The sequence below is a fragment of the Cupriavidus sp. L7L genome, from assembly GCF_004353535.1.
GTDB classification, from domain to species: domain Bacteria; phylum Pseudomonadota; class Gammaproteobacteria; order Burkholderiales; family Burkholderiaceae; genus Cupriavidus; species Cupriavidus oxalaticus_A.
The window spans coordinates 1-56,398 of sequence record NZ_SMNY01000023.1 but is presented as its reverse complement, the minus strand read 5'-3'; the positions used below and the strand labels follow the sequence as shown (position 1 = coordinate 56,398).

Genomic DNA, 56,398 nt, shown 5'->3' with positions numbered 1-56,398 from the left:
CGCCCTGCGCCGGCTTTTCCTGGTTCTTGTGCACCAGGATGAAGGTGGCGCCGGCGATCGGCCATGCATCCTTGCCCGGCTGGTTGGTCAGGATCTGGTAGTAGCTCTTGCTCCAGTCCGCGCCGGCAGCGGCGGCCTTGAAGGCATCATCGCCAGGCTTGACCACGGCACCCGACGCGTTCTTCATGTTCACGTGGGTCATCTTGTTCTGCTTGGCGTAGGCGTACTCGACGTAGCCGATGGCGCCGTTCAGGCGCTGCACGAAAGCGGCCACGCCCTCGTTGCCCTTGCCGCCGGTGCCGCCGCCCGGCCAGTTGACCGTGGTGCCCTCGCCCACCGAGCCCTTCCAGTCAGCGCTGACCTTGGACAGGTAGTTGGTGAAGATGAAGGTGGTGCCCGAACCGTCGGCGCGGCGCACCGGCAGGATGTCCTGGCTCGGCAGCTTGGCTTGCGGGTTCAGCGCCTTGATGGCGGGGTCGTCCCACTTCTTGATCTTGCCCAGGTAGATATTGGCCAGCACCTCGCCGGTGATGGTCAGCTCGCCCGGCTTCACGCCTTGCAGGTTGATCACCGGCACCACGCCGCCGATCACCGTCGGGAACTGGACCAGGCCCTGCTTGTTCAGTTCCTCGTCCTTCAGCGGCGCGTCCGAGGCACCGAAATCGACCGTCTTGGCACCGATCTGCTTGATGCCGCCCGACGAGCCGATGGATTGATAGTTGACCTTGTTGCCCGTTGCTTTGTTGTATGCGTCGGCCCACTTGGAATACACGGGCGCCGGGAAGGAAGCGCCTGCACCGGTAATTTCCGCCGCGAACGCAGTACCCGCTACGACCATCGAAACGATGCCTGCCACGGCAGTCTTGACCAGCTTCATATGTCCTCCAGAGAACATTGGTTGGGAATGACAAATTTTTGACAAGACGAACTGTATGCTCCCCATATGACAATTCCGTGACATCTTTAAATCTTCTTGAAAGCCGCTGCCAGCTTAGGTTTCAACGCGCCCTCGATCTCTCATGGGGGTGCAATGTGACGGCGGTTAATTGCAGAATACCCAGAAAAAACGCCGGGATGAACCCGGCGTTTGCGTCACCGCTGCGGCGGATCAGGCGCTCAGCGCATCAGCCAGCGTCTTCGCGGCGCGCTCGGCCATCTCGGCCTGTTCAGCCTCTACCATCACCCGTACCACCGGCTCGGTGCCGGAGGCGCGGATCAGCACCCGGCCACGGCCTTCGAGGGCCGGCTCGACCTTGGCGCGCGCGGCTTGCAGGCCAGCGTGCGACTGCCAGTCGAAGCCCTTCTGCACACGCACGTTGATCAGTGTCTGCGGGAACAGCGAGACGCCATCCAGCAGCTGCGCCAGCGTCTTGCCGCTGCGGCGCAGTGCCGCCAGAACCTGCAGCGCCGAGACGATGCCGTCGCCAGTGCTGTGGCGATCGAGGCACAGCAGGTGGCCGGAGCCCTCGCCACCCAGCGTCCACTTGCGCTTATTCAGCTCTTCCAGCACGTAGCGGTCGCCGACCTTGGCGCGCACGAATTCCACGCCTTGGCGCTGCAGCGCCAGTTCCACCGCCATATTGGTCATCAGCGTGCCCACTGCGCCGGGCACCACCTGTCCATTGGCCTGGCGGTCGCGCACGATCAGGTACAGCAGCTCGTCGCCGTTATAAAGCCGGCCGTCGGCATCCACCACCTGCAGCCGGTCGGCGTCGCCGTCGAAGGCCAGGCCGAGGTCGGCGCCGTTGGCCTTGACCGCCTCGATCAGCCTGGCGGGCGCGGTGGCGCCATAGCCTGCGTTGATATTGCGGCCGTCCGGCTGGTTGCCGATCGAGACCACGTCGGCGCCCAGCTCGTGGAAGACGTGCGGCGCGATGTGATAGGCGGCGCCATGGGCGCAATCTACCACCAGCTTCAGGCCGTGCAGGTCCTGCTCATGGGGGAAGGTGCTCTTGCAGAACTCGATATAGCGGCCCGGGGCGTCATTGATGCGGCGGGCGCGGCCCAGGTCGTCGGAGGGCGCGCACAACATCGGCTCGTCGATGGCGGCCTCGATCTCGGCCTCGACCGCGTCGGGCAGCTTGTCCCCGTCGGCGGAGAAGAACTTGATGCCGTTGTCGTAGTACGGGTTGTGGCTGGCCGAGATCACCACGCCGGCCGACAGGCGCAGCGCGCGCGTCAGGTAGGCAATGCCCGGCGTGGGCAGCGGGCCGGTCAGCAGCACGTGCACGCCGGCCGAGGTAAAGCCGGCTTCCAGCGCAGCTTCGAGCATATAGCCGGAAATGCGGGTGTCCTTGCCGATCAGCACGGTCGGGCGGCCCTGCCCGGTCTTGGCGCCGTGCGCCAGCACCTTGCCGGCCGCATGGCCCAGGCGCATCACGAAGTCGGGGGTGATCGGCGCCTCGCCAACGCGCCCCCGGATGCCATCGGTCCCGAAATATTTGCGTGTCATTCGCTGTTCCCTTTCTGTTCTGTCCTGCGTTGCACTACCTGGCGCTCTGCGGCGCCTGCCCCGGGTGGACGGGGTGTTCAGGCTGCCGTGACGGACTCATTGCGCACGGCCCACCAGGTCTTGACCGCGTCCACGGTCTGCTCCACATCATGCACGCGTACGATAAACGCACCGCGCTCAACCGCACACACCGCGGCGGCAATGCTGGCGGCAATTCGTTGCTGTGGCGGGCGCCCGCCCAGGATCGCGCCCAGCGTGGATTTGCGCGAGATCCCCGCCAGAACTGGCAGACCCTCCAGCGCCATCCGCGGCAACTGGCCGAGCAGGCGCAGATTATGATCCGGCGTCTTGCCAAAGCCAAACCCCGGATCGAGGGATAGGCGCGCGTCGTCGATGCCGGCGGCGCGCAGCACGGCAATCCGCTCGGCCAGGAAATCCGCGACCTCGCTGACCACATCCTCGTAGTGCGGGTCTTCCTGCATGGTTTGCGGGTCGCGCTGCATGTGCATCACGCACAGCCCCGCCTGGCCCGCCTCTGGCGCCGCCAGTGCCTCCACCGCGCCCGGCATGCGGAAGCCCCAGATATCGTTGATGAGATCGGCACCGGCCGCCAGCGCGGCGCGCATGACCTCGGGCTTGTAGGTGTCGATCGACAGCGGCTTGCCGCAGTCGCGCAGCGCCTCGACCACCGGGATCACGCGCGACAGTTCATCCTCGAGCGGCAGCGCGGCCGAGCCCGGGCGGCTGGATTCGCCGCCGATGTCGATGATGTCCACGCCCTCGGCGATCATCTGCTCGGCGTGGCGCACGGCGGCGTCGCGGCCGGCGTGCTGGCCGCCGTCCGAGAAAGAGTCGGGCGTGACATTGAGGATGCCCATCACGAGCGGGCGCCGGCCAAGCGCAAAGCGGAAGCGTCCGCACTGGAAATACCGGGTCTCTGGAGTCTGCTGCAAGGTCTGAATACTCAATCAAGCGGTGCGCGAACCCGGCCGCGCAAAAGGAAAAGCCGGTGCATCAGGCACCGGCTTCAGGGTCATGCATTACACAGCCAGCATGCAGGCGTCGTCAGGCCGACGAGCTGATGCGATCAGGCCGTGGCAGGCGCGTTGGTCGGCGCCACCGGCGAGCCGCCCGGAGGCGTGCTGCCGCCACCGTTGGGGCCCGACACACCGCGCGGCGGACGCGGCGGCTTGCCGGCCATGATGTCGTTGACCTGGTCGGCGTCGATGGTTTCCCACTCCATCAGCGCGTTGGTCATGGCCTCGACCTTGTCGCGGTTATCTTCGAGCAGGCGCTTGGCCAGCGCGTATTGCTCGTCGATGATGCGGCGGATCTCGGCGTCGACCTTCTGCTGCGTGGCTTCCGACACGGTCTTCGAAGACAGCTTGCCGAACATGCCGTCCTGCTCGGTATCCACGTAGACCATGGCGCCGAGCGAATCGCTCATGCCGAAGCGGGTCACCATGTCGCGGGCGATCTTGGTGGCGCGCTCGAAGTCGTTGGATGCGCCGGTGCTCATGGCGTTGAGGAAGACCTCTTCCGCCGCGCGGCCGCCGAAGAGGATGGCGACCTCTTCCAGCATGCTGTCCTTGTACTTCGAATACTTGTCATGCTCGGGCAGCTGCCAGGTCACGCCCAGCGCCCAGCCACGCGGCATGATGGTGACCTTGTGCACCGGGTCGGCCTTGGGCAGCAGCTTGGCCACCACCGCGTGGCCCGACTCGTGGTAAGCCGTGGCCCGGCGCTCTTCCTCGCGCATGACCGTCGACTTGCGCTCCGGACCCATGTAGATCTTGTCCTTGGCGTCCTCGAAGTCCTGCATGTCGACCACGCGCTTGTTGCGGCGGGCGGCAAACAGCGCGGCCTCGTTGACCAGGTTGGCCAGGTCGGCGCCCGAGAAACCCGGGGTACCACGCGCGATCACCGAAGCGTCGACGTCGTTGCCGATCGGCACCTTGCGCATATGGACCTTCAGGATCTGCTCGCGGCCGCGGATGTCCGGCAGGCCCACGTAGACCTGGCGGTCGAAACGGCCCGGACGCAGCAGCGCCTTGTCCAGCACGTCGGCACGGTTGGTCGCGGCAATCACGATCACGCCCGAGTTGGCCTCGAAGCCGTCCATCTCGACCAGCATCTGGTTCAGGGTCTGCTCGCGCTCGTCGTTGCCGCCGCCCATGCCGGCGCCACGATGGCGGCCGACCGCGTCGATTTCATCGATGAACACGATGCAGGGGGCCTGCTTCTTGGCGTTCTCGAACATGTCGCGGACACGCGCCGCGCCCACGCCGACGAACATTTCAACGAAGTCGGAACCCGAGATGCTGAAGAACGGCACCTTGGCCTCGCCGGCGATGGCACGCGCCAGCAGCGTCTTGCCGGTACCCGGAGGGCCGACCAGCAGCACGCCGCGCGGGATACGGCCGCCCAGCTTCTGGAATTTCTGCGGATCCTTCAGGAAGTCGACCAGTTCGACCACTTCTTCCTTGGACTCGTCGCAGCCGGCCACGTCCTGGAACGTGACGGCGTTCTGGTTCTCGTCGATCAGGCGCGCACGCGACTTGCCGAATGAGAATGCGCCGCCTTTCCCGCCGCCTTGCATCTGGCGCATCATGTAGAACCAGAACACGATGATCAGCAGGGTCGGTCCGAGGTAGTACAGGGCCTGGACCAGCACGTTGGGTTCGTCATCCGCCTTGCCGGTCACCTGGACGCCGTACTTCATCAGGTCGCCGACCATCCAGATGTCGCCCGGCGAGATGATGGTGTACTTGGCGCCTTCCTTCGGCGAGACCACCAGGTTGCGGCCCTGCACGTCGACACGCGACACCTTGCCGTTCTTGGCGTCATCCATGAACTGCGAATAGGTGACGCTGTCCTGCGCACGGGGCTTGTCGAACTGCTTGAAGACGGTAAACAACACCAGCGCGATCACGAGCCAGATTGCCGCCTTTTGAAACAGGTTGTTATTCAAGGCCGAACTCCTTTGCAATTGCCTTGCCAACGGATAGCTGCATTGTAATGCAGCGCCCGCCCTCGGGGGGAAACAGCGAAACTATGACGCCGATAGCCGCGGGTGGGGCACTTTTGCCCTCTTATTTTGCCCTGGCCTGATCGGATTCAGTTAATCCACCGCCTTCAGGTAGCGCCCAAGGATAAAGGTTTCGGAAGATTTGTCGCGTGACGCCTTGGGCTTGCGCTTCGCGACCACTTTGAACTGCCGTTTGAACTTCTCCACGATCTGGCTGTAGCCGCTCCCGTGGAAACACTTTACCAGCAATGCGCCTTCCGGCTTCAAATGGGCCTGCGCAAACTCAAGGGCCAGATCGCACAAGTACTCGATCCGGGCCGAATCGGCGGAGGCCACACCTGACAAATTGGGGGCCATGTCGGAGATAACAAGGTCGATCTTGTCGCCGCCGGAGGCTTCCAGCACCAGGCTTTCGAGTTGCCGGAACACCTCTTCCTCGCGGAAATCGCCCTGGATAAAAGTGACGTCAGCGACAGGCTCCATCGGCAGGATATCGATCGCCACCACCGCGCCGTCGATCTTCCCGTCCTTGGCCCGGGTTGACGCAGCCAGCTTGTTGCGTGCGTACTGGCTCCAGCTGCCCGGGGCGGCGCCAAGGTCGACGATGACCTGCCCCGGGCGGATCAGCTTGTCCTGCTCGTCGATTTCCTTGAGCTTGTAGGCGGCGCGGGCACGGTAGCCCTCCCGTTGCGCCATCTTTACGTACGGGTCGTTGATGTGGTCGTGCAGCCACGAATGGTTGAACTTGTTCTTTGCCATGCCAGATCCAGCCTGTTGCCTGCCCCGGCACGCGGCGTGCGCCGCATGCTCAAGGTTTTTCTACTGTTTTGATGATTTTGCCGCCCGACAGTGCCGGATTGACGGATAATACGCGCCAATTCGCGCTCCGCCCGCCTGCCGAACCGGCATCTGCCGGGCCCGCCGCGCACCAAACTCCAGCGCCACCGGCGCCAACCTATGCCTGCACTACAACTGATTCCCGCCCAGCGCTCCGAACTGCGCTCCCGTGCCCATGCCCTGAACCCGGTCGTCATGGTCGGCGCCGAGGGCCTGACCCGCGCCGTACTGGCCGAAATCGACCGCAGCCTGGCTGCGCACGACCTGATCAAGATACGCGTGTTCGGCGATGACCGCGACGCGCGCATTGCCATCTACGAAGAAATCTGTGACGCGCTGCACGCCGCGCCGATCCAGCACATCGGCAAGCTGCTGGTGGTCTGGCGCCCGGGCGAGGCACGCCTGAAGGAAAACCAGCCGGATAGCCTGGGCCGCCTTGCCCCGGCCCGCCGTGGCGGCGCCGCGCCGCGCACGGTGACGGTCAAGAAGCCCAGCGCCGCACCGAACCGGCGCCCGACCCGCAAGGAAGTGACCGTACTCGGCAACGAGCGCGTCACGGCCGGCGGCAACGTCAAGCGCGCGCGCGCGCGGCCGACCAGCCAGAAGAAGAAAGCCCTGGGCTGATCCGCCCGCTGCTTCTATTGCGGCCACCGCCAGGTGGCCGCAGCGCTCCACTCACTCCCCGGCCGAACGCGGCGCCGAAGCGCGCCACACCAGCACCAGCGCGAGCAGGCTTTGCAGCAGGTAGAAAGCACTCGACGCGCCGTGCAGCATGCCGAACTGTGCCCGGTAAGGCGATTCCGAAACCCCCAGCCCCAGCGCCTGCGCCTTTTCCTTCAGGCTCCCCATGAACGGCTGGATGCCGAAGTAGCCGACCAGTACGCAGCACAGCATGCCGAGCACCAGCCAGCGCAGGCTGCGATAGCGGTTGGCGCCGCGGCGGATCATCACGTTGCACAGCACCAGCTGCAGCACGCCGATGGTCACGCCGATGATGGCTTCGGTATGAAACAGGTGACCTGCGATCATGCCAGCCATCTCGCGGCTGGGCAGCACCGAGAACAGCGTCGGCGCCACCATGTAGCCAACCGTCCACAGGCTGCCCGCCCACACCACCGTCAGCAGCAGGAATAGCCGGTGCGGCAGCGGCGGCAGGCTGTTATAGGAAGAAGAGAACACGTGCCGGTCTTTCCGGGGGCCGGATGGCGGGCGAGCGCCATACCCGGCCCGACCGGCCTCAGATATAGCGGACGGTAATGACTTCGTACTCGCGCTCGCCGCCAGGGGCCAGCACGGTGGCGACGTCGCCTTCGAACTTGCCGATCAGCGCACGCGCGATCGGCGAGCTGACCGAGATCTTGCCGGTGTCGAGGTCGGCCTCGTCATCGCCCACGATCTGGTAGCTGACCGGCCTGCCGGACTCCAGGTCTTCCAGGTCAACGGTCGCGCCAAAGACGATGCGGCCGTCGGTATCCAGCTGGGTCGGGTCGATGACCTGCGCGGTCGACAGCTTGGACTCCACTTCCAGGATGCGGCCTTCGATAAAGGCCTGCTTTTCCTTGGCAGCGTCGTATTCGGCGTTTTCGGAAAGGTCGCCTTGAGCGCGTGCTTCGGAGATGGCATTGATCACCGCCGGACGCTCGACAGCCTTGAGGCGCTGCAGCTCTTCCTTGAGCAGTTCGGCGCCACGCTTGGTAATCGGAATGGTGCTCATGTCTTCGTTCAACAAAAAAATGAGCCGCAGCGGAGCAGGAGCCATCCTGGCAATACCTGCCAGGGCACTTCCGCTCAACCGCGGCTTTCAGACAGGACCGAAGGGCCGCACACTGCATGCACTGGTGCCAGGCCGATTCGATCGATGAATTTGACGTAGTTTAGGCCAAGAAGCCCGCCGGCATCAACACCGGCGGGCTTCCGGGCCTTGCCGTCCCCTTGACCGGACGCGAGCGCCCGGCGGGATGGCAATGTGCAGCGTGGCTTACGCCAGCGTGCCGTGCAGGCCTTGCAGGTCATAGACCTCCAGGCTCTGCATGTGCTTCAGGCCCTCCACCGCGGCGCTGGCGCCGGCGATGGTGGTGTAGTAAGGCACGCGGTTGGCCAGCGCCGAGGTACGGATCGAACGCGAGTCCGCGATCGCGCCGCGGGTCTCGTCGACGGTGGTGAACACCAGCGCCAGGTCGCCGTTCTTGATCATGTCGACGATGTGCGGACGCCCGTCCTTGACCTTGTTCACCACCTTGACCGGGATGCCGGCGGCCTCGATGGCCGACGCGGTACCGCGGGTGGCGACGATCGGGTAGCCCAGGTCGTGCAGCATGCGGGCCACGGCAACCGCGCGCGGCTTGTCGCTGTCCTTCACGGTGATCAGCACGGTGCCCTTTTCCGGCAGGCGCGAACCCGCTGCCAGCTGGCTCTTGAACAGTGCCTCGCCGAAGGTCTTGCCCACGCCCATCACTTCACCGGTGGAGCGCATTTCAGGTCCGAGGACCGGATCGACACCCGGGAACTTGTTGAACGGGAACACGGCTTCCTTGACGCTGTAGTACGGCGGCACCACCTCGTCGGTAATGCCCTGCTCGTCCAGCGACTGGCCGGCCATGCAGCGCGCGGCGATCTTGGCCAGCTGCATGCCGGTGGCCTTGGACACGTACGGCACGGTACGCGAAGCGCGCGGGTTCACTTCGAGCACATAGACGGTGTCGACACCGTTGTTCTGCTGGATAGCGAACTGCACGTTCATCAGGCCGACCACGTTCAGCGCCTTGGCCATGGCGGCGGTCTGGCGCTTCAGCTCGGCCACGGTCTCGGCCGACAGCGAGTACGGCGGCAGCGAGCAGGCGGAGTCGCCCGAGTGCACGCCGGCCTGCTCGATGTGCTCCATCACGCCGCCGATGTACACGCGCTTGCCGTCGCTCAGGGCGTCGACATCGCACTCGATAGCGTCATTCAGGAAGCGGTCCAGCAGCACCGGGGAGTCATTCGACACCTTGACGGCCTCGCGCATGTAGCGCTCGAGGTCGCGCGGCTCGTGCACGATTTCCATCGCGCGGCCGCCCAGCACGTACGACGGGCGTACCACCAGCGGGTAGCCGATCTCTTCGGCCAGGCGCAGCGCTTCGTCCTCGGCACGCGCGGTGCGGTTGGGCGGCTGGCGCAGGCCCAGGTCCTGCAGCAGCTTCTGGAAGCGCTCGCGGTCTTCCGCGGCGTCGATCATGTCGGGGCTGGTACCGATGATGGGCACGCCGTTGGCTTCCAGGTCCAGTGCCAGCTTCAGCGGGGTCTGGCCACCGTACTGCACGATCACGCCGACCGGCTTCTCGATCGCGACGATCTCCAGCACGTCTTCCAGCGTCACCGGCTCGAAATACAGGCGGTCCGAGGTGTCATAGTCGGTCGACACGGTTTCCGGGTTGCAGTTGACCATGATGGTCTCGTACCCGTCTTCGCGCAGCGCCAGCGCGGCGTGCACGCAGCAGTAGTCGAATTCGATGCCCTGGCCGATCCGGTTCGGGCCGCCGCCCAGCACCATGATCTTCTTCTTGTCGGTCGGGTTGGCTTCGCACTCGCCATGCTCGGCCTCATAGGTCGAGTACATGTAGGCGGTGTTGGTGGCGAACTCGGCCGCGCAGGTATCCACGCGCTTGTAGACCGGGCGCACCTTGTGGGCGATGCGCGCTTCGCGCACGGCGCGGGCGTCGGTCTTCAGCAGCCTGGCCAGGCGGCGGTCGGAGAAGCCCTTCTGCTTCAGGTGGCGCAGTTCGGCGGCCGACAGGCTTTCCAGCGTGCGTGCCTTGACCAGGCCTTCGGTCTTGACGATGTCTTCGATCTGGGCCAGGAACCACGGATCGATATCGGTCTCGCTGTAGACCTCTTCCAGCGACATGCCGATGCGGAACGCATCGCCGACATACCAGATGCGGTCCGGACCCGCTTCGCCGATTTCCTCGACGATCTCGTCGCGGTCGGTCGACTTCTCATCCAGGCCATCCACGCCCACTTCCAGGCCACGCAGCGCCTTCTGGAACGATTCCTGGAAGGTGCGGCCCATCGCCATCACCTCGCCCACCGACTTCATCTGGGTGGTCAGGTGGCTGTCCGCCTGCGGGAACTTCTCGAAGGCGAAGCGCGGCACCTTGGTGACCACGTAGTCGATCGACGGCTCGAACGACGCCGGCGTCGCGCCGCCGGTGATCTCGTTCTTCAACTCGTCCAGCGTGTAGCCGACGGCCAGCTTGGCCGCGACCTTGGCGATCGGGAAGCCGGTTGCCTTGGAGGCCAGCGCCGACGAACGCGACACGCGCGGGTTCATCTCGATGACGATCATGCGACCGTCCTTCGGGTTGATCGAGAACTGCACGTTGGAGCCGCCGGTGTCCACGCCGATCTCGCGCAGCACGGCCAGCGAGGCGTTGCGCAGGATCTGGTATTCCTTGTCGGTCAGGGTCTGGGCCGGGGCCACGGTGATCGAGTCGCCGGTGTGGATGCCCATCGGGTCCAGGTTCTCGATCGAGCAGATGATGATGCAGTTGTCCTTCTTATCGCGGACGACTTCCATCTCATACTCTTTCCAGCCCAGCAGCGATTCTTCGATCAGCAGCTCGCGCGTCGGCGACAGGTCCAGGCCGCGCTTGCAGATCTCTTCAAATTCCTCGCGGTTGTAGGCGATGCCGCCGCCCGTGCCGCCCAGCGTGAACGACGGACGGATCACGATCGGGTAGCCGGCGGTGCCGGTTTCCTGGGCGATGCGGCCCTGCACGGCCACGGCTTCGTCCATCGAGTGGGCGATGCCGGACTTGGCCGAGCCCAGGCCGATCTTGGTCATCGCGTCCTTGAACTTCTGGCGGTCTTCGGCCTTGTCGATGGCCTCGGGCGACGCGCCGATCAGCTCGACCTTGTACTTGTCCAGCACGCCGTGGCGGTGCAGGTCCAGCGCGCAGTTCAGCGCGGTCTGGCCGCCCATGGTCGGCAGGATCGCGTCGGGGCGCTCCTTCTCGATGATGCGCTCGACCACTTCCCAGGTGATCGGCTCGATGTAGGTCACGTCGGCCGTGGCCGGGTCGGTCATGATGGTCGCCGGATTCGAATTGACCAGGATGACCTTGAAGCCTTCTTCGCGCAGGGCCTTGCAGGCCTGGGCGCCGGAGTAGTCGAACTCGCACGCCTGGCCGATGATGATGGGGCCCGCGCCGATGATCAGGATGCTCTTGATGTCTGTGCGTTTTGGCATTGCACGCTCTCTTTATGGGCCGGCCCGCTTGCATGCGGGCCGCGCCGGTAATCAGGGAATCCGTCGGGATTCGAAAATGTCAGTCTGTCCGCCGCTGCGGTTAGTTCATGGTGGCCGTGGCCAGCTTGGCGCCGAAGCCGATGAACATCGCGCCCACCCCGCTCGACATGCCCGCCGACAGGCGCCGGCGGCGCCGGAACGCATCGGCCAGCGTCGCGCCCACGAAAATGATCGTGGTCAGGTAGGCGAAGCTGCATAGCTGGGCAACCACACCCAGCACGGAGAACGACAGCGCCGGATAGGCGAAGGCCGGATCGACGAACTGAATGAAGAACGAAATGAAGAACAGGATCGCCTTCGGGTTCAGCAGGCTGATCAGCAACGCCTTGCGGAACGGGTCGGACTGGTCGGCCTTGCCCACGGGCGCAGTCGCGGCCGCATCGCCGCGCGCGGCCCAGTTGCGCACCGCGCCGCGCAGCATGCTGAAGCCGATCCACGCCAGGTAGGCCGCACCGATGTACTTCACCACGTAGAACAGCGCCGGGCTGGCCTTCAGGAGCGAGGCCACGCCCGCCGCCGACAGCACCATCAGCACGAAATCGCCCAGGAACACCCCGCACGCGCCCTTGTAGCCGGCGCGCACGCCGCGCTGCGCCGCCACCGACAGCACGTACATCGAGTTCGGCCCCGGCAGCAGCACGATAAAGATCGTGCCGAGCAGGTAGGTCCAGAAATCGGTGATGCCGAAGGCGGTTTGCATGAATGCGTTCATAGGGGAGTCCCGTGGTCCTGCGCTGTCCGGGGGCGCTTACTTGCGCGCGTCGGTCATGTGCTGGATGAAGCGGTCGAACAGGTAAGCCACGTCGTTCGGGCCAGGCGAGGCTTCCGGGTGACCCTGGAAGCAGAACGCCGGCTTGTCGGTCAGCGCGAAGCCCTGCAGCGTGCCGTCGAACAGCGACACGTGGGTCACGCGCGCGTTGGCGGGCAGCGTGTCGGCATCGACCGCGAAACCGTGGTTCTGCGACGTGATCATCACGCGGCCATCCTCCAGGTCCTTGACCGGGTGGTTGGCGCCGTGGTGGCCGGCCTTCATCTTCAGCGTCTTGGCGCCGACGGCCAGGGCCATGATCTGGTGGCCCAGGCAGATGCCGAAGGTCGGGATGCCGCGCTCGATGAACTCGCGCGTGGCGGCGATGGCGTAGTCGCACGGCTCGGGGTCGCCGGGGCCGTTGGACAGGAACACGCCGTCCGGATTCAGCGCCAGCGCGTCGGCGGCGGTGGCCTGGGCCGGCAGCACCGTCACCTTGCAGCCGCGCTCGGCCAGCATGCGCAGGATGTTGAACTTGACGCCATAGTCATAGGCAACCACGTGGAACTGCGGCTTGTCCTGCTTGCCGTAGCCTTCGCCCAGCGCCCACTCGGACTGGGTCCACTCGTACGGTTCCTTGACCGAGACCACCTTGGCCAGGTCCATGCCGGCCAGGCCGGGGAACGAGCGGGCCAGGTCGATGGCCTTCTGCACGTTGTCCTCGCCGGCCAGGATGCAGCCGTTCTGGGCGCCCTTCTCGCGCAGGATGCGGGTCAGCTTGCGGGTATCGATGCCGGCGATCGCCACCACCTTTTCCTGCTTCAGGTAGTGCGCGAGGGTGTGTTCCTTGCGGAAATTGGAGGCCAGGATCGGCAGATCCTTGATGATCAGGCCGGCGGCATGGACTTTCGTGGCTTCGACATCCTCAGGATTGACACCGTAGTTGCCGATATGCGGATACGTCAGCGTGACGATCTGCCGCGAATAGCTCGGGTCGGTGAGGATTTCCTGGTAACCGGTGATGGCGGTGTTGAACACCACTTCACCGATGGTATGGCCGGAAGCGCCAATGGAATAGCCACGAAAGACCGTGCCGTCTGCTAGCGCGAGAATGGCGGACGGAAAAGACGGTAACACGGGTAGGCTCCTGCTGGACTCACCCCGTGACCGACCAATCGACGCCTCGTGCCTCCCAGGCTGGATCCGTGACGTCGGCAGCGGCATTGCGCCGATGCGGTCGGATCCGGTCGCGGCATGCTCTTTGCATCACATCAGGTGCGAACGGCAAAGGCGGCGCGGATGGGGGCGGCGGAAGGTGGAAAGCGGTTGGCGCTAGGGTGAAGGGTTCTGAAAGCGAAACTTTCGAATTATATCCCGCGCCACCCAATTTCTCAAGTTTTCAAGGACTTGCATCACGCGGGCGCCGCCGCGGGCACCCGGCCCGCCGGTGCCCGCGCCCAGGTCCGGCGGTGTGCAGACCCCGTTACGCATCCGGCGGCACGACCGCCGTCACCTCGATTTCCACCTTGGCGCGCGGCTCGACGAGGTCGGCCACCTCCACCGCCGTCATCGCCGGAAAGTGCCGGCCAATGATGGCGCGGTAGTGCTGGCCGATCGCCCCATAGGCACCGACATATTCCGCCTTGTCCTTCACATACCAGGTCATGCGCGCGATATGTTCCGGCTTCGCCCCGCCGGCGGCCAGCACGTCGACCACATTGCGCAGCGCCTGCGCCACCTGCAGGCCGAAATCGTCGGTCTCGAACTCGCACTTGCCGTTCCAGCCGATCTGGCCGCTGACAAAGAGCAGGCGGCTGCCGGCCTGGATCTCGGCCATCATGCCGTTGGCGTAGCCACGCGGGGGCGCCCAGTCGGGCGGCTGCAGGATTTTCATGGTTGATGTCCTTTTGCTTTCTGATTGATGGATCGGGAATTCCGTCGGGAATGCGGTAGCCGGCCAGTCAGGCCGTTGCCACCAGGTAGGCCGCCATGGCCTGGCGCACGGCCTCCGGCAACGGCTGCGGCGCGATCGAGCCGGTGTCGACGCAGACCAGCCGCTGCGTCACTTCCATGCGGGTATCGTCGTGCGGGCCGGCAAAGCGGATCGCCAGCGTGAAGCTGGACTGGCCGAGCTTGAGCACGCGCAGTTCGCGCGTGAGCACCTCGCCCAGCCGGCTCGGCGCCAGGAAGCGGCATTCCAGCTCCGCGGTCGGCACGCCGGCCCGGCCCTCGCCGTGCATGACGTCGAAGGGCCAGCCCAGCGCTTCGCCGAACCAGTCTTCGATGAAGTCGTTGAGCATCTCGAAGTAGCGCGGGTAGAACACGATCCCGGCCGCGTCGCAGTGCTTGAAGCGCACCAGGACGGTGCTGCGGAAGACCGGGCTCATGATTTGCTCCCACCGTGGTTGCCGCCATTGCCCTGCTCCGCCATCTGGCGCAACCGGAAGCGCTGCAGCTTGCCGGTCTCGGTGCGCGGCAGCGCCGGCACGAACTCGATGCGGCGCGGATACTTGTACGGCGCGATCTGGCGCTTGACGTAGTCCTGCAGCGCGGTGCGCGTGGCGTCGTCCGCGGGCACGCCCTCGCGCAGCACCACGTAGGCCATGACCACCTGCCCACGCCCGTCGTCGGGTGCGCCGACCACGCCGCACTCGGCCACCGATTCGTGCTGCATCAGCGTGCTCTCCACCTCGGGGCCGGCGATGTTGTAGCCGGCCGAGATGATCATGTCGTCGGAGCGCGCCTGGTAGAAGTAATAGCCGTCTGCGTCGACCGTGAAGGTATCGCCCGGCAGGTTCCAGCCCGCCTTCACGTAGTTGGCCTGGCGCGGGTCGTCCAGGTAGCGGCAGCCGGTCGGGCCCTGCACCGCCAGCTTGCCCACCTGCCCCGGAGGCAGCGGCCGCATCTCGTCGTCGACGATCTGCGCCACGTAGCCGGGCACCACCTTGCCAATGGCACCCGGCCTGACTTCGGCACCGGCGCTGGAGATAAAGATATGCATCATCTCGGTGCCGCCGATGCCGTCGGTCATCTCGATGCCGGTAGCGGCCTTCCAGCCTTGGCGCGTGGCGTCCGGCAACGCCTCGCCGGCCGATACGCTATGCCTCAGGCTGGAGATATCGAAGCGCGGCGCCAGCGCCGCCATCTGCCGGTAGAACGTGGGCGCGGTGAAGACGATGGTGGCGCGGAAGTCGTGGATCAGCTCCAGCAGCGATTCCGGCGTGAGCTTCTCCGCCAGCACCGTGCTGGCGCCGATGCGCAACGGAAAGCACAGCATGCCGCCCAGCCCGAACGTGAAGGCGATCGGCGGCGTGCCGCAGAAGATATCGTCCGGCACGGAGCGCAGCACATGGCGCGGGAACAGGTCGCACATGGCCAGCACGTCGCGGTGGAAATGCATGGTGCCCTTGGGCTGTCCGGTGGTGCCGCTGGTGAAGGCAATCAGGCAGATATCGTCGCTGGCGGTGTCGCAGGCATCGAAGCTGTCGGGCTTGCCCGCCATCGCGGCTTCCAGCGAACCCTCGCCGGTGCCGTTGAAATACAGCGCGCGCGCCAGGGTCGGGCAATGGTATGCGCCGCCGGGGCGCTGGTTGGCGTCTAGGTCCTCGCGCAGCCGCGCATCGCACAGCGCCGCGGTGACCTGCGCCTTGTCGATGACCTGCTTCAGTTCCCTGGCGCGCAGCAGCGGCATGGTCGGCACGGCAATCAGGCCGGCCTTGATGGTGGCGAGCCAGCTTGCGGCCATCATCAGGTTGTTGGGCCCGCGCAGCAGCACACGGTTGCCGGGCACCAGCGCCATGTCCTCGACCAGCACATGGGCGATGCGGTTGACCAGCGCCGCCAGTTGCGCGTAGGTGACCGTCTCGATCTGGCCCGCCTGGCCTGCTTGACTCGCAGGGCGATGGCGAATGGCGATGCGCTCGCCGCGGCCTTCGCGCACGTGGCGATCGACCAGTTCCACCGCGCAGTTCATCCGCGCCGGGTAGTCAGTGTCGGCATTGAAGCGGAACACCGGCCACTGCTCGGGCGGCGGCAGGCGGTCGCGGGCGAAGGTATCGAGGTGGGCGGTGGGCGCCATGGCTTGTCTCCTGTCTGCTCTGTCGGTACGGCAGTTCCGGGCGGATGGCTCAGGCCTTCCGGCCGGCCAGTGTTTCGCGGGCGATGATCAGCTTCTGCACCTCGGTGGCGCCTTCGTAGATGCGCAGCGAGCGGATCTCGCGGTACAGGCTTTCCACGCGCGTGCCGACCTTGACGCCGAGGCCGCCGAACATCTGCACCGCGCGGTCGATGACCTGCTGCGCGTTCTCGGTCGCGACCATCTTGGCCATCGCCGCTTCGCGCGTGGTGCGCTCTTTCCTGACGTCGCGCAGCCAGGCCGCGCGATAGGTCAGCAGCGCCGCCGCGTCGATGGCCGTTGCCATGTCGCCGATGGCGGCCTGCGTCAGTTGCAGGTCGGCCAGCACGCCGCCGAACATCGGCCGCTCGCAGGCACGCGCCAGCGCATCGTCCAGCGCGGCGCGCCCGAAGCCCAATGCAGCCGCCGCCACCGAGGCGCGGAAGATGTCGAGCGTCATCATCGCCACCTTGAAGCCCTGCCCCGCCTCGCCCAGCCGGTTGCCGACCGGCACGCGGCAGTTGTCGAAGCGCAGCGTGGCAAGCGGGTGCGGCGCGATCACGTCGATGCGCTCGGCGATGGTCAGGCCCGGCGTGTCGGCATCGACCACGAAGGCCGAGATGCCGCGCGCGCCCGGCGCTTCGCCGGTGCGCACGAACACGCAATAAAAGTCCGCGATGCCGCCATTGGAGATCCAGGTCTTGGTGCCGTCGATCACATAGTGCTTGCCGTCTTCCGACAGCCGCGCGCTGCATTGCATCGCCGCGACATCGGAACCGGCCTCGGGCTCGGACAGGGCAAAGGCGGCGATCGCTTCGCCGCGCGCCACGCGCGGCAGGTATTGCGCGCGCAACGCTTCGCTGCCGGCAATCGAGATCGCGCCCGAGCCCAGCCCCTGCATCGCGAAGGCAAAGTCGGCCAGGCCGTCATGGCGCGCCAGCGTCTCGCGCAGCAGGCACAGCGCGCGTGAGTCGAGCGCGGGCAACGCGCCACCGTGCGTGGCCGGCACGCAATAGCGCAGCCAGCCCGCTTCGCCGAGCTGGCGCACCAGGGCGCGGCAGGCGGCATCGGCATCGCCGTGGTCGACATGCAGGTGCTGCGCGCACCAGGCGTCAAGCTCGCGCTCCAGCGTGCGGTGCGCGTCGTCGAACAGCGGCAGGTCGAGATAGGTCTTGTCTGACATCGCGGCTCCCTGGCTCAGTCGCCTTCGAACACCGGCTTCGATTTGGCCACGAAGGCATCGTAGGCGCGGCGGAAATCGCGCGTCTGCATGCAGATGGCCTGGGCCTCGGCTTCGGCTTCGATGGCCTCGTCCAGCCCCATGTTCCATTCCTGGTGCAGCAGCTTCTTGGTCACGCCGTGGGCGAAGGTCGGCCCGGCGGCGAGCTGCGCGGCCAGTGCCTGCGCCTGTGCCAGCACGGCCTCGGACGGATGCAGCGCATTGAAGAAGCCCCACTGCAGCCCCTCCTCCGCGTTCATGGCGCGGCCGGTATAGAGCAGCTCGCTGGCACGCCCCTGTCCGATCACGCGCGGCAGCAGCGAGCACGCGCCCATGTCGGCGCCAGCCAGCCCAACGCGCACGAACAGGAACGCGGTCCTGGCTTGCGCCGTGCCCAGCCGCATGTCCGAAGCCAGCGCCATCATCGCGCCCGCGCCGGCACAGATGCCGTCGACCGCGCTGATCACAGGCTGCGGGCACGCGCGCATCGCCTTGACCAGGTCGCCGGTCATGCGCGTGAAGTCGAGCAGTTCGGGCATGGTCATCTGCGTCAGCGGCCCGATGATCTCGTGCACGTCGCCGCCCGAGCAGAAATTGCCGCCGGCGCCGGTGACCACCACCGCCTTGATGTCGCTGGCGTAGCACAGCGCGCGGAACAGGTCGCGCAGCTCGGCATAGGAGTCGAACGTCAGCGGGTTCTTGCGCTCCGGCCGGTTCAGCGTGATGGTGCCGACCTTGCCGTCGTCGGACACCGACCACAGGAAGTGCCGCGGTTCGTAGCCCGCGAAGCTGCGCTTGTGGTGGCGCATGTCGAGTGCGATTTCAGTCATGGTTCTCTCTCAGGTCCTTGTCTTGTCAGCCCGCCATCACTTCGCCGCCGGCCACCGGGATCGCCTGCCCGGTGATCGCGCCGGCGGACGGCTGGCACAGCCATGCCACGGCGTCGGCCACCTCCTCGGGTTGCACCAGTCGCCGCTGCGGGTTGCGCGCGGCCAGTTCGGCGCGCGCCTGGTCCTCGCTGCGGCCGGTCTTGCCGACGATGTTGGCGACGGCGTCGCGCACGATGTCGGTCTCGGTGTAGCCCGGGCAAACCGCGTTGACGGTCACGCCCTTGGCCGCGGTCTCCAGCGCCAGCGCGCGCGTCAGTCCGATCACGCCATGCTTGGCCGCGCAATAGGCGCTGACGTAGCCGTAGCCGATCAGCCCGGCGGTGCTGGCCACGTTGACGATGCGGCCCCAGCCGGCTTCGAGCATCGCCGGCAGTGCGGCCTGCGTGCACAGGAAGGTGCCGGTCAGGTTGACGTCGAGCATGCGCTGCCACAGCGCGGCATCGGTCTTCATGAAGGGGGCGCTGTGCGCCTGCCCGGCGTTGTTGACCAGCATCGATACCGGACCAGCCTGCTCCGTGGCCGCGGCAAAGGCGCGCGCTACGCTGCCGGCATCGGCGATATCGGCCGTGACGAACGAAACGTTGGCGCCTGCCGGTGCCTGCTCGCGCAGGACTTGCACCGTCGCTTGCAGCGTGCCGGCATCGCGCCCCAGCAGCGTGACGCTGGCGCCGTCGGCCAGCAGCCGCCGCGCGATCGCTGCGCCGATGCCGCGCCCGCCGCCGGTGACCAGCGCGTGCCTGCCGGCCAGTGTCGCCATACTGCCCGTCATGCCTGCTTCTCCTGCGCCGCGGCGCGTTCGAGATTGGTTTCCAGTTGCCGCTTGCCCGCCAGGTACTGCTTGGGCCAGTTGATGTCGCGGTAGCCGATGCGCGCGGCTTCCTGCAGCGTCCACGCCGGGTTGGCCAGGTGCGGCCGCGCGATCGCGCACAGGTCGGCGCGGCCCGCGGCGATGATCGAGTCGACATGATCGGCCTCGAAGATCGCGCCCACGGCGATGGTGGCGATGCCCGCCTCGTTGCGGATGCGATCGGCGAACGGGGTCTGGTACATGCGGCCATAGACCGGCGCCTGGTCCGGGCTGACCTGCCCCGACGAGCAATCGATCATGTCGGCGCCGGCGGCCTTGAAGGCGCGGGCGATTTCGACGCCGTCGTCGGGCGTGATGCCGCCTTCGACCCAGTCGTGCGCCGAGATGCGCACCGACATCGGCTTGTCCTGCGGCCATACCGCGCGCACGGCCTCGAACACCTCCAGCGGATAGCGCAAGCGCGCCGCAAGCGAGCCGCCGTATTCGTCGTTGCGCGTATTGGTCAGCGGCGAGATAAAGCTCGACAGCAGGTAGCCGTGGGCGCAGTGCAGCTCGAGCCAGTCGAAGCCCGCTTCGGCCGCGCGCCGCGCGCTGGCCACGAAGTCGTCGCGCACGCGGTCCATGTCGTCCCGCGTCATCTCGCGCGGGGTCTGCGACTCGCCGGGCAGGTACGGCAGCGGCGAGGCCGACATCACCGGCCAGTTGCCCTGCGGCAGCGGATGGTCCATCGCTTCCCAGCCAAGTTGCGTCGACCCCTTGCGGCCCGAGTGGCCGATCTGCATGGCGATGCGCGCATCGCTGTTGGCATGGACGAAATCGACGACGCGCTTCCATGCGTCGCGCTGCTCATCGTTCCACAAGCCCGGGCAGCCCGGCGTGATGCGCGCATCGGGCGACACGCAGGTCATTTCCGCCACCACCATGCCGGCGCCGCCCAGGGCGCGCGAACCGAGGTGAACCAGGTGGAAGTCGCCCGGCATGCCGTCGGTGCAGGAGTACATCGCCATCGGCGACACCACCACGCGGTTCTTCAGCGTGACGCCGCGCAGCCGGAACGGCGTGAACATCGGCGGCAACGGCTCATGCTCGCGCAGCTTCAGGCTTTGCTGCGGCACGCCGGCCTGTTGCGCCAGCCAGTGCTCGAATTGCGCCACATAATCGGCGTCGCGCACGCGCAGGTTCTCGTGCGAGATGCGCTGCGAACGCGTCAGCAGCGAATAGGCGAACTGCTCCGGCGGCAAGCTGCCGGCGTAGCGCTCGACGTTCTCGAACCACTCGGTCGAGTTGCGCGCGGCATTCTGGATCTTCAGCACTTCCACGCCGCGCGTGGCTTCATAGCGCGCCAGCGCATCAGGCAGGCCGTCGTGGCCGCTGCCGCGGATCTCTTCGGCCAGGTCGATCGCATCTTCCAGTGCCAGCTTGGTGCCGGAACCGATCGAGAAGTGCGCCGTGTGCGCGGCATCGCCCATCAGCACTACGGGCACGCGGCGACCGTCCGGCAGCGTGTTCCAATGCACCCACTGGCGGCAGATCACGCGCGGGAAGCGGATCCAGATCGCCGAGCCGCGCAGGTGCGCCGCGTTGGTAATCAGCTTGTTGCCGTCGAGGTAGCGCGCAAACAGCTTCTCGCAATACGCCACGCCCTCTTCCTGGCTCATCTCGTCGATGCCGGCGGCGCGCCAGACCGATTCCGGTGTTTCGACGATAAAGGTCGAGGTGTTGTCGTCGAAGCGGTAGGCATGCGCCTGGAACCAGCCGTGCTCGGTCTTCTCGAAGGCGAAGGTGAAGGCGTCGAACAGCTTGTGCGTGCCCAGCCAGACGAAGCGGCACTGGCGCGTATCGATGTCGGGCTGGAAGGTCTCGGCGTAGCGGGTGCGGATGCGGCTGTTCAGGCCATCCGAGGCGATTACCAGGTCAGCCTGGTATTGCATCGCCAGCGCCTGGTCGTCGGTGACATCGTTTTCGAACACCAGCCTGACGCCGAGCGCTTCGCAGCGCGCCTGCAGGATGTTGAGCAGGCGCTTGCGGCCGATGCCGATAAAGCCATGGCCGCCGGAACGGATGGTGCGCCCGCCGATATGGATGTCGATGTCGTCCCAGTGGTTGAAGGCGGCGTTGATCTCGTCGGCGCTCACCGGATCGGCTTGCTTCAGGTTGTCCATGGTGGCATCGGAGAACACCACGCCCCAGCCGAAGGTGTCGTACGGCCGGTTGCGCTCGACCACGATCACTTCGTTAGCCGGGTCCTGCAGTTTCATCAACAGGCCGAAGTACAGTCCGGCGGGGCCGCCGCCAATACAAAGCACTCGCATCGCTTCATCTCCTGCCGGCCGTGCCGTCATGTAGATCATGTCTAAATATTTTATGCTTCAAATATTAGATTGCATCACGAGATAAGGCAAGCATTCGGTGCGGAGTGCCTCGCCACGCACTCCGCACCGTCGACCGCTTCAACCCTTCATCCCTTCAGCGCCGCCTGGATCTGCTCCAGCGCACCCGGATCTTCGATGGTGGTCAGGTCGCCCGGGTCGCGCCCCTCCGCCACGGCCTGCATGGCGCGCCGCAGCAGCTTGCCCGAACGCGTCTTGGGCAGCGCATTGACAAACAATACCCGCGCCGGCCGCGCCACGGCGCCGAGTTGCTGTTCCACCGTCTTCATCAGGTCGCCTTCCAGCGCCAGCCGCTCCTGCGGCGTTGCGGTGCGGGCCGGATCGCGCGCGATGCAGAACGCCATCGCCACCTGGCCCTTGAGCGCATCCTGCACGCCCACCACCGCCACCTCGGCCACGGCGGCGTTCGAAGACAGGCTTTCCTCGATCTCGCGCGTGCCCAGCCGGTGGCCGGCGACATTGATCACATCGTCCGTGCGGCCGAGGATAAAGACATAGCCGTCCTCGTCGCGCACGCCCCAGTCAAAGGTGGAATAGCACAGCCGGTTCGGCACCGCCTCCCAGTAGGTGCGCACGAAGCGGTCATCGTCGCCCCACACCGTGCTCATGCAGCCGGGCGGCAGCGGCCCGTCGATCGCGACCACGCCCTTCTGGTTGGGCGGGCATTCCTCGCCGGTGTTCTCGTCGACGATCTTCAGGTCGTAGCCGTAGGCCGGCACGCCCGGCGAGCCCAGCTTGGGCGGCAGCGGCTCGATGCCGCGCTGGATCGCCAGGATCGGCCAGCCCGACTCCGTCTGCCAGTAATTGTCGACCACCGGCTTGCCCAGGCCGTCCTGGATCCAGCGCGCGGTGGGCTCGTCCAGCGGCTCGCCGGCCAGGAACAGCAGGCGCAGGCTGGACAGATCGTAGCGGGTCAGCCAGGCCGGGTCCTGCTTCTTCAGCACGCGGATCGCGGTGGGGGCGCTGAACATCAGGTTGACCCGGTATTGCTCGACCAGCCGCCACAGGATGCCGCCGTCCGGGCGGATCGGCGTGCCTTCGTACATCAGCGTGGTCATCCCGGCCAGCAGCGGCCCGTAGACGATATAGCTGTGGCCGACCACCCAGCCGATATCCGAGGCCGTGAACATGGTGTCGCCCGGCTTGCCGCAGAAGATGTATTCCATCGACGTGGCCAGCGCCACCGCGTAGCCACCGGTATCGCGCTGCACGCCCTTGGGCTTGCCGGTGGTGCCGGAGGTGTAGAGCACATACGACGGCTCGCTCGACTCCAGCCATGCGCACGGCACCTGCGCGCCGGCCACGCGGTCGCGCCAGGTGGCGTAGTCTTCATCGCGGCCTTCGGTGCGCGGCATGTCGGCCAGCTGGCGGTCGACCAGCAGCACCTTCTCCGGCTGGTGCGACGACAGCCGGATGGCCTCGTCCAGCAGCGGCTTGTACGGCACGACCTTGCCGGCGCGCGAGCCGGCGTCGGCGCTGATCACCACGCGCGGGCGGGCGTCGTCGATCCGTGCCGCCAGGCTCACCGAGGCAAAGCCGCCGAACACCACTGAATGGATCGCGCCGATGCGCGCGCACGCCAGCATCGCAAACGCAGCCTGCGGGATCATCGGCATGTAGACCAGTACGCGGTCGCCCTTCTGCACCCCGAGCCCCTGCAGGATCGCCGCCATGCGGTTGACCTCGTCGTGCAGCTCGGCATAGGAGTAGCTGCGGGACTGGTCGACTTCGGTCGAAACCCAGTGCAAGGCGGGCTGGCTGGCGCGCGCCGCCAGGTGGCGGTCTACCGCGTTGTGGCACAGGTTGGTGCGTCCGCCCACGAACCAGCGGGTGAACGGCGCGTGGCTGTTGTCGAGCACCTGATCGAAGGGAGTTTCCCAATCGATGCGTGCCGCCTGTTCGGCCCAGAACCCCTGCGGGTCGGCCAGCGAACGGGCATGCACGGCATGGCTTGCCGTCATGGCAGTCTCCTCCGCGTCTGCGGTCATTGTGATGATGAGGGTAGTTTGCCACCGGCACGGGCGTGGGGGAAACGGGATTCAGAGGGGTGCCGCCCCCGGCCGATGCACACGGCAGATGCAAAAAAGGCGTGCCGCCGGCACGCCTTTTTGCTCTCAAGCCCTGGGCTCAGCGCGCCTTGCTGCCCTTGCTGCTGGCCTTGACGCTGGACTTGGCCGATGCCTTCACCGGGGCCGCCTTGGCCTCGCGCGCCACCTTGGCCGTCGGCGCCGCCTTGGTACCGCGGCGCGGGGAGGCTTCCACAGTGATGCGCTTGCGCGGCTCGGCCTTGCCCCCCTGTGTCGAGACGCGCACGATTCCGCCCTTGCTGCCACGTTCGGCGCGCTCGGCGCGGTCTTCGCGCTCGGCCCGGTCGGCCCGTTCGGCACGCGCCGCGCGGACCGCGCCGGCACCGCGCACCGGCACCATCAGCACCAGGCTCTGCCCTGCCACCAGCTTGGTGCCGGACAGCTTGTTCCAGGACTGCACCTGGCCCGGCGACACGCCGTAGCGCCGCGCCACCGACGTCACCGTATCACGCCGGCTTGCACGCACCACCACGCGGCGCGCGTCGGGCAGGTCGGGCTCCATCGCCAGCATGGCGGTGTCGGCCAGGCTCGCGCTGATGTCCTGGTCGTGGCGGCCCGAACGCGGGATCATCACGGTCGAGCCGGCCTTCAGGCGCATGCCCTTGGGAATGCTGTTGATTTCGCGCAGCGTGTCGGCATCGACATTGAGCCGCGCCGCCAGCGACTCGACGCGCTCGCGCCCGTCCACCGTGACCGCGGTCCAGCTCGACAGCCCGCCGCGGTAGGTGTTCAGGTTGTACTGGAAGCGCTCGGCATTGTCGAACGGCAGCAGGATCTGCGGGTTGGATGCCCCCAGGATCACCGGGCGGTTGAACGACGGGTTCAGCGCCTTGAACTCTTCCAGCGTCATGTCCGCCAGCTTGGCGGCAAGGTTCACGTCGATATCGCGCGACGTGGTCACCGTGACGAAGTACGGATGGTCCGGGATCTCCGGCAGCCTGACGCCATAGATGGCCGGGTTGGCGATGATGTTCTTGACCGCCTGCAGCTTCGGCACGTAGTAGCGCGTCTCGTTGGGCATGGTCAGGCTGGCGTAGTCGGTCGGCAGCCCGCGCGCCTGGTTGCGCGCGATCGCGCGCGACACCGCGCCCTCGCCCCAGTTGTACGCGGCCAGCGCCAGGTGCCAGTCGCCGAACATGTCATAGAGCCGCTGCAGATAGTCCAGTGCGGCATCGGTCGAGGCCAGCACATCGCGGCGCTCGTCGCGGAACATGTTCTGCTTCAGGTTGTATGACTTGCCCGTACTGGGGATGAACTGCCACATGCCGGCGGCCTTGGCGCTGGACTGGGCCTGCGGGTTGAACGCGCTCTCGACGAACGGCAGCAGCGCCAGCTCGGTCGGCATCTTGCGGCGTTCCAATTCCTCGACGATGTGGTACAGGTAGCGGCTCGACCGCCCGACCATGCGCTCCATGTATTCCGGGCGCTGCGCATACCACTGGGTGCGGTCATCGACCAGCGTGCCCTCCAGGTCCTGCATGGCAAAGCCGCGCCGGATCCGGTCCCAGATATCGTTGGACGGGCCGCGCAGCCAGTCCAGGCCGCCCTGGTCGACATTGATGGTGGAAGAGGATGACAGCGCCGACTTGCCGCTGAGCGAATTGAGCGGATCCTGGCGCCTGGCAGTCTGGGCGGTCGCGCCGTTGGCATCGGCGTCAGGCGGCGTAGGGGTGCTGGCGCAGGCTGCAAGCAGCGCCGCACACGCAACTACCGCCAGTAATCGACCAATTTTCATTAAGTTCTCGAATCGTGACGCTAAAAGGATGCGTGATGCTAAAAAAAACGGCCTATCGCGTCAATCAGATTTTTCTAGGTAGCGCCCCGAAAGCCTTGACCCGCAAGGGTTTTCGGCCGGGCCTGCCTTTAATTTAGCGGAAATTGTCCTTCCACCCGCGCAGCGCGCCAAATGCCTTGGCATCGCTGTCGGTGGCACCGCCGTGCGCCGACACCGCTGCGCGAACCGACGGCTCGCGCGAGCGCAGGAACGGGTTGACCTCGCGCTCGTGGGCGATGGTGGTCGGCAACGTAGGCGTGTCCGCGGCACGCAGCGCATCGACGCGCTGCTCCCACGCCGCCAGCGCGGCATTATCCGGCTCGACCGCCCGGGCAAAGCGCACGTTGCTGCGCGTGTACTCGTGGGCGCAGTAGACGCGGGTGTCGCCCGGCAGGCCCGCCAGCTTGTCCAGCGACGCCAGCATCTGCGCCGGCGAGCCCTCGAAGAGGCGCCCGCAGCCGCTGGCGAACAGCGTGTCGCCGCAGAACACGGCGCGGCCCGCTTCGCCCAGGTCGCCCACATAGGCGATATGGCCGGCGGTATGCCCGGGTACGTCCAGCACCCGCAACGTCACCGCGGGCTCGGCCAGTGTCACCTCGTCGCCTTCGCGCAGCGCCCGGGTGCGTCCGCCGATACGTTCGCCGGCGGGCCCGAGCACCGGCATCGGCGCGCCCGATGGCGTGCTCGGGTGTGCCGCCAGCAGGCCGGCAACGCCGCCCTGGTGATCGCCGTGGTGATGGGTGATTACAATAGCGCCCAGAGCCAGCCCCCGCTGCGCCAGAAATTGCTCCACCGGCGCCGACTCGCCGGGATCGACCACGGCGGCATGATGCCCATCGTGAATGGCCCAGATATAGTTATCCTGGAACGCCGGGATCGGCTCAACCTTCAACATGCGCATGCTCCTATGTCCAATCGTCCCAATCGCCGGAACGGCGAGTACGGCCAGCGCGGCCTGAACGGCCCCAATGGTCCCAATGGCCCGATTGTAAGCTGGGAAGACTGGCTGGCCTCGCCGCCCGGCAAGTACATGCTGCGCTGGGAAGCGCAACAGTACGACCGCACCGTGGCGGACATCTTCGGCTACCACGCCGTACAGCTGGGCATGCCGTACGTCGATACCCTGCGCGAGAACCGGATGCCGTTCTCGGCGCTGGCGCTGGATCCGGCCAGCGGGCCGCACGGGCCGCGCGCGGCACATCCGGACGCGCGCCAGCTGCTGTGCCGCTTCGACGAGCTGCCGTTCGACACGCAGAGCGTAGACCTGGTAACCCTGCCCCATATCCTGGAGTTTGCCGAAGACCCGCACGAAGTGCTGCGCGAAGTCTCGCGCGTGCTGATGCCCGAAGGGCGCGTGGTGGTCACCTGCTTCAACCCGATGAGCCTGTGGGGCGCGCGCCAGGGCATGAACCGGCTCGGCGCCACGCCCTTCCTGCCGACCGATGCGCAGCAGATCGGCTTCGTGCGCATCAAGGACTGGCTCAAGCTGCTCGGCTTCGATATCATCCGCGGCCGCTTCGGCTGCTACTGCCCGCCCTATCGCACCGAGCGCTGGCTGCAGCGCACCGCCTTCATGGAAAAGGCCGGCGACCGCTGGTGGCCGATCTTCGGCGCGGTCTATATGATCTCGGCGATCAAGCGCGTGCGCAACATACGACTGGTCGGCCCTGCGTGGAAAGCCAAGCCGGCGCTGGCACCGGTGGCAACGCCCGTGGCAACGCCCACCGGCACCCACGGCAAGACGCCCGGCGACGACCACTGAGCCGGAGCCACGGCGGACAACCCATGCGCCGGCCGCGCTGCGCGGCCGGCCCCCAACGGAATTCCATGCAAGAAGTCACGATCTACTCCGACGGCGCCTGCAAAGGCAATCCCGGCCGCGGCGGCTGGGGTGCGGTGCTCGTCGCCGGCACCAATGAAAAAGAACTGTTCGGCGGCGAGCCCAACACTACCAACAACCGCATGGAGATGACCGCGGTGATCGAAGCGCTGCGCGCGCTCAAGCGGCCCTGCACCGTGCGGGTCTACACCGACTCGCAATATGTCCAGAAAGGCATCAGCGAATGGCTGCCCGGCTGGAAAGCCCGCGGCTGGAAGACCGCCGACAAGAAGCCGGTGAAGAACGCCGACCTGTGGCAGGAACTCGACGCGCTGACCCAGGGACACCAGATCTCGTGGCACTGGGTGCGCGGCCACAACGGTCATCCCGGCAACGAGCGCGCCGATGCGCTGGCCAACCGCGGCGTCGAATCGATCGGCCGCTGAACCGCCGCAACGCCACAACAAGAACCGCGGGGCAATGCCGCTCCGCTAGAATGCCCGCCATGCGACAAATCGTTCTCGACACCGAAACCACCGGCCTGAATGCCGCCACCGGCGACCGCCTGATCGAAATCGGCTGCGTGGAGCTGCTTAACCGCCGCCTGACGGGGCGCCACCTGCACTTCTATGTCAACCCGGAGCGCGACATCGACGAAGGCGCGATCGCCGTCCACGGCATCACGGTCGAGTTCCTGGCGGACAAACCCCGCTTTGCCGAGGTCGTGCACGAGATCCGCGAATTCGTCGCAGATGCCGAGCTGATCATCCACAACGCGCAGTTCGACCTGGGCTTCCTCGACATGGAATTCCAGCTGCTGGGCATGCCTCCCTTCCGCGAGCATGTCGGCAACGTGATCGATACGCTACGCGAAGCGCGGCAGATGTTCCCCGGCAAGCGCAACTCCCTCGACGCCCTGTGCGACCGGCTGGGGATCAGCAACGCGCACCGCACGCTGCACGGCGCATTGCTCGATGCGGAATTGCTGGCAGAGGTCTACCTGGCAATGACCCGCGGCCAGGATTCGCTGGTAATCGACACCATGGAAAGCGGCACTGGCGCAGGCGGGGCCACCGCTACGGCCGACCTCTCTCGGCTGGTACTGCCGGTGCTGCGCGCCACCGAGGCGGAACTGGAAGCCCATTTCGATCTGCTCAAGGGCCTGGACAAGGCCAGCGGCGGCAAGACGGTATGGCAGGAAGCCACGGCCGAGGAACCCGGCACGATGGCCGCCTGAACAAAAAGTTGGGAAAAGGGCTTTACAAGATACAGGGAGCCCTGCATAATCTCATTTCTCCGCTGCACGACGGCAACGACGATGCAGAAAGGGGTGGTTAGCTCAGCGGTAGAGCACTGCCTTCACACGGCAGGGGTCACAGGTTCAATCCCTGTACCACCCACCAGAACACGGAAAGCCAGCCTCGCGCTGGCTTTTCTCATTTCTGGGGTTAGGACACACTAACCCCGCGATTTGTCCGGTGGCGATCCAGTCTGACAGCGCGAGGCTAGTGACCTGCTTGCGATCAATGCCCCGTCCGGGGCGGGCATCGAGGTCTTCGATGGCGGCCTGGGGGGTACTTGAGCCGGGCTCGCTGCAAGAGTCGGGCAAGCCAGAGCAGCCCCAACAATGCCGAACGCGATGGCACCCGCAGGGTGAAGCGCAGCAGCGATGCGGGCCGAAAGCAGCGGGTGGGCCGTACTGTTAGGCGTGCTGAGATTGGCTGGCAATCACACGACTCGTTGGCTCCATGGCCATCCCGTCCGTTTTTTTATTCGACTTCGCCGCTATCTGTGTCGGTGACCTGCGCGTCCCGTTCATGGCTCATGGCGGCCGCGGCGAGCGCGGCGACGTTCGCAGGCGCCGCTTCCTTGCGTTCGCTATAGCGGTCCGTCAGATAGTCGCTGCGATCACGCACCAGCAGAGTGAACTTGTACAGTTCCTCCATGACGTCGACCACCCGGTCATAGTAGGAGGACGGCTTCATGCGGCCGTTCGTGTCGAACTCCTGGTATGCCTTGGCTACCGATGACTGATTGGGAATCGTCACCATGCGCATCCAGCGCCCCAGCACGCGTAGCGCGTTGACCGCGTTGAACGACTGCGAGCCGCCGCAGACCTGCATCACCGCGAGCGTGCGACCCTGAGTCGGTCGGATGGATCCGATCTCCAGGGGCAGCCAGTCGATCTGGTTCTTGAAAACCGCGGTCAGCGTGCCGTGCCGCTCGGGACTGCACCACACTTGGCCTTCCGACCACTCCGAGAGCTTGCGCAGTTCAACCACTTTGGGGTGATCGGCGGGAACACTGTCGCACACCGGAAGGTCATGCGGATCGAACACGCGCGTCTCCGCGCCGAAATGCTGCAGGATCCGCTCGGCTTCCTGCACCAGCAGCCGGCTATAAGACGTTTCGCGCAGCGAGCCATAGAGCAGCAGGATTCGCGGTGGATGCGTGCTGACGCGCACCGGTTCCAGCTTGTTCAGGTCCGGGGTATCGAGCACGGCCGGGATAACGTTAGGCAGCGCCATGGTCATTTGACCCTCCGGCCTTGCGCGTCGATGACGGCTTCGCCATCCTCCTTGGTGAAGGCACCTTGCTGTGGCGAGGGCAGGATGTCGAGCACGAGTTCCGATGGCCGGCACAGCCGCACGCCCCGCTCTGTGATGACGAACGGCCGGTTGATCAGGATCGGATGGGCCAGCATCGCTTCGAGCAACTGCTCATCGGTCAGGGCCGGGTCGGACAAGCCCAGTTCGGCGTAGGGCGTACCCTTTTCGCGGATGGCTTCACGAACTGTGAGGCCCGCAAGGCTAATCATCTGTTGCAACGTCTGTCGGTCAGGCGGCGTGCTCAGATATTCGATGACATTCGGCGCGATACCCGCATTGCGGATCATGGCCAGTGTGTTGCGCGATGTGCCGCAGGCGGGGTTGTGATAGATGGTGACGGACATGGTTTCCCGGGTTCAGTTGGTATCTGGTTGCAGGCAGTTGAAAGGATTCCAACCAAGGCGGCAAGAGTGGCGCCCCGATTCCGGTCAGCGTCAGTCTGCCTGGTGCTCGCCGGAGGCTTCGATGACATTTGGGTGGCCGTGGGGTAACGCACGCGGCTCAAGCAGCCGATGCAGCCCCAGCCCGATGGCCGCGCCGAGACATTGCGCCAGCATGAATCCCGGCACGCTCGCCGGTGCGATGCCCGCAAAGCTGTCGCTGAACATGCGCCCGAACGCGGCTGCGGGATTGGCAAACGAGGTGGATGCGGTGAACCAGTATGCCGAGCCGATATAGGCCGCCACCATGGCAGAGGCGCGCCCGTTCGGGGCGCGCAGAATCACCAAAAGCAGGCCGGCGGTCGCAACGGTTTCAGCAATCCATTGCCCCGGACCGCTGCGGACCTTGGTGGAAAGCTGCAGGATCGTCATGTCAAACATGGCATGGGCGAGCCAAGCCCCCAGCACCGCGCCTACGAGCTGGGCGGCGATGTATGGCAGCAGCGCCGCGCCAGGCAGTTCACCTCGCGCCACCATGACCGCGCTGACGGCTGGATTGAAGTGCGCGCCGCTGATCGGGCCAAAGACTTCAATCAAGATGTACAAGCCACCGACCGTGGCCGCCGTGTTGGCCAGCAGGGCGACGGCGACATTGCCGCCGGCAAGCCGCTCTGCCATGATGCCCGAGCCGATGACGATGGCCAGCAGCAGCGCCGTTCCCAAGGCTTCGGCGCCCAGTCTGTTACGCAGATCGACCATGACGCTCAGCTTTGCGAGATACGGTTAAGGTGGTCCTGCAGTTCCGCATTGCTCAGCGTGTCCAGCGGCAGCGTCAGCAGTTGCAGCATGCGGTAGCCGATGGCCTGCCGGGTCAGCTCGAAAGCCTGCCGCTTCTTTTCGTCGCCGCCTTCCGTGTTCGACGGGTCAGGGTAGCCCCAATGCACCTTCACCGGGCTGCCCGGCCAATACGGGCACGCCTCTGCGGCGGCACTGTCGCACACGGTGATGACCACCCGCATCTCAGGGGCATTCTCGCCGACAAATTCATCCCAGCTCTTGCTGCGGAAGTCGCTGACGTCGACGCCAGCATTGCCAAGCACCTCGATGGCGAACGGATTGATGCGTCCGCTGGGCGAGCTTCCGGCGCTATAGGCGCGCACATCGCGGCCAAACTGCTTGGCCAGATGGTTCAACATTCCTTCGCTCAGCACACTGCGGGCCGAGTTGTGGGTACACAAAATCAGTACGTTGGTGGTCATGGGGCGCTACGAAATAGTCAGATGCGGAGGGAATGCGTATCACTGTCTCCCGATGTCCTTAACAGCCTTCTGAAGTGCGACGGCGTCCAGCTTCGGAAGCGGCAATGACAGGAACAATTCGATACGGCGCTTGAGCGTAATGGTTGCGTCGTTGATGGCTTGCTGCTTCTGGGCCTCGGTACCCTCACAGGCAGCCGGGTCGGGGACGCCCCAGTGCGCTGTCATCGGCTGGCCTGGCCATACCGGACAAACTTCGCCCGCTGCCTTGTCGCACACCGTGAAGACAAAATCGAGTTTCGGCGCCCCGTCTTGTGAGAACTCATCCCAGCTCTTGCTGCGAAAGGTGGTCGTGTCCAGCCCGTGGCGAGCTAGTGCCGCCAGTGCGAGGGGATTGACTACGCCAGTCGGATGACTGCCGGCCGAATAGGCGCGGAAGCTCCCCTTGCCCAGATGGTTCATCAACCCTTCCGACAAAATCGAGCGTGCCGAATTGCCGGTGCAGATGAACAGCACGTTGTAGGTCTTTTCGTTCATGACGGACCCTTAGCAGCAGGAAGGCTTGGCGTTGACCGCAATGCCGATCGGCTTGCCCTTCGGAGCTCGGGGGGCGCAACAGGCCGACTCCTGGCCAGCAGCGTCGACTTTTCGGGATTCGCCGTACACCGGCACATTGCCCAAGGTATGGAAGTGCTCCCACGCGATGCCTTGGGGGTCCGTGACCCAGTACTTCTCGCTTTTCGCATAGCAGCAGGTGGTCTCACCTTCGTCGAGCAACGCCATGTCGGCTGCTTCGGCTCGCTGCTTCAGTTCGGCCAGTTCGGCCGCGTCGTCTGTCTGAAATCCGAGGTGGTCGACGCCAGTCTCCGCGCCACGGGCCGAGATGGCGAAGTTCACGCGGGGATCCTCCAGCATCCACTTCGCATAGTCCACTTTCACGACCGTTGGCTCGGCTGCGAAGAGGGCTGAGTAGTAGCGAATACTGGCAGAGAGATCGGCGACGCTGACGTGAACGTGGAAGCGCTTCATGATTTGGGCTCCAAGGCGACGGAACAGGTGGACACAGGCGAGCACGGATTGCCACTGCAGCAGTTCTCCGTGAGGTAACCCAGCAATCTGTTCATGGTCTCGAAATGAGCCATGTAAATAATTGAACGACCGTCCTGCCTACTGGATAGCAGCTTGGCGCGGTGCAACTCCTTCAGATGAAAGGAGAGGGAGGACGCCGGCATTGCCATCAGCTCGGCAATCCGGCCGGCGGGAAGTCCCGCGGGACCGGCCTGCACCAGCAGCCGGAACACGGACAGGCGTATCGAATGGGCGAGCGCGGCGAGCGCTTCAAGGGCGTGGTCGGTTTCCATTTTTCGAAAATATTCGAATTATAGAATTCTGTAAAGTGAAATTTCTGTGTCCCCTGGCGACTCTCTCTTTCAGCTCGGTTGCTACGGCGAACAAGCGCATATGGCACGGAAGTGAGGGGAATGCGGCATGCCACAATAGCGCCACATACGAAAAGCCAACTTGAACTCCCACCTGCTCACGAGCGCCAACGTAAACTCTTGTTTCGCAAAGGCCTTTTTGCTAACCTGTTGTAAATTAAGGGCAATGATTCCGATTCACACGGCAGGGGTCACAGGTTCAATCCCTGTACCACCCACCAGCATTCAGGGAAAGCCAGCCTCGCGCTGGCTTTTTTCTTTTGCGCCTGCCGCGCCTCACTTCTGGGAGGCGCGAGATGCACCCTTAATCGCGCCTTTCCGCACACCTGCAACAACCCCCTGATCTGTTGCAAACAGTTTCGAATTCTCCCTTGACATCTGCTAATCTTGAACGCGTGGCTCGGCAATGGGCGAGGCAGGCAAGATAAGCCCCGGACCGGGACACGGGTCAGTGCGCACAAGAAAGACGTCAATCATGCAGCACTCTTTGAAGTACCGGATGGCGTTCGCCACGGCGGGTGTGGTGACGCTGATCATCGTGCTGCGCGCCCTGTACGCCCAGTACTACGCCTACGACAGCCTCAAGCACCTGCGGCAGCAACAGCAGGACACGCTGGTCGAACTGGTGGCGGAGCAACTGGACGAAAAGGTGCAAAGCCGGGCCGCGACGTTGCGCCGTGTAGCCCGGCAGCTGTCGCCGATGCTCGCAGCCAGGCCGGCGGAGCTGCGACGTGCCGCCGAAGGCATGGTCGACATGCCGGACCAGTTCAACGGCATCTTCCTTGCCGCTCCTGACGGCCAGCTGGTGTTCAGCACCGCCGTGCCGGACAACGTGCGCCTGCGGGTGGACGACCGCGACTATTTCCGTGATGTCCTGCGCGGCCAGCCGCTGGCGGTGTCGGACCTGATCCAGGGCAAGCTGACCAACGCACCGGGCATGGTGCTGGCCGTGCCGCTGCTCGGGCCCAACGGCGAATTGCGCGGCGTGGTCGGCGGCGTGCTGAACCTGTCGGCCAGCAATTTCCTGCGCGAGCTGGCGCACAGCCGGGTCGGCGATACCGGCAGCTTCTGCCTGGTGTCGGCCGGCGCCAGTCCGCGCTACGCCATGCATCCCGACCCCAGCCGCGTGCTGACGCCGGCGCGCGCGGTCGACGAGGCCTGCGGCGCCGAACGTCCCGCCTCGATGCTGGAAGTGGTCCGGCCGACGCAGCCCATCGTGGCGCGCCACCTGCTGCAGTCCAACGGCTGGCAGGTGGTAGCCGTGCTGCCGGCGGCCGAGGCCTACGGCGTGCTGGTCGATGTGCGCCAGCGCACGATGGTCATTGCCGGGCTATCGCTGCTGTTCGCCGCCGCGCTGATGTGGCTGGTGATGCGCCGGCTGCTGGCGCCGCTGCAGCGGCTGCACCGCGCCGTGCGCCAGATTGCCACCACCCCCTCGGCGCTGGCGGATCTTCCCACCGGCCGGGCCGACGAGATCGGCGAGCTTGCCACCAGTTTTGCCGAGGTGGTGGCGCAGCTGTCCGAGCGCGAGGCCGCGCTGCAGGCCGCCAAGGACCGCGCCGCCGAGAGCGAAAAGCGCATCGAGGCCATCGCCAACCACGTGCCGGACTTCGTCTCCTTCATCGACCGGCAACAGCGCTACGCCTTCGCCAACCAGGCCTACGCGCAGCATTACGGAGTGCCGGCGCAGCAGATCGTCGGGCTGTCCTTGCGCGAGTTGTGGGGCACTCACGAATACATGGCCTGCCAGCCATACGTCGAGCAGGCCTTCGCCGGCCGCGCGGTGACATTCACGCGCGAAAGCCCGGATGGCAACGAGTGCATGGAAGTCACCTACCAGCCGGCCTGGAACGATGCCCAGGACACCGTGGTCGGGCTCCATATGTTCGCGCGCAATGTGACGCACGAGCGCCAGAAGCTGCGCAACCTGGAGGCCCAGACCGTCTCCGACCATCTGACCGGCCTGCTTAACCGCAAGGGCTTCGACCGGCGCCTGGCGGAATGCATGGCGCGCACGAGTGCCGGCGGCCGCGCGCTGGCCCTGCTGCTGGTGGACCTGGACGACTTCAAGGCGGTCAACGACAACTACGGCCATCCGGTCGGCGACCGCCTGCTGGTGGCGTTCGCGCAGCGCCTGCGCGCCTGCGTGCGCAAGGGCGACGCGGTCGCGCGCATCGGCGGCGACGAGTTTGCGGTGATCCTTGACGGTGTATCCGACTGCGGCGCGATGGATTCGGTTGCCAACGCCATCGTGCAGTCCGCGCGCATGCCGCTGGTGATCGACGGGCATTCGCTGTCGGCCACGGCCAGCGTCGGTTCGGCGCTGCATCAGGGGCGCCAGGCCATGACCGTCAGCGAGCTGTTCATGCACGCGGACATGGCGCTGTACGAGGCCAAGCGGCACGGCAAGGCGCGCTATGCTGCCCAGCGCGATTGCACCCCTGCGGACAACGCCGACTCCATGGTGGTATCGGCGCCGTCCCAGGAGCCTGCCGGCTTGCCGGCCTGACGGATAAAAAAACGGGCGCACCAGGCGCCCGTTGCTGGTGACAGCGCGCCGGGAGGCAGGCCTTGCGGCCAGCCGGCGCCGCTGGTCAGCGCACCTTGCCCTCCTTCCATGCCTGCAGCAGCTTGTCGTAGGGGATGGTCTCGCCCTTCGGCTTCTCGTTGGCCAGCTTTTTCCATGGCGCGTGGTCGCTCGACAGCCACTTGGCCGGGTCGCCCTTCGGGTTGAGCTTGGGTGCGCAATTGCTCATGCCGGCGCGCTGCAGCCGTGCCATCACCTGGTCCATCTCGTCGGCGAGCGTGTCCATGGCGGCCTGCGGGGTTTTCTCGCCGGTCACCGCGGTGGCCACGTTCTTCCACCACAGTTGCGCCAGCTTGGGATAGTCGGGCACGTTGGTACCGGTCGGCGTCCAGGCCACGCGCGCCGGGCTGCGGTAGAACTCGATCAGGCCGCCGTACTTGGCCGCGTTCTTGGTCAGGTAGTCGTGGTTGATGTCGCTGTCGCGGATAAAGGTCAGCCCGGTCAGCGACTTCTTCAGCGATACCGTCTTCGAGGTGACGAACTGCGCGTACAGCCACGCGCCGGCGAGCTTGTTGGGATCGGTGTTCTTGAAGAAGGTCCACGAGCCCACGTCCTGGTAGCCGTTCTGCATGCCCTGCTTCCAGTACGGGCCGTAAGGCGACGGCGCCATGCGCCACTTGGGCGAGCCGTCGCCATTGACCACCGGCAGGCCCTTCTTGGTCATGTCCGCGGTAAAGGCCGTGTACCAGAAGATCTGCTGCGCCACCTGCCCTTGCGCCGGCACCGGCCCGGCCTCGGAGAAGGTCATGCCCATCGCCTGCGGCGGAGCGTATTTCTTCATCCAGTCGATGTACTTGGTCAGCGCATAGACGGCCGCGGGGCTGTTGGTGGCGCCGCCGCGCGCGACCGAGGCGCCGACCGGCGTGCACTTGTCCTCGGCCACGCGGATGCCCCACTCGTCGACCGGCATGCCGTTGGGCAGGCCCTTGTCGGCGGTACCCGCCATCGACAGCCAGGCATCCGTGAAGCGCCAGCCGAGCGAGGGATCCTTCTTGCCGTAGTCCATGTGGCCGTAGACCTTCTTGCCGTCGATCTCCTTGACGTCGTTGGTGAAGAAGTTGGCGATGTCTTCATAGGCGGACCAGTTGGTCGGCACGCCCAGGTCGTAGCCGTACTTGGCCTTGAATTTGTCCTGCAGGTCCTTGCGCGCGAACCAGTCGGCGCGGAACCAGTAGAGGTTCGCGAACTGCTGGTCGGGCAGCTGGTACAGCTTGCCGTCCGGCGCGGTGGTGAACTTGGTGCCGATGAAGTCCTTCACGTCCAGGCCCGGGTTGGTCCACTCCTTGCCGGCGCCGTTCATGTAGTCGGTCAGCGGCAGGATCGAGCCATAGCGATAGTGCGTGCCGATCAGGTCCGAATCGGAAATCCAGCCGTCGTAGATCGACTTGCCGGACTGCATCGAGGTCTGCAGTTTCTCGACCACGTCGCCTTCCTGGATCAAATCATGGTTGACCTTGATCCCGGTGATTTCCTCGAAGGCCTTGGCCAGTGTCTTGGACTCGTACTCATGCGTGGTGATGGTCTCGGACACCACGCTGATCTGCGTGACACCCTTGGCCTTGAGCCTGGCGGCGGCGTCGATAAACCACTTCATTTCCGCCTGCTGCTTGTCCTTGGATAGCGACGAGGGCTGGAACTCATTGTCGATCCACTTCTTCGCTTCCGCCTCGCCCGCCAGGGCGGAGGTACCGCAAGCCAGCGCAGCCGCGCAGGCAAGGGCTGTCATCCCCAACTTCACGTGCACTTTCATCGGTGTCTCCTCATGAATTCCCCTCCCCGGCTATGGTCTGGGTGGCGGCCCCGGGGCAGGGATAAGCCGCTATACCGTTATCTCCCATCGAAGCGGAAACTGCTGGCCCCGATGGGCCCGTTCAGCCCTTGCGCAGGATCAGCGCCAGCACCAGCATCGATACGCCGAAGCTGATCCAGACAGACGGTTCCTCGGCCAGGGACAGCCACGCGGTGAGCTTCTCGCCCAGCCCGACCCATGCCAGGTTGACCCACGCCGCGCACATCAGGCCGATGAACAGCCGGTCGCCGCGGGTGGTGGCGATTGGCAGGAAGCCCTTGCGCAGCACCGAAGGCGAACGGATTTCCAGGACGGTCATGCCGATCAGCATGACTACGATGCAGGCGAAGAACACCGCGACCGGTGTCGTCCACACCATCCAGCTCAGCATTGCCATGTCTCCTTGTCTTGAGCGCGCGCGCTTTTTACCTGCGTCCTATACGCGCCCCATCGCGAAGCCCTTCGCGATGTAGTGCCGCACAAACCAGATCACGATGCCGCCTGGCACGATGGTCAGCACGCCGGCCGCGGCCAGCACGCCCCAGTCCATGCCCGATGCCGACACCGTGCGCGTCATGGTGGCCACGATCGGCTTGGCGTTGACCGAGGTCAGCGTGCGCGCCAGCAGCAGCTCCACCCAGCTGAACATGAAGCAGAAGAACGCCGCCACGCCCACGCCAGCCTTGATCAGCGGCAGGAAGATGGTCAGGAAGAAGCGCGGGAAGGAATAGCCGTCGACGTAGGCGGTCTCGTCGATTTCGCGCGGCACGCCCGACATGAAGCCCTCCAGGATCCACACCGCCAGCGGCACGTTGAAGACCAGGTGGGCCAGCGCCACGCCCAGGTGCGTGTCCATCAGGCCGATGGTGCTGTACAGCTGGAAGAACGGCAGCAGGAACACCGCGGGCGGTGTCATGCGGTTGGTCAGCAGCCAGAAGAACACATGCTTGTCGCCGATGAACTGGTAGCGCGAAAACGCGTATGCCGCCGGCAGCGCGACCACGATCGAGATCACCGTGTTCATCGCCACGTAGATCATCGAATTGAGGTAGCCGGAGTACCACGACGAATCGGTGAAGATGGTCTTGTAGTGCTCCAGCGTGAAGTCGGCCGGCCACAGCGACAGCGTGGAGACGATTTCCTCGTTGGTCTTGAACGACATGTTCACCATCCAGTAGATCGGCACGATGGCGAACAGCAGGTAGACCAGCAGGAAACCGGCGCGCCACCAAGTCGTGGTGGTGGCCTGGGTGCGGATTTCAGCCATGGGGCATGTCCTCGCTGCCGGCGGTGCCCGCGCGCTGCATCCAGTTATAGAGGATGAAGCACAGGAGCAGGATGATCAGGAAGTAGACGATGGAAAACGCCGCCGCGGGGCCAAGGTCGAACTGGCCCACGGCCTTCTGCGTCAGGTATTGCGACAGGAAGGTGGTGGCGTTGCCGGGACCGCCGCCGGTCAGCACGAAGGGCTCGGTATAGATCATGAAGCTGTCCATGAAGCGCAGCAGCACCGCGATCATCAGCACCCCGCGCAGCTTGGGCAGCTGGATGTGGCGGAACACCGCCAGCCGCGAGGCGCCATCGATCTGCGCGGCCTGGTAGTAGGCGTCGGGAATCGCGCGCAGGCCCGCGTAGCAGAGCAGCGCCACCAGCGGCGTCCAGTGCCAGACATCCATCACCAGCACCGTGACCCAGGCATCGAAGGCGCTGCCGGTGTAGTTGTAGTCGAAGCCCATCGCCTCGAGCGCGGCGCCGAGCAGGCCGATATCGGTGCGCCCGAAGATCTGCCAGATGGTGCCGACCACGTTCCATGGGATCAGTAGCGACAGCGCGATGATCACCAGCGCCGCCGATGCCTTCCAGCCCCTGGCCGGCATCGACAGCGCCAGCAGGATGCCGAGCGGAATCTCCACCAGCAGCACCGCCAGCGAAAAGCCCAGCTGGCGCAGCAGCGCGTCGTGCAGTTCGCCGTCACGCAGCACGGTGCGGAACCATTCGGTGCCGACAAACACGCGCCGCTCGGGCGAGATGATGTCCTGCACCGAGTAGTTGACGATGGTCATCAGCGGCAGGATCGCCGAGAACGCCACGCATGCCACCACCGGCAATACCAGCAGCCAGGCCTTCTGGTTGACGGGCTTCATGACACCAGCTCCTCGTTGACGTAGTAGCAGGTATGGCGGTTGAACACCGACAGCCAGGCCGTGTCGCCGGCGCGCAAGGCGGCCGCCTCGGCCCCCAGGCGGGCACGCAGCGTTGCAGCCTGCGCGCCCGCTTCCTGCACGCTGCCGGTCACCAGCCAGTAGGTGCCGATGTCCTGCGCGCGCTGCACCTGTATCGGCACTGCCTGCATAGGGCGCTCCTCGCGCTCCGGTGCCAGTTGCAGGTACTCGGGCCGCACGCCGATGCGGAAGCTGCCCGCCGCGCGCAAGGCCGCAGCCACCGATGGCGCCAGCGCCGGCGTGTAGCGCCGGCCTGCCACCTCGATGGCGTCGTCGCGCCACTGGCCCGGCAGGAAGTTCATGCCGGGCGAGCCGATGAAATGCCCGACGAAGGTGTGTGCAGGCCGCTCGAACAGCGCATCGGCAGGCCCGACCTGCACCGCCTTGCCGCGCGACATCACCACCACCTGGTCGGCAAAGGTCAGCGCCTCGGTCTGGTCGTGGGTGACGTAGATCAGCGTCAGGCGGAATTCGTGGTGGATTTCCTTGAGCTTGCGCCGCAGCTGCCATTTCAGCTGCGGGTCGATCACCGTCAGCGGCTCGTCGAACAGGATCGCCGAGACGTCGTGCCGTACCAGTCCGCGGCCCAAGGAAATCTTCTGCTTGGCGTCGGCGGCGAGGCCGCTGGCGCGGCGGTCCAGCGTGGCCGACAGCTCCAGCATCTCGGCCACGCGTCCCACGCGCTCGCGCACCTGCGCCTCCGGCACGCCGCGGTTGCGCAGCGGGAAGGCCAGGTTCTCGCCGACGGTCATGGTGTCGTAGATCACCGGGAACTGGAACACCTGTGCAATATTGCGCGCCTGCGGCGTGGCGCCCGTGACGTCGCGTCCGTCGAAGGCAATGGTGCCGTGCGAAGGCCGCAGCAGCCCGGAAATGCAGTTCAGCAGCGTGGTCTTGCCGCAGCCTGACGGGCCCAGCAGCGCATAGGCGCCGCCGTCCTCGAAGGTGAACTTCAGCGGCAGCAATGCGTAGTCGTCATCGTTGCGCGGATGCGGCAGGTAAGAGTGCGCAAGGTCCAGGTCGATGCGTGCCATCGTCAGCCCCCCGCCGCCGCCGCGGCACCGGCTGCCGCCCCGCCCGGCACCCCCGCGGCCAGCCCGCCGGGCCGCCGCGGCGCATGGATGCGCCGGCCGGCCGCGTCGAACAGGTAGATCTGGTCAGGCAACAGGTGCAAGGACACCGGTTCGCCCAGCCGCAGGTCGAGCACGCCGGCGAACTGCGCCACCAGGTTGCCCACCGGCGTATCGGCATGGATAAAGGTGTCCGAGCCCGACAGCTCGGCCAGCGCCACGTGCCCCGGTACCGCGACCGCGCCCGGTTCGCCTGCCAGGCGCAGCGCCGACGCGCGCACGCCCACGGTGACGGCTCCCTCACCTCCGCCGGCGCCGCCGGCGCCGGACACCGGCACCGAGATGCCGCCGGCAAGCGTGACCCAGCCGCCGTTGAGCGTGCCCGGTACCAGGTTCATCGGCGGATCGTTGAAGGCGCGCGCCACGCGCAGCGAATCGGGATAGTGGAAGACGTCGGCGGTCGGCCCATACTGCAGCAGCTCGCCGGCATCGAGCACGGCCGTATGGCCGCCCAGCAGCAGCGCCTCGCCGGGTTCGGTGGTGGCGTAGACCACGGTCGCATCACCATGCGCGAACAGCTGCGACAGCTCTTCGCGCAGTTCCTCGCGCAGCTTGTAATCCAGGTTGACCAGCGGCTCGTCCAGCAGCATCAGCGGCGCTTCCTTGGCCAGCGCACGCGCCAGCGCCACGCGCTGCTGCTGGCCGCCCGACAGCTCAGACGGGTAGCGGTCGAGCAGGTGGTCGATATGCAGCCGCGCCGCCAGCTCGCGCACGCGCGCGGCAATGTCGGCGCCGGCGGCGCCATCGCGACGCAGCCGCAAGCGCAGCGGAGAGGCAATGTTGTCGAAGACCTTGAGCGACGGGTAGTTGATGAACTGCTGGTAGACCATCGACACGTTGCGCTCGCGCACCGGCACGCCGGTAACGTCGTGGCCGTCGACCAGCACGCGGCCGGCGCTGGGCCGATCGAGCCCCGCCATCACGCGCATCAGCGAAGTCTTGCCCGCCTGGGTAGCGCCCAGCAGGATGGTCACCGCGCCGGGAACCGGCGCCAGCGTCATCGGATAGAGATACGCCTGCGAACCTGCGTGCTGCGCCACGGCCTCCAAACTCAGCTGCATCCGGTCTCCATGTTCGATATGCTTTTCGCATCACCACTTTCCGCGCGACGCAGGCGCACAGTTCTTGGCTTTCGACCGTTTTAGTAATAAAACGAACATAAAACAAGTGTGCACCGCATCATTTGTTTTCGTTTCTGTTTGAACTAGAATCCCGGCATGACGCTCAATCCACGCCAGACCGCCCTGCTCGAAGAAGTCCGCAGCCATGGCTTTGCCTCCATCGACGAACTTGCGCGCAAGTTCGGCGTCACGCTGCAGACGGTGCGGCGAGACGTCAACCTGCTGGCCGAGAACGGCATGCTGGCGCGCTTCCACGGCGGGGTGCGGGTGGAGGGCTCCACCACCGAGAACATTGCCTACCGGCAGCGTCAGGTGCTGAATGCCGAGGGCAAGGCGCGCATTGCGCGCGCGGTGGCGGCGGCGGTGCCGGAGGGCTGCTCGCTGATCCTGAACATCGGCACCACGGTGGAAGAGATCGCGCGCGAGCTGATGCAGCACCGCGGGCTGCGCGTGATCACCAATAACCTGAACGTGGCCAATATCCTGGCGGACAACCCCGACTGCGAGGTCATCGTCGCCGGCGGCGTGCTGCGCTCGCGCGACCGCGGCATCGTCGGCGAGGCCACGGTCGAGTTCATCCGGCAGTTCAAGGTGGATATCGGCCTGATCGGCATCTCGGGCATCGAGACGGATGGCACGCTGCGCGACTACGACTTCCGCGAGGTCAAGGTGGCGCGGACCATCATCGAGCATTCACGCGAGGTCTGGCTGGCGGCGGATACCAGCAAGTTCAACCGCCAGGCCATGGTGGAGCTGGCGCATGTGTCGCAGGTCGACCGGCTGTTCACCGATGAGCCGCTGGCGGCACCATTCGACCGGATCCTGGCCGACAGTGGGGTGAAGTGTGTGGTGGCGGAGCGGGAGTGAGCGTGCCGGATGTCCGGCTGCCGCTGCCGCGCTGGCGGGAGCGGGGCTGGCGTTGAGGGCGGGGGGCGGGACGGTGCATGCTGCGTCGGCATTGCGACGCGCCTGCCCTCTCCCCCGTCCCCTCTCCCGCACGCGGCAGAGGGGAGCAAACCCCCTGGGAAATCGAGGCTTACTTGAAGACGACGGTCTTGTGGCCGTTCAGCAGGATGCGGCGTTCGGCGTGCCACTTGACCGCCCGGGCCAGCGCCACGCACTCCACGTCGCGGCCCACGGCGGTGAGCTGGTCCGGGTCCATGCTGTGATCGACGCGCTCGATTTCCTGCTCGATGATCGGGCCCTCGTCCAGGTCGGCGGTGACGTAGTGCGCGGTCGCGCCGATCAGCTTCACGCCGCGGTCGTGCGCCTGGTAATAAGGCTTGGCGCCCTTGAAGCTGGGCAGGAACGAGTGATGGATATTGATGGCGCGGCCGGCGAGCTTGCGGCACAGGTCGTCGGACAGCACCTGCATGTAGCGCGCCAGCACCACCAGGTCGATCTTCTGCTCCTGCACCACGTCGAACACGCGCGCCTCCTGCGCGGCCTTCTGCTCGGCCGAGGCGTTCATCAGCGGCAGGTGGAAGAACGGCACGTCGTACGACGCCGCCAGTTGGTAGAAGTCGCGGTGATTGGACACGATTGCCGCGATCTCGACCGGCAGGCCGCCCACCTTGGCGCGGAACAGCAGGTCGTTCAGGCAGTGGCCGATCTTGGACACCATGATCATCACGCGCGGCTTGACAGAGGCGTCGTTCAGCTCCCACTGCATGCCGAACTGGTCTCCCACCGGCGCGAACGCTGCCTTCAGCGTGCCCAGGTCCGGGCCGCCGGCGGCCGCGCTGAAGTGCACCCGCATGAAGAAGCGGCCGGTGTACGCGTCACCGTACTGGTCCGAATCGACGATATTGCAGCCGTGCTGGAACAGCAGGCCCGAGACGGCGTGGACGATGCCCGGCTGGTCGGGGCACGAAAGGGTCAGGATAAATCCGGTGGTGCTCATGGTGTGTGGTTCTGTCGGAGGGGCGCGGTGTACGAGCCGGTGCGCGAGCCGGTGCGCGAGCCCAAGGGCCATCAAGGCCGCGAAGCCAGTGAAAGCCGTGAAAGCGCGGGCCAGGCCCGCTGCGCACGCTCAGGCGCGACGGTCTTCGGTGCCCGGCCAGCCGCGCCGGCGAAGGGCATCCAGCGTCACCAGCGTGGCGTCGACCGTCATGGCGCCGCTCGACATGATATCAAGCAATGCGGCCAGCCCCACGCGCTTGTGTTCGCTGACCTCGCCGTCCTGGTTGCTCGGGACGAATCCCGGCGGCAGCATCAGGTCATAGATGTAGACCTGTTCCCACTGCACGCCTTCGGGCAGGTCGCGCAGCACCTCGACCATGCCGTGCGGCTGCACGCGCCCGGCCAGCGCCGGCGGGATGCCGGACTCTTCCTCGCACTCGCGCACCAGCGTGGCGAGCGGGTCGCTGCCGTGCGGCATGCCGCCGGCGACCAGGTTGTCCCACATGCCGGGGTCGACCGATTTGCCGGGACTGCGCCGCGAGATCCACAGCACGGGGCCGGCGCCGGTATCGGCCATGTCAACGATCCCGTTCATGTGCGAGGCAAAGGTCAGCAAACCCAGGAAGCGCGCCGCCGCGCGCTCGACCGCCGCCAGCGCGGGCGCGTCCAGCGCCGGGGTGACCGCGAACAGTTCATGGCGCCAGCCGCGCACGTGCCCGGCCTCGGCCAGCTGGTGCGCGAGCGCGGCCAGCGCGGCGCTCAGCACTTCGAAGCCGGAGCGTCCCGGCAGCAATGCCACCGCGGCGGTGCCATCCGCGGCGCCCTCCTCCGGGCCGAGGATGCAACCCATGCCGCGCAGGATCGCGGCATGCGCCCGGGGCAGCCAGCCGACCTGCTGGCCGCCCACCATCAGGCGCAGCTTGCTGGCGGGATCGAAGCGGGTGCGCGCCGCCAGCGAGGCGGCGATGCGTGCCATGTGGCTGGCGTCGGCGCCATCGCCGGACGGAATTCCAGACGGAACGCCGGACGGCACCGCGGGCGGCAGGGAAAAGATGTCGGCCATGTCAGATCGGGGCGCCGGCCGGGCCGGCGCATCTTGTCATTTTCAGGATTGAACGCATGAACCAGGCAGCAACGCAAGCCCAGGCGCAGCACGCCGGCCCAGGCCGGCACGCTTCCGAGCCGCACTTTGTTCTGGCGCTCGACCAGGGCACCAGCAGCTCGCGCGCGATCCTGTTCGACCACGCCGGCAGCGTGGTGCGGCTGGCGCAGCGCGAGTTCCGCCAATACTACCCACATCCGGGCCATGTCGAGCACGATCCGTATGAAATCTGGCAGTCGCAGCTGGCGGTAGCGCACGAAGTGCTGGCCGATGCCGGCATCTCCGCCACGCAGGTGCGCGCCATCGGCATCACCAACCAGCGCGAAACCACGGTGCTGTGGGACCGCAAGACCGGCGAGCCGGTCGGGCGCGCGCTGGTCTGGCAGGACCGCCGCACCGCGCCGATGTGCGAGGCACTGCAGGACGCCGGCCATGGCGAGCTGTTCCGCGAGAAGACCGGGCTGGTCATCGATGCGTATTTCTCCGGCACCAAGCTGCGCTGGATGCTCGACAACATCGAAGGTGCCCGCGAACGCGCGCAGCGCGGCGAGCTGGCGTTCGGCACGGTCGACAGCTGGTTGATCTGGCAGCTGACCGACGGCGCGCGCCACGTCACGGACGTGTCTAACGCCTCGCGCACAATGCTGTTCAATATCCACCGCTTCGAGTGGGACGACGCGCTGCTGGCGCTGCTCGACATCCCGCACGCGCTGCTGCCCGAGGTAGTGCCGTCCAGCGGCGAGGTGGCGCGCACCGCGGCGCGGCTGTTCGGCGTCGAGATCCCGATCGCGGGCATCGCGGGCGACCAGCAGGCGGCCACCTTCGGCCAGGCCTGCCTGTCGCCCGGCATGGCCAAGAACACCTATGGCACGGGCTGCTTCCTGCTGATGAATACCGGCACCGAACCGGTGGCATCGCACAACCGGCTGCTGACCACCATCGGCTGGCAATTGGGCGGGCAAACCCAGTATTGCCTGGAGGGCGGCGTCTTCATGGGCGGCGCCACCATCCAGTGGCTGCGCGACGGCCTGAAGATCATCAACAGCGCGCCCGAAGTTGAGCCACTCGCACGCCAGTGCGACGACACCGGCGGCGTGGTGCTGGTGCCTGCTTTTGCCGGCCTTGGCGCCCCGCACTGGGACGCCTTCGCGCGCGGCACGCTGGTCGGCATGACACGCGGCACCGGCCGGCCGCAGCTGGCGCGCGCGGCGCTGGAATCGATCGCGTTGCAGAGTGTCGACGTGCTGGAAGCCATGCAGAAGGACGCCGGCATCGCGTTGGCCGAGCTGCGCGTGGACGGCGGCGCCTCGCGCAGCGACCTGCTGATGCAGATGCAGGCGGACCTGCTCGGCACCTCGGTGGTCCGTCCGCGCGTGACCGAGACCACCGCGCTGGGCGCAGCCTACCTCGCCGGCCTGGCCACCGGCTACTGGAGCGACCCCGCGCAGATCGCGCAGCAATGGCAGGTGGAGCAGCGCTTCGAGCCCACCCTGTCGGCTGACGAACGCGGTCACCGGCTGGCGCGCTGGCACCGCGCCGTCGAGCGCGCCCGCGACTGGGCGCGCGAGGACGAAGCCGGCGCCGCCGGCTGAACGCCGGCCGCCCCCAACGCTCCGCCAAGACCGTACACACCCCGAACCAAGCGCCATGCAGAAAGCCTCCACCCCGACCCAGCCCCCGACCCAGCCCCCCAGCCGGGCCGCCCTGCTTTCCACCCTGGAGCGCGAACCGCGCTGGGATGTCATCGTCATCGGCGGCGGCGCCACCGGCCTCGGCACCGCGGTCGATGCCGCCTCGCGCGGCTACCGCACGCTGCTGGTCGAAGCCGCCGATTTTGCCAAGGGCACCTCGAGCAAGGCCACCAAGCTCGTGCACGGCGGCGTGCGCTACCTGGCCCAGGGCAATATCGGCCTGGTGCGCGAAGCCTTGCACGAGCGCGGCCTGCTCGCGCGCAACGCGCCGCACCTGGTGTGGCCGCTGGGCTTCGTGGTGCCGGCGTACCAGATGTTCGACCAGCCCTTCTACGGCATCGGCCTGAAGGTCTACGACCTGCTCGCCGGCAACCTCAACCTGGCCGGCAGCCGCTGGCTGAACCACCAGGAGGTGCTGGCCGCCGTCCCCAACCTGGCCGAGCACGTCAGCGGGCGCCCGCTGCGTGGCGGCAACCTGTACTTCGACGGCCAGTTCGACGATGCGCGGCTGGCGGTGGCGCTGATGCGCACCCTGTTCGACGTGGGCGGCACCGCGGTCAACTACATGCGCGTGACCGGCCTGAGCCAGCAAGGCGGCGTGATCTGCGGCGTCACGGTGCAGGACGCGCTGGGCGACGCCACCTTCCGGCTGCGCGCCGATTGCGTGATCAATGCCACCGGGGTCTGGGTCGACGCGGTGCGCCAGATGGAGGACGGCCATGCCCGCACCCTGGTGGCCCCGAGCCAGGGCGTGCACCTGACGCTGCCGCGCAGCTTCCTGCCGGGCGAGAGCGCCATCCTGATTCCAAAGACCGACGACGGCCGGGTGCTGTTCGTGGTGCCGTGGAACGGCCATACCATTGTCGGCACCACGGATACGCCGCGGCGCGACCTGCCGCTCGAGCCCGATGCCGGCGCCGACGATGTCGATTTCATCCTCGAGACCGCGTCGCGCTACCTGGCCAAGGATCCCACCCGCGCCGACGTCACCAGCGTCTGGGCCGGGCTGCGGCCACTGGTCAAGGCTACCGGCGAAGCTTCCACCGCGTCGCTGTCGCGCGAGCATACGATCCTGGTCTCTAAGGCGGGGCTGATCACGGTCACCGGCGGCAAGTGGACCACCTATCGCAAGATGGCGGAGGACGTGATCGACACCGCGATCCAGCGGCAGATGGTGCGCGCCGCGCCCTGCGTGACCGGCGACCTGCCGCTGCACGGCGCCGCCGGACTGCCGGCGGAACTGCCGCTGGCGGATGCGCCCGCCCCGGACCGCTACTACGGCAACGAGCTGGCCACGCTGCGCGCCCTGCCCGGCCAGGACCGCGTGCTGGCGGCGGCATCGGGCCTGACCGAAGCGCATGTCCGTTTCGCGGCCCGGCACGAACTGGCACGGCGCGTCGAGGACGTGCTGGCGCGCCGCAACCGCGTGCTGTTCCTCGACGCGCGCGCTGCGCTGCAGGCCGCGCCGGCAGTGGCCGCGATCCTGGCCGAAGAGTTCGGGGAAAGCGAGGCCTGGCAGGCGCGCGAGCTCGACAGTTTCCGCGCGCTCGCCGCCGGCTACATGCTGGGCGGCGCTGCGCAACCCGAGGAACCGGCCGCCGCCGCCCGCGTCTGAACTGGCTGGCCAGAACCGCTAGAAAGGGCCCACCGACATGACTCGCCCGACCTTGAACGCAATCCGCATCATTGCCGGATCCGACGCCGACGTTTGAGGCAACGGCGTTCCGGGCGATAATGCGGGGATTGAATCAGGGAGAACACCATGGACGAGATTGAAGATCTGTCCGATCTGCCGATGCCCCGCTTTATCTGGGGCTTCGCCGTTATCGCCGGCAAGAGCGGCGAGGTCATGCACGACGAGTTCGAGTATCTGACCCATACCCGCAGCCCGCGCTTTACCTGCCGCGTGGTCGAGCTGGAAGACATGCCGGCCGAGAGCGAGGAAGACGCCATCGACGGCCGCATCGTCCACCATGACGATCCGCGCCGGATGTTCTATATCACCGACGCCGGCATGGCACTGGTCAACTTCCAGTTGTTCGACAAGATGCCGGACAAGCAGAAGTTCAAGCGCGTCTGCGACGAAGCCATTGCCAACTGGATGCTGCGCCGCGAATTCCTCGACGAGGAGGAAGAGGACTGACCCACCCGCTTCCGGCCCCGCCGGATCGTTGCGGCCGCCTGCGCGGCCGCGCATTTATCAGGCCTGGTCCTGCTCCGGCGGCAGCGCGCCCGTCAGCAGTTCATTGAGCAGGCCGGTCATGCCACCGGGATGATCGACGGCCAGCGCCTGCAGGCGCCGCGCCAGCGTGGCGTCCAGCTTGCACGCGAACGGCACCAGGCCCTGCTCCTGGTCCAGCCGGCGCTGTTCACGGCGATCCGGCCGCGCCCCGCCGCCGCCAGGAATCCCGCCCCGGGCCGCCGAGGCCTGTTTCAGGCTGTTGGCGATCTTCAGGCCCTTGTTCTTTTCCAGGTCCGTTTTCTTCACGGCAATTTCCGAAAGTCTGTCGAGGCCGGCATTGTACGCGCAGGCTGCGGCCGGGCACGGCAACGACCGCGCGCTGGAACATGCGACGAGTCGCGTTACGTGTCGCTGACTTCGATCAGCTCGGCCGCCACGCGCTGGATTTCCGCGTAGACCGGGATGGCGTCCATCGGGCCGGTGCAGCCTACCGCCGTCGCCTGGCTGGCATCCGCACCCGGCGGCAGGAAGACGAAGGCCATGCCGGGCTGCCAGCCGGGATGCTTGCGCAGGCTGTCATTGAGGATGTCGAGATACTGCGCGCGCGTGAAGACGTGCCTTGCCATCGCTACCTCCGGATCCACTGCCGATGCACCCTGCGGGCGCGGGAGTCATGGCGGGGATCGTAGCATGGCAACCATGGCCGGCGTCACCTTGCGGCGCCGGCCCGCGCACGCCTCAGCATTCGCCTTTCTTGGCGTGGCCCGGCGGACAGTGGTAGTCCTTCTTGCCTCCCTTGCCATTGCCCTTGCCACCGTGGCCGCCCTGGTCCCAGCGGCCCGGCACCAGCACCCAGCCATCGCGCGACTGGATCCAGCGCGGCGACTCATAGACATAGCCCGGCCGCTCGCGTTCCCAGCGGCCCTTCTTCCACGCGTGCTTATGGTGGTGGTCGTCCCAGTCCCAGTAGCCCGGCATCCAGACATAGCCAGGGCGCGGGATGGGAATGGCCTCGTACATCGGCGCCGGCGGCGGCACGCCGATGGCAATATTGACCGACACCTGGGCGATCGACGCCGCACTGAAGGCGAGGCCGGAACCCAGCATTGCCGCCAGCAAGACAATCCGGACCGGCCGGAGCGCGAGATGTGTCATGGAATCCCTTTCTCGTGGAGGAACACGCGCACAGTCTAGCGCGCGCCCGCCGCGGCGCCATGTAAGAAAGGGTTTCGGTGGATCACAAAGATGCCGGCGCGCAACACTCGCCTGCACGCCGGCGGCATCAGTGATCCTCTGCCATCGCCTTGAGCTGAGCGTCGCCGGCATCGCGCGCGGCGTCCGCGGTGGTGAAGGTGTCATCCGAGACGATGGCGCGCCGGACCTGCCGCGCATCGAAGTCGACCAGCGCGATCACCCAGACATAGCGCCCAGCCTGGGGAGCGGTCTGCACGAAAGCTTTCAGGTTCGGCCGGGTTTCACTCGCCATGATCCATCTCCTTGAGAAACGTTCTGGAAACGTCGTTGCGGGAAGTGCCGTAACACAAAGGTGTCTGAAAACTCTAGCACACGGTCCGAGCCCTTACCCAGCTTACCCAGCTTACCCGGCCTACCCCACCGCACCCGGCCGCACCCGGCCGCACCTGACCTTACCCGGCCCATTGCAAGTGTTGCGTGAAGCACCGCGAAGCCCGGCTGCTTGATCTTTCAGTCCGCGTCGCAGCAACCGATAATCAGTCCACTGGCGACCGCCGGCCGGCAGCCCAGCCCTCCGTCCGAACGCTTGACCGCCCGGAACCGGCGCCCGGACCATAGCCGCTTACGCTGTGAGCCGCCTCAGTCGCCGAACGGATTGGGCGCGCGGTTCTCGAGCGACTCGTTCAGGTCGAACTCGTCGCGCACCTTGTCGACCACCGCGCGGATGCTGGCCTCATAACCGGTTGCGTTGCCAAAGCCGCTCATGTCCCAGTTGCGGCCGCGGGCATCGCGCGCATGCGGCACCGGCGCGGGCACGCGGACTTTGGCGCCGTCCTCGCCGACTTCATAGATTTGCTGGATGCGCCGGCTGACCTCGTCCTGCAGGGCACGCCGGCCACGCTCGCGCTTGGCCATGACTGACTCCTCGATGCATGCGCTGGCATCCTAGCATGGTGCGCCCGCGTGGTTCAAAGTGCGGCGATCGCGGCCTGGTAGGCCGAGTGGAGCCGCGCGAAGACCGGTCCGGGCACGCCGGCGCCGACGGTGCGCCCGTCGATCGTAACCACCGGCAGCAGCTCCTTGCTTGCCGACGACAGCAACACTTCGTCCGCCCCGAACACGTCCTCCCTGGCGATCCGGCGCGCTTCCAGCGGAATCTCCAGCGCCGCGCAAACCTCTTCCATAAAGCCGTAGCGGATGCCTTCCAGGATCAGGTTGTCCTTGGGCGGCGCCAGCACGCGGCCATCGCGCACCACCCAGACGTTGGACGACGAGGCCTCGGTCAGCCAGCCGTCGCGGAACTGGATCGCCTCGATCACGCCGTGCTCGGCGGCATGCTGCGCTGCCATTACGTTGCCCAGCAGCGAGGTCGACTTGATCTGGCAGTTCAGCCAGCGCCGGTCCTCCATCGTCACGCAGGCCACGCCCTGTTCGCGCATGTGAGCGGGCGGCAGCGCCATCGGGTTGGTCATGATCAGCACCGTCGGCACGACTTCCTTGGGGAAGGCATGCGCACGCCGGGCTACGCCGCGCGTCACCTGGATATAGATCATCTGGTCCGACATCCCGTTGGCACGGACCACTTCGCCGATCAGTGCCTGCCACTGCTCGGCGCTGTGCGGGTCGGGTATCCCGATCGCCTCCAGGCTGCGGTGCAGGCGCGCGAGATGCTGTGTACCGCGGAACGGCTTGCCACCGTAGTACGGGATGACCTCATAGATGCCATCGCCAAAAATAAAGCCGCGGTCGAGGACCGGAATGCGGGCTTCGGACAGCGGGGTGAGGGAACCATTGAGGTGGACGACGGGGTCGGTCATTGTGCTTCAGGCGGTGGAGAGAATGAAACAATTCTTCCACACGCCCCACCGCGAGGTTATGCGCAATTTGCATCGGATTGCCGGCTGGCGCGGCGTTGAAGCAGTGACGCCATTCACCCATGTGGGGGTGTTCGTTGCAGCACTTCCTGGCCAGAATCAAGGTGTCGTGAGTTGACCCCTCTCGGCATTTCCCGCAGCCCGCATTCGTGCGGGCTTTTTTTCATCCCCAGAATTGGGGATGCGCGCCGTGCCGGCAACGGCGACGATAAGACCGGGCGGACTGCGACACGCCCAACGCCATTTCAAGCCCTCGCCTACCCTGGCCGAGGGCTTTTTCTTTGCCTTCACTAGGGCAAGCCCCGCCAGGGCGCGATCCGTTGACCGGGTGTCGTCGTCCAGGCACAACACCTCTATTTAGAGGGATGCGCCATCCCATGCGGCTATACGACCATCGTCATGGGCGGTTCCGCGACTCGCCCACCACTACTTCAAGCCCTCGACTACCCTGGCCGAGGGCTTTTTCTTTGGTTGGCGCAAAGAGGCTGTGGCCCATTCGCACCGCAACAAATCTTTACAACTGAGCCCGTGAATTCCGGCAGGGTTGCTCTAGCCTTCCCCCATGCTTTCCGAAGGAGACGGCCATGCCTTCGTCGCGGGACACATTCAAGCTGCGCCGCCCTGGGCGCCGGACGATGAACTGGCATGACGTTGCCTTGATTTCGGCGGCATGGATTGGATTGTGTCTGGGGCTTGGGTGGACGCTTTCCAAAGCGGCCGGGACCTTCGAATAAGGCTGCGCTGCGTCCTCGTCGAAACAGCGATGGGAATAGCTCCCCACCGAATGGGGATGCAAATGTCTTTACATTTGCCGGAGAATGCTCGGGTCGTGAGTTGACCCCTCTCGGCTTTCTACCCAAAGCCCGCCGCTGTGCGGGCTCTTTTTTTCATGCAGGCCCTGTCAGGACGCTGCCGGACCTGGCGGCACCTCTGTTTAGAGGGATGCGCGCCCCGGGCGATTGCACGAACATGGTTATGGGCGTTTCCGTGACTTGCCCACTTTCTTCAAGCCCTTCATGCCCTCGCCCACCCTGGCCGAGGGCTTTTCTTTGCCGGAGTCGGCCTCTGTCCGAACACAGGCCCGGTGACACTGCCATGGCAGTTCCGGCGCCCCGCGCGCATCCCGTGCGGGTCGGCGCAGAAAGCAAAAAAGCCGTCCAATTGGACGGCTTCGGCTCACTGCGGATGTTCTGGCGGAGAGAGGGGGATTCGAACCCCCGATAGGCTATTAACCTATACACGCTTTCCAGGCGTGCGACTTAAACCACTCATCCATCTCTCCGGGAAGTCCGCGATTATAGCAGAGTTGCCCGACGAATCTACAAGTTCGTGCGGCGCCGTCCTAGCCCCGACGCAAATACGTCACCAGTCTGTCGATCACCGGCGCGTTGCGCGGCGTGAGCAGGCTGACGATGATCGCTACCGCAAACCCCGCGGGCACGCCAAAGGCGCCGGAAGCGATCGGGTCGACGCCGAACCAGCGGTTGCCGAAAATGCCGGTCATGCGGGTGAAGAACGGGTAGTTGACGAAGATATAGTAGACCGCCACGCCAAGCCCGGCGGACATGCCGGCGACAGCGCCGGCCGCAGTCGTCCGGCGCCAGAAGATGCCCAGCACCAGCACGGGGAAAAAACTCGATGCCGCCAGCGAGAAGGCAGCGCCGACCAGGAACAGGATGTTGCCTGGGCGCAGCGATGTAACGTATGAAGCGAACAAGGCAACGCCAAGCAACACGATCTTGGCCGTGGTGACGCGGCGCTGGTGGCTCGCCTGGCGGTCGACCATGTGATAGAAGACGTCGTGCGACAGCGCATTGGCGATGGTGAGCAGCAGGCCGTCGGCGGTCGACAGCGCCGCCGCCAGCGCGCCGGCGGCGATCAGGCCGGAGATGACATAAGGCAGTCCGGCGATCTCCGGGGCGGCCAGCACGATCATGTCGGGCTGCAGCAAGATCTCGGCCCATTGCACGATGCCGTCGCCGTTGACGTCGCGGATGCCGAATACCGGCGGATCGACCTTGCGCCATTGCACCACCCATTGCGGCAGTTCCGCATACGACGTGCCGACCAGGTGCTCGAAGAACTCGTACTTGACCAGCGCGGCCAGCGTCGGCGCGGACACGTACAGCAGCGCAATGCAGAACACGGCCCAGGCCACCGAGTTGCGGGTCTCCTTGACGGAGGGCGTGGTGTAGAGGCGCGTCAGGATATGCGGCAGGCTGGCGGTGCCGACCATCAGGCAGAACACAAGCAGCACGAAATTGAGCCGCTTGGTCTTGCGCTCCTGCTCGGACGCCGCCGGGTATGGCTCGGTGGACGACATCGAATGCCGGCTGCGCGCAAGCGCGTCTTCGCGCTGCAGGTTCCACTGCTGCTGTGCGGCGGCGGGATCGCGCGGGAATTCCAGGCGCTCGCGTTCCAGCGCCTTGATTTCGCGCAGCGGCGCATTGCGCGCACGCAGATCCTGCAGCCGCGCGTCCAGCGTGTCGCGCTCCTGCTGGAAGGATGCCGGCAGCCGGGCGATGCGCTCCTGCAGCAGGATGGCCTGCTGCTTGTAGTACTCGCGCACGGCCTGCTCGGCGGGCTCGCGCTCCAGTTCCTGCTCGCGCGCATCGAGCTGCGCCAGCAGCGTGCCGTAGCTGAGCTGCGGCACCGCTTCCTGGTGATGCTTCCACGCGATCATCGAGACCGTGACCAGGAAGGCGACGATCATCATGATGTACTGCGCCACCTGCGTCCACGTGACCGCGCGCATGCCGCCCAGGAACGAGCACACCAGGATGCCGGCCAGGCCGAAGAAGATGCCAACGGCGAATTCCACGCCGATGAAGCGCGTCACCACCAGCCCTACCCCCTGGATCTGCGCCACCAGGTAGACGAACGAACACAGCGACGCCGCCAGCACCGCGATCGCGCGCACCGGCAGGTTGCCGCCGGGCTTGCCGTTGCCATAGCGCGCGGCGAGAAAATCCGGAATGGTGTAGCCGCCGTACTTGCGCAGGTATGGCGCCAGCAGGAAGGCCACCAGGCAATAGCCTCCGGTCCAGCCCATGACGTAGGCGAGGCCCTCGTAGCCGGATGCGAACAGGATGCCGGCCAGCCCGATGAAGGACGCGGCGCTCATCCAGTCGGCGGCGATCGCCATGCCGTTGAACAGGGCCGGCACGCGCCGCGAGGCGACGTAATACTCGTTGAGGTCGGAGGTGCGGCAGATCAGCCCGATGCAGGCATAGATCGCGATGGTGATGAAGAGGAAGACATAGCCGAGCCACAAGGCATCGGCGTTGGAACGCTCCAGCAGCCCCATCATGCCGACGAAGCCAAACAACCCCAGCGTGAACAGGCCGTAGTACAGCAGCAGCCGGCGGCGGAAGCGCGACTGGGCATCAGGCATGGGCGGCGGTCCGTGGTCGGTGGGGCGCTATCGTAACAAACCCGCCGGCGCGCGGGAACGCGGCGGCGGGCTGGCAGGGGGCACGGCGGAAGGGTTACTGTGCCTGCTTGAGCTGGTCCAGGATCGCCGGGTTCTCCAGCGTCGAGGTGTCCTGCGTGATTGCCTCGCCCTTGGCCAGCGAGCGCAGCAGGCGGCGCATGATCTTGCCCGAGCGCGTCTTGGGCAGGTTGTCGCCAAAGCGGATGTCCTTGGGCTTGGCGATCGGGCCGATTTCCTTGCCGACCCAGTTGCGCAGCTCGGTGGCAAGCTTGATGGCCTCTTCGCCGTTCGGGCGGGCGCGCTTGAGCACGACGAACGCGCAGATCGCCTCGCCGGTCATGTCGTCGGGGCGGCCGACCACCGCGGCCTCCGCCACCAGCGGATTCGCCACCAGCGCCGACTCGATCTCCATCGTGCCCATGCGGTGCCCCGACACGTTCAGCACGTCGTCGATGCGGCCCATGATGGTGAAGTAGCCGGTGTCCTTGTCGCGGATCGAGCCGTCGCCGGCCAGGTACAGCTTGCCGCCCAGCTCCTCGGGGAAGTAGCTCTTCCTGAAGCGCTCCGGATCGCCCCAGATGGTGCGGATCATGGCCGGCCACGGGCGCTTGACCACCAGGATGCCGCCATTGCCGTTGGGCAGGTCATGGCCGGTCTCGTCGACGATGGCGGCCATGATGCCCGGCAGCGGCAGCGTGCACGAACCCGGCACCAGCGGCGTCGCGCCCGGCAGCGGCGTGATCATGTGGCCGCCGGTCTCGGTCTGCCAGAAGGTGTCGACGATCGGGCAGCGCTCGTTGCCGATGTTCTTGTAGTACCACATCCACGCCTCGGGATTGATCGGCTCGCCCACCGTGCCGAGCAGGCGCAGGCTCGACAGGTCGTATTGCTTCGGGTGGATCTTCTCGTCGGCCTCGGCGGCCTTGATCAGCGAGCGGATCGCGGTCGGCGCGGTATAGAAGATGCTGACCTTGTGGCGCGCGATCATGTCCCAGAAGCGGCCGGCGTTCGGGTAGGTCGGCACGCCTTCGAAC

Annotated in this window: 54 protein-coding genes and 2 tRNA genes (1 of these 56 cut by a window edge); 11 read left to right on the top strand and 45 right to left on the bottom strand. The window is 66.3% G+C overall.

The features are described 5' to 3' along the window. The 5 genes from pstS to E1J61_RS21815 all read right to left on the bottom strand — a co-directional run. Positions 1–877, bottom strand: the 5' portion of a protein-coding gene (gene pstS, locus E1J61_RS21835) for a phosphate ABC transporter substrate-binding protein PstS (RefSeq protein ID WP_133096098.1). Its footprint begins 155 nt before the window's first position; 877 of the gene's 1,032 nt are visible here — the first part of the coding sequence; it begins with the start codon at positions 875–877; its stop codon lies beyond the left edge, outside the window. A gap of 231 nt (positions 878–1,108) precedes the next feature. Beyond that, positions 1,109–2,452, bottom strand: a complete 1,344-nt coding sequence (gene glmM / locus E1J61_RS21830; protein WP_133096097.1) for a phosphoglucosamine mutase — start codon at positions 2,450–2,452, stop codon at positions 1,109–1,111. 77 nt (positions 2,453–2,529) lie between these two features. Continuing rightward, entirely contained in the window at positions 2,530–3,405 is an 876-nt protein-coding gene (gene folP, locus E1J61_RS21825) for a dihydropteroate synthase (RefSeq protein WP_133096096.1), read from the bottom strand. 134 nt (positions 3,406–3,539) lie between these two features. Beyond that, positions 3,540–5,423, bottom strand: coding sequence for an ATP-dependent zinc metalloprotease FtsH (gene ftsH / locus E1J61_RS21820; protein WP_133096095.1), 1,884 nt, complete (start codon positions 5,421–5,423; stop codon positions 3,540–3,542). A 150-nt stretch (positions 5,424–5,573) separates the two neighbouring features. Next, positions 5,574–6,239 carry an RlmE family RNA methyltransferase gene (locus E1J61_RS21815; protein WP_133096094.1) on the bottom strand — a complete coding sequence of 222 codons (666 nt, stop codon included), beginning with the start codon at positions 6,237–6,239 and terminating at the stop codon, positions 5,574–5,576. A gap of 198 nt (positions 6,240–6,437) precedes the next feature. On the opposite strand from E1J61_RS21815, the gene E1J61_RS21810 reads away from it, so the two are divergent. Beyond that, the gene (locus tag E1J61_RS21810) at positions 6,438–6,941 is read left to right on the top strand and encodes a YhbY family RNA-binding protein (protein WP_133096093.1); all 504 of its coding nucleotides are present in this window, start codon (positions 6,438–6,440) and stop codon (positions 6,939–6,941) included. Between the two features lie 51 nt (positions 6,942–6,992). On the opposite strand, the gene E1J61_RS21805 is transcribed toward E1J61_RS21810, so the two are convergent. The 15 genes from E1J61_RS21805 to gloB form a co-directional block, all read right to left on the bottom strand. After that, a complete protein-coding gene (locus E1J61_RS21805; protein WP_133096092.1) occupies positions 6,993–7,496 on the bottom strand; it encodes a DUF4149 domain-containing protein in 504 nt (167 codons plus the stop codon). A 58-nt stretch (positions 7,497–7,554) separates the two neighbouring features. Next, the gene (greA, locus tag E1J61_RS21800) at positions 7,555–8,031 is read right to left on the bottom strand and encodes a transcription elongation factor GreA (RefSeq protein WP_063238187.1); all 477 of its coding nucleotides are present in this window, start codon (positions 8,029–8,031) and stop codon (positions 7,555–7,557) included. 264 nt (positions 8,032–8,295) lie between these two features. After that, the gene (carB, locus tag E1J61_RS21795) at positions 8,296–11,544 is read right to left on the bottom strand and encodes a carbamoyl-phosphate synthase large subunit (protein ID WP_133096091.1); all 3,249 of its coding nucleotides are present in this window, start codon (positions 11,542–11,544) and stop codon (positions 8,296–8,298) included. A gap of 100 nt (positions 11,545–11,644) precedes the next feature. Beyond that, positions 11,645–12,316, bottom strand: coding sequence for a leucine efflux protein LeuE (gene leuE, locus E1J61_RS21790; RefSeq protein ID WP_133096090.1), 672 nt, complete (start codon positions 12,314–12,316; stop codon positions 11,645–11,647). A gap of 36 nt (positions 12,317–12,352) precedes the next feature. Continuing rightward, entirely contained in the window at positions 12,353–13,489 is a 1,137-nt protein-coding gene (gene carA / locus E1J61_RS21785; RefSeq protein WP_133096089.1) for a glutamine-hydrolyzing carbamoyl-phosphate synthase small subunit, read from the bottom strand. Positions 13,490–13,835: 346 nt separating this feature from the next. Beyond that, positions 13,836–14,246, bottom strand: coding sequence for a RidA family protein (locus E1J61_RS21780; protein ID WP_133096088.1), 411 nt, complete (start codon positions 14,244–14,246; stop codon positions 13,836–13,838). A gap of 67 nt (positions 14,247–14,313) precedes the next feature. After that, entirely contained in the window at positions 14,314–14,739 is a 426-nt protein-coding gene (locus E1J61_RS21775) for a thioesterase family protein (protein ID WP_133096087.1), read from the bottom strand. After that, the gene (locus E1J61_RS21770; RefSeq protein ID WP_133096086.1) at positions 14,736–16,430 is read right to left on the bottom strand and encodes an AMP-binding protein; all 1,695 of its coding nucleotides are present in this window, start codon (positions 16,428–16,430) and stop codon (positions 14,736–14,738) included. Before E1J61_RS21770 ends, E1J61_RS21775 begins: the two co-directional genes overlap by 4 nt. 49 nt (positions 16,431–16,479) lie before the next feature. Beyond that, positions 16,480–17,649 carry an acyl-CoA dehydrogenase family protein gene (locus E1J61_RS21765; protein WP_133096085.1) on the bottom strand — a complete coding sequence of 390 codons (1,170 nt, stop codon included), beginning with the start codon at positions 17,647–17,649 and terminating at the stop codon, positions 16,480–16,482. Positions 17,650–17,663: 14 nt separating this feature from the next. Continuing rightward, positions 17,664–18,515, bottom strand: a complete 852-nt coding sequence (locus E1J61_RS21760; RefSeq protein ID WP_133096084.1) for an enoyl-CoA hydratase family protein — start codon at positions 18,513–18,515, stop codon at positions 17,664–17,666. A 25-nt stretch (positions 18,516–18,540) separates the two neighbouring features. Next, on the bottom strand, positions 18,541–19,344 hold the full coding sequence (locus E1J61_RS21755; protein WP_133096083.1) for an SDR family NAD(P)-dependent oxidoreductase: 804 nt from the start codon (positions 19,342–19,344) through the stop codon (positions 18,541–18,543). Beyond that, positions 19,341–21,695, bottom strand: a complete 2,355-nt coding sequence (locus tag E1J61_RS21750) for a bifunctional salicylyl-CoA 5-hydroxylase/oxidoreductase (protein WP_133096082.1) — start codon at positions 21,693–21,695, stop codon at positions 19,341–19,343. Before E1J61_RS21750 ends, E1J61_RS21755 begins: the two co-directional genes overlap by 4 nt. A gap of 146 nt (positions 21,696–21,841) precedes the next feature. Then, on the bottom strand, positions 21,842–23,761 hold the full coding sequence (locus E1J61_RS21745; protein ID WP_133096081.1) for a propionate--CoA ligase: 1,920 nt from the start codon (positions 23,759–23,761) through the stop codon (positions 21,842–21,844). 139 nt (positions 23,762–23,900) lie between these two features. Next, positions 23,901–25,595 (bottom strand): transglycosylase SLT domain-containing protein, encoded by a 1,695-nt coding sequence (locus tag E1J61_RS21740; protein ID WP_133096080.1) that lies wholly within the window; start codon positions 25,593–25,595, stop codon positions 23,901–23,903. A 133-nt stretch (positions 25,596–25,728) separates the two neighbouring features. Then, positions 25,729–26,529, bottom strand: a complete 801-nt coding sequence (gene gloB / locus E1J61_RS21735) for a hydroxyacylglutathione hydrolase (RefSeq protein ID WP_133096079.1) — start codon at positions 26,527–26,529, stop codon at positions 25,729–25,731. A gap of 135 nt (positions 26,530–26,664) precedes the next feature. On the opposite strand from gloB, the gene E1J61_RS21730 reads away from it, so the two are divergent. The 4 genes from E1J61_RS21730 (at position 26,665) to E1J61_RS21715 (ending at position 28,856) form a co-directional block, all read left to right on the top strand. Then, positions 26,665–27,396 (top strand): class I SAM-dependent methyltransferase, encoded by a 732-nt coding sequence (locus E1J61_RS21730; protein WP_195432029.1) that lies wholly within the window; start codon positions 26,665–26,667, stop codon positions 27,394–27,396. Between the two features lie 65 nt (positions 27,397–27,461). Further along, complete coding sequence (rnhA, locus tag E1J61_RS21725; RefSeq protein ID WP_029046361.1) at positions 27,462–27,899, top strand: ribonuclease HI; 438 nt, start codon at positions 27,462–27,464, stop codon at positions 27,897–27,899. A gap of 59 nt (positions 27,900–27,958) precedes the next feature. Next, entirely contained in the window at positions 27,959–28,690 is a 732-nt protein-coding gene (gene dnaQ, locus E1J61_RS21720) for a DNA polymerase III subunit epsilon (protein WP_133096078.1), read from the top strand. A 91-nt stretch (positions 28,691–28,781) separates the two neighbouring features. Then, positions 28,782–28,856 (top strand) — tRNA-Val (locus E1J61_RS21715). A gap of 120 nt (positions 28,857–28,976) precedes the next feature. Here E1J61_RS21715 and cas5 read toward each other — a convergent pair. From cas5 to E1J61_RS21670, 8 genes are all read right to left on the bottom strand, one after another. Beyond that, positions 28,977–29,117, bottom strand: a complete 141-nt coding sequence (cas5, locus tag E1J61_RS38900) for a CRISPR-associated protein Cas5 (protein ID WP_371704711.1) — start codon at positions 29,115–29,117, stop codon at positions 28,977–28,979. Between the two features lie 105 nt (positions 29,118–29,222). Next, positions 29,223–29,987, bottom strand: coding sequence for an arsenical resistance protein ArsH (gene arsH / locus E1J61_RS21700; RefSeq protein WP_133096077.1), 765 nt, complete (start codon positions 29,985–29,987; stop codon positions 29,223–29,225). Continuing rightward, entirely contained in the window at positions 29,984–30,406 is a 423-nt protein-coding gene (arsC, locus tag E1J61_RS21695; protein WP_133096076.1) for an arsenate reductase (glutaredoxin), read from the bottom strand. The genes arsH and arsC overlap by 4 nt, the downstream gene beginning before the upstream one ends. A gap of 90 nt (positions 30,407–30,496) precedes the next feature. Continuing rightward, positions 30,497–31,201, bottom strand: coding sequence for an MIP/aquaporin family protein (locus E1J61_RS21690; RefSeq protein ID WP_133096075.1), 705 nt, complete (start codon positions 31,199–31,201; stop codon positions 30,497–30,499). A gap of 5 nt (positions 31,202–31,206) precedes the next feature. Continuing rightward, entirely contained in the window at positions 31,207–31,701 is a 495-nt protein-coding gene (locus E1J61_RS21685) for an arsenate reductase ArsC (protein ID WP_133096074.1), read from the bottom strand. A 39-nt stretch (positions 31,702–31,740) separates the two neighbouring features. Then, the gene (locus tag E1J61_RS21680; RefSeq protein ID WP_133096073.1) at positions 31,741–32,235 is read right to left on the bottom strand and encodes an arsenate reductase ArsC; all 495 of its coding nucleotides are present in this window, start codon (positions 32,233–32,235) and stop codon (positions 31,741–31,743) included. A 9-nt stretch (positions 32,236–32,244) separates the two neighbouring features. Then, positions 32,245–32,727 carry an ArsI/CadI family heavy metal resistance metalloenzyme gene (locus E1J61_RS21675; protein ID WP_133096072.1) on the bottom strand — a complete coding sequence of 161 codons (483 nt, stop codon included), beginning with the start codon at positions 32,725–32,727 and terminating at the stop codon, positions 32,245–32,247. Further along, the gene (locus E1J61_RS21670; protein ID WP_133096071.1) at positions 32,724–33,059 is read right to left on the bottom strand and encodes a helix-turn-helix transcriptional regulator; all 336 of its coding nucleotides are present in this window, start codon (positions 33,057–33,059) and stop codon (positions 32,724–32,726) included. The genes E1J61_RS21675 and E1J61_RS21670 overlap by 4 nt, the downstream gene beginning before the upstream one ends. 553 nt (positions 33,060–33,612) lie before the next feature. On the opposite strand from E1J61_RS21670, the gene E1J61_RS21665 reads away from it, so the two are divergent. Further along, positions 33,613–35,646 (top strand): diguanylate cyclase domain-containing protein, encoded by a 2,034-nt coding sequence (locus E1J61_RS21665; protein WP_133096070.1) that lies wholly within the window; start codon positions 33,613–33,615, stop codon positions 35,644–35,646. Positions 35,647–35,731: 85 nt separating this feature from the next. On the opposite strand, the gene E1J61_RS21660 is transcribed toward E1J61_RS21665, so the two are convergent. The 6 genes from E1J61_RS21660 to E1J61_RS21635 all read right to left on the bottom strand — a co-directional run bounded on the left by E1J61_RS21660 (position 35,732) and on the right by E1J61_RS21635 (position 41,926). Continuing rightward, positions 35,732–37,462 (bottom strand): ABC transporter substrate-binding protein, encoded by a 1,731-nt coding sequence (locus tag E1J61_RS21660; protein WP_133096130.1) that lies wholly within the window; start codon positions 37,460–37,462, stop codon positions 35,732–35,734. Positions 37,463–37,595: 133 nt separating this feature from the next. Continuing rightward, positions 37,596–37,904, bottom strand: coding sequence for a DUF2160 domain-containing protein (locus tag E1J61_RS21655; RefSeq protein WP_133096129.1), 309 nt, complete (start codon positions 37,902–37,904; stop codon positions 37,596–37,598). Between the two features lie 45 nt (positions 37,905–37,949). Next, positions 37,950–38,780: a carbohydrate ABC transporter permease gene (locus E1J61_RS21650; protein WP_133096069.1), complete on the bottom strand. Its 831-nt coding sequence runs from the start codon at positions 38,778–38,780 to the stop codon at positions 37,950–37,952. Further along, entirely contained in the window at positions 38,773–39,657 is an 885-nt protein-coding gene (locus E1J61_RS21645; RefSeq protein ID WP_133096068.1) for a carbohydrate ABC transporter permease, read from the bottom strand. Before E1J61_RS21645 ends, E1J61_RS21650 begins: the two co-directional genes overlap by 8 nt. Next, positions 39,654–40,769: an ABC transporter ATP-binding protein gene (locus E1J61_RS21640; RefSeq protein WP_133096067.1), complete on the bottom strand. Its 1,116-nt coding sequence runs from the start codon at positions 40,767–40,769 to the stop codon at positions 39,654–39,656. The genes E1J61_RS21645 and E1J61_RS21640 overlap by 4 nt, the downstream gene beginning before the upstream one ends. Before the next feature lie 2 nt (positions 40,770–40,771). Further along, positions 40,772–41,926 carry an ABC transporter ATP-binding protein gene (locus tag E1J61_RS21635; protein ID WP_133096066.1) on the bottom strand — a complete coding sequence of 385 codons (1,155 nt, stop codon included), beginning with the start codon at positions 41,924–41,926 and terminating at the stop codon, positions 40,772–40,774. A gap of 156 nt (positions 41,927–42,082) precedes the next feature. Here E1J61_RS21635 and E1J61_RS21630 point away from each other — a divergent pair, with 156 nt between their 5' ends. Then, entirely contained in the window at positions 42,083–42,853 is a 771-nt protein-coding gene (locus E1J61_RS21630) for a DeoR/GlpR family DNA-binding transcription regulator (RefSeq protein ID WP_133096065.1), read from the top strand. Between the two features lie 169 nt (positions 42,854–43,022). Here the strand turns inward: E1J61_RS21630 and purU are convergent, their stop codons facing one another. Together purU and E1J61_RS21620 are read right to left on the bottom strand one after the other, a co-directional pair. Then, positions 43,023–43,889 carry a formyltetrahydrofolate deformylase gene (gene purU / locus E1J61_RS21625; RefSeq protein WP_063238204.1) on the bottom strand — a complete coding sequence of 289 codons (867 nt, stop codon included), beginning with the start codon at positions 43,887–43,889 and terminating at the stop codon, positions 43,023–43,025. Positions 43,890–44,018: 129 nt separating this feature from the next. Further along, positions 44,019–44,951: a DUF4743 domain-containing protein gene (locus E1J61_RS21620; RefSeq protein ID WP_133096064.1), complete on the bottom strand. Its 933-nt coding sequence runs from the start codon at positions 44,949–44,951 to the stop codon at positions 44,019–44,021. Between the two features lie 56 nt (positions 44,952–45,007). On the opposite strand from E1J61_RS21620, the gene glpK reads away from it, so the two are divergent. From glpK to E1J61_RS21605, 3 genes are all read left to right on the top strand, one after another. Continuing rightward, a complete protein-coding gene (gene glpK / locus E1J61_RS21615) occupies positions 45,008–46,582 on the top strand; it encodes a glycerol kinase GlpK (RefSeq protein WP_133096063.1) in 1,575 nt (524 codons plus the stop codon). A gap of 55 nt (positions 46,583–46,637) precedes the next feature. After that, positions 46,638–48,296 carry a glycerol-3-phosphate dehydrogenase/oxidase gene (locus tag E1J61_RS21610; protein WP_133096062.1) on the top strand — a complete coding sequence of 553 codons (1,659 nt, stop codon included), beginning with the start codon at positions 46,638–46,640 and terminating at the stop codon, positions 48,294–48,296. 147 nt (positions 48,297–48,443) lie between these two features. Then, entirely contained in the window at positions 48,444–48,824 is a 381-nt protein-coding gene (locus tag E1J61_RS21605) for a hypothetical protein (RefSeq protein WP_133096061.1), read from the top strand. Between the two features lie 57 nt (positions 48,825–48,881). Here E1J61_RS21605 and E1J61_RS21600 read toward each other — a convergent pair whose 3' ends face one another. The 6 genes from E1J61_RS21600 to E1J61_RS21575 all read right to left on the bottom strand — a co-directional run bounded on the left by E1J61_RS21600 (position 48,882) and on the right by E1J61_RS21575 (position 51,874). Then, a complete protein-coding gene (locus E1J61_RS21600; RefSeq protein WP_165971519.1) occupies positions 48,882–49,175 on the bottom strand; it encodes a hypothetical protein in 294 nt (97 codons plus the stop codon). Positions 49,176–49,264: 89 nt separating this feature from the next. Beyond that, complete coding sequence (locus tag E1J61_RS21595) at positions 49,265–49,489, bottom strand: hypothetical protein (protein ID WP_029046345.1); 225 nt, start codon at positions 49,487–49,489, stop codon at positions 49,265–49,267. A 112-nt stretch (positions 49,490–49,601) separates the two neighbouring features. After that, complete coding sequence (locus E1J61_RS21590) at positions 49,602–50,018, bottom strand: YXWGXW repeat-containing protein (protein ID WP_133096059.1); 417 nt, start codon at positions 50,016–50,018, stop codon at positions 49,602–49,604. A gap of 127 nt (positions 50,019–50,145) precedes the next feature. Next, the gene (locus E1J61_RS21585; RefSeq protein ID WP_133096058.1) at positions 50,146–50,349 is read right to left on the bottom strand and encodes a hypothetical protein; all 204 of its coding nucleotides are present in this window, start codon (positions 50,347–50,349) and stop codon (positions 50,146–50,148) included. A 347-nt stretch (positions 50,350–50,696) separates the two neighbouring features. Then, positions 50,697–50,972: a hypothetical protein gene (locus E1J61_RS21580; RefSeq protein WP_133096057.1), complete on the bottom strand. Its 276-nt coding sequence runs from the start codon at positions 50,970–50,972 to the stop codon at positions 50,697–50,699. 53 nt (positions 50,973–51,025) lie between these two features. Beyond that, entirely contained in the window at positions 51,026–51,874 is an 849-nt protein-coding gene (locus E1J61_RS21575) for a D-amino acid aminotransferase (RefSeq protein WP_133096056.1), read from the bottom strand. A 22-nt stretch (positions 51,875–51,896) separates the two neighbouring features. Between E1J61_RS21575 and E1J61_RS37455 the strand changes: the two genes are divergently transcribed. Continuing rightward, the gene (locus E1J61_RS37455; RefSeq protein WP_165971517.1) at positions 51,897–52,049 is read left to right on the top strand and encodes a hypothetical protein; all 153 of its coding nucleotides are present in this window, start codon (positions 51,897–51,899) and stop codon (positions 52,047–52,049) included. Between the two features lie 1,073 nt (positions 52,050–53,122). Here E1J61_RS37455 and E1J61_RS21570 read toward each other — a convergent pair. From E1J61_RS21570 to E1J61_RS21560, 3 genes are all read right to left on the bottom strand, one after another. After that, a tRNA-Ser gene (locus E1J61_RS21570) sits at positions 53,123–53,213 on the bottom strand. A 60-nt stretch (positions 53,214–53,273) separates the two neighbouring features. Beyond that, positions 53,274–55,325 carry a sodium:solute symporter family protein gene (locus tag E1J61_RS21565; RefSeq protein ID WP_133096055.1) on the bottom strand — a complete coding sequence of 684 codons (2,052 nt, stop codon included), beginning with the start codon at positions 55,323–55,325 and terminating at the stop codon, positions 53,274–53,276. A gap of 94 nt (positions 55,326–55,419) precedes the next feature. Further along, positions 55,420–56,398 (bottom strand): AMP-binding protein (locus E1J61_RS21560; RefSeq protein WP_165971516.1); only part of this gene is annotated, 979 nt, incomplete at its 5' end.

Coding starts and splice junctions, on each gene's coding strand:
- E1J61_RS21605 (WP_133096061.1), top strand. CDS start 48,444: ATGGACGAGATTGAAGATCTGTCCGATCTGCCGATGCCCCGCTTTATC.
- E1J61_RS21690 (WP_133096075.1), bottom strand. CDS start 31,201: ATGGTCGATCTGCGTAACAGACTGGGCGCCGAAGCCTTGGGAACGGCG.
- E1J61_RS21755 (WP_133096083.1), bottom strand. CDS start 19,344: ATGACGGGCAGTATGGCGACACTGGCCGGCAGGCACGCGCTGGTCACC.
- purU (WP_063238204.1), bottom strand. CDS start 43,889: ATGAGCACCACCGGATTTATCCTGACCCTTTCGTGCCCCGACCAGCCG.
- E1J61_RS21685 (WP_133096074.1), bottom strand. CDS start 31,701: ATGACCACCAACGTACTGATTTTGTGTACCCACAACTCGGCCCGCAGT.
- rnhA (WP_029046361.1), top strand. CDS start 27,462: ATGCAAGAAGTCACGATCTACTCCGACGGCGCCTGCAAAGGCAATCCC.
- arsH (WP_133096077.1), bottom strand. CDS start 29,987: ATGACCATGGCGCTGCCTAACGTTATCCCGGCCGTGCTCGATACCCCG.
- E1J61_RS21595 (WP_029046345.1), bottom strand. CDS start 49,489: ATGGCAAGGCACGTCTTCACGCGCGCGCAGTATCTCGACATCCTCAAT.
- E1J61_RS21610 (WP_133096062.1), top strand. CDS start 46,638: ATGCAGAAAGCCTCCACCCCGACCCAGCCCCCGACCCAGCCCCCCAGC.
- E1J61_RS21765 (WP_133096085.1), bottom strand. CDS start 17,649: ATGTCAGACAAGACCTATCTCGACCTGCCGCTGTTCGACGACGCGCAC.
- E1J61_RS21750 (WP_133096082.1), bottom strand. CDS start 21,695: ATGCGAGTGCTTTGTATTGGCGGCGGCCCCGCCGGACTGTACTTCGGC.
- E1J61_RS21655 (WP_133096129.1), bottom strand. CDS start 37,904: ATGCTGAGCTGGATGGTGTGGACGACACCGGTCGCGGTGTTCTTCGCC.
- E1J61_RS37455 (WP_165971517.1), top strand. CDS start 51,897: ATGAAACAATTCTTCCACACGCCCCACCGCGAGGTTATGCGCAATTTG.
- E1J61_RS21740 (WP_133096080.1), bottom strand. CDS start 25,595: ATGAAAATTGGTCGATTACTGGCGGTAGTTGCGTGTGCGGCGCTGCTT.
- E1J61_RS21675 (WP_133096072.1), bottom strand. CDS start 32,727: ATGAAGCGCTTCCACGTTCACGTCAGCGTCGCCGATCTCTCTGCCAGT.
- leuE (WP_133096090.1), bottom strand. CDS start 12,316: ATGAACGCATTCATGCAAACCGCCTTCGGCATCACCGATTTCTGGACC.
- glmM (WP_133096097.1), bottom strand. CDS start 2,452: ATGACACGCAAATATTTCGGGACCGATGGCATCCGGGGGCGCGTTGGC.
- E1J61_RS21650 (WP_133096069.1), bottom strand. CDS start 38,780: ATGGCTGAAATCCGCACCCAGGCCACCACCACGACTTGGTGGCGCGCC.
- E1J61_RS21760 (WP_133096084.1), bottom strand. CDS start 18,515: ATGACTGAAATCGCACTCGACATGCGCCACCACAAGCGCAGCTTCGCG.
- E1J61_RS21670 (WP_133096071.1), bottom strand. CDS start 33,059: ATGGAAACCGACCACGCCCTTGAAGCGCTCGCCGCGCTCGCCCATTCG.
- E1J61_RS21680 (WP_133096073.1), bottom strand. CDS start 32,235: ATGAACGAAAAGACCTACAACGTGCTGTTCATCTGCACCGGCAATTCG.
- E1J61_RS21640 (WP_133096067.1), bottom strand. CDS start 40,769: ATGGCACGCATCGACCTGGACCTTGCGCACTCTTACCTGCCGCATCCG.
- E1J61_RS21590 (WP_133096059.1), bottom strand. CDS start 50,018: ATGACACATCTCGCGCTCCGGCCGGTCCGGATTGTCTTGCTGGCGGCA.
- E1J61_RS21585 (WP_133096058.1), bottom strand. CDS start 50,349: ATGGCGAGTGAAACCCGGCCGAACCTGAAAGCTTTCGTGCAGACCGCT.
- gloB (WP_133096079.1), bottom strand. CDS start 26,529: ATGTTGAAGGTTGAGCCGATCCCGGCGTTCCAGGATAACTATATCTGG.
- dnaQ (WP_133096078.1), top strand. CDS start 27,959: ATGCGACAAATCGTTCTCGACACCGAAACCACCGGCCTGAATGCCGCC.
- E1J61_RS21745 (WP_133096081.1), bottom strand. CDS start 23,761: ATGACCGCAGACGCGGAGGAGACTGCCATGACGGCAAGCCATGCCGTG.
- greA (WP_063238187.1), bottom strand. CDS start 8,031: ATGAGCACCATTCCGATTACCAAGCGTGGCGCCGAACTGCTCAAGGAA.
- E1J61_RS21565 (WP_133096055.1), bottom strand. CDS start 55,325: ATGCCTGATGCCCAGTCGCGCTTCCGCCGCCGGCTGCTGCTGTACTAC.
- E1J61_RS21575 (WP_133096056.1), bottom strand. CDS start 51,874: ATGACCGACCCCGTCGTCCACCTCAATGGTTCCCTCACCCCGCTGTCC.
- E1J61_RS21580 (WP_133096057.1), bottom strand. CDS start 50,972: ATGGCCAAGCGCGAGCGTGGCCGGCGTGCCCTGCAGGACGAGGTCAGC.
- E1J61_RS21645 (WP_133096068.1), bottom strand. CDS start 39,657: ATGAAGCCCGTCAACCAGAAGGCCTGGCTGCTGGTATTGCCGGTGGTG.
- E1J61_RS21620 (WP_133096064.1), bottom strand. CDS start 44,951: ATGGCCGACATCTTTTCCCTGCCGCCCGCGGTGCCGTCCGGCGTTCCG.
- carB (WP_133096091.1), bottom strand. CDS start 11,544: ATGCCAAAACGCACAGACATCAAGAGCATCCTGATCATCGGCGCGGGC.
- E1J61_RS21815 (WP_133096094.1), bottom strand. CDS start 6,239: ATGGCAAAGAACAAGTTCAACCATTCGTGGCTGCACGACCACATCAAC.
- E1J61_RS21780 (WP_133096088.1), bottom strand. CDS start 14,246: ATGAAAATCCTGCAGCCGCCCGACTGGGCGCCCCCGCGTGGCTACGCC.
- arsC (WP_133096076.1), bottom strand. CDS start 30,406: ATGTCCGTCACCATCTATCACAACCCCGCCTGCGGCACATCGCGCAAC.
- E1J61_RS21730 (WP_195432029.1), top strand. CDS start 26,665: ATGCTGCGCTGGGAAGCGCAACAGTACGACCGCACCGTGGCGGACATC.
- E1J61_RS21770 (WP_133096086.1), bottom strand. CDS start 16,430: ATGGCGCCCACCGCCCACCTCGATACCTTCGCCCGCGACCGCCTGCCG.
- E1J61_RS21630 (WP_133096065.1), top strand. CDS start 42,083: ATGACGCTCAATCCACGCCAGACCGCCCTGCTCGAAGAAGTCCGCAGC.
- glpK (WP_133096063.1), top strand. CDS start 45,008: ATGAACCAGGCAGCAACGCAAGCCCAGGCGCAGCACGCCGGCCCAGGC.
- E1J61_RS21775 (WP_133096087.1), bottom strand. CDS start 14,739: ATGAGCCCGGTCTTCCGCAGCACCGTCCTGGTGCGCTTCAAGCACTGC.
- E1J61_RS21665 (WP_133096070.1), top strand. CDS start 33,613: ATGCAGCACTCTTTGAAGTACCGGATGGCGTTCGCCACGGCGGGTGTG.
- E1J61_RS21810 (WP_133096093.1), top strand. CDS start 6,438: ATGCCTGCACTACAACTGATTCCCGCCCAGCGCTCCGAACTGCGCTCC.
- E1J61_RS21635 (WP_133096066.1), bottom strand. CDS start 41,926: ATGCAGCTGAGTTTGGAGGCCGTGGCGCAGCACGCAGGTTCGCAGGCG.